This window comes from Thiofaba sp. EF100, assembly GCF_039822285.1.
In the GTDB taxonomy this organism is placed as follows: Bacteria; Pseudomonadota; Gammaproteobacteria; order Halothiobacillales; family Halothiobacillaceae; genus Thiofaba.
The window spans coordinates 55,003-110,685 of record NZ_JBAJEY010000005.1 but is presented as its reverse complement, the minus strand read 5'-3'; the positions used below and the strand labels follow the sequence as shown (position 1 = coordinate 110,685).

Below are 55,683 nucleotides of genomic sequence, written 5' to 3'. Positions count from 1 at the left end.
CGGAGAAGCCCTGGATCAGGGCCAGCTCGCCTGCCGCCAGGAGCGGCTGGTTGCCGGTGCGGTAAGGGTGGGGCAGGTTGGCATAGGCACCATCCTCCGCCCCCAGCGGGCGCACCTCGCCATCCTGATCCTGCCAGTCGGCCAGGGTTTCGAGCGCCGCCTCGGGGCGCTCGATGCCTGCCTTTTGCAACAGGCAGGCCAGTCGCCGTGCGTGCAGAGGGGCGAGGCTGTTGTCCGAGGCGAGCAGGGCGTTGAGGTTCAGCCGCCCTTGCAGGTCGATCAGGCGGCCGGTGATCTCCCCGCCCTCCACCGGGATGGGCGGCAGCGGCGTGGCCCAGGCCTCGCCCAGGTGATCCACCTCGCGTGCATCGCGGGCGAGGATGCGCCGCGCCCAATCCTCCGCGCCCTGAAGATAGGCCGCGGCCTGGGTGTGGTGCAGCAGGTTCTCGCTGCGCCGCAGGGCCAGTGCCCCTTCGTGGGCGAGGCTGGCCGCCAGCACCACCGCGATCGCCAGCACCAGCAGGGCGGTGATGAGGGCGATGCCGTGCTGTCTTTGCTTCATGGCTTGCCCCCCCCGGGCGGCGGGAGCTCCGGCAGGGGCAGAAGCAGGCGCATGGCCGCCTGGCCCTTGGGCTGAAGGGTCCACTCGACGGCGCGCGGCAGCCCCGGCTGCTCGACGTTCGGCGGGGGCCAGCTGGTGAAGGACTGTTGTTGGCGGTCGACGAAGCGCAGGCTCACCGTCTCCACGGCGGGCCAGAGGGGCTGGGTCTGATCCGGCTCCAGCCGGGCGGCGTCGGGCGGGTTCCAGCTCTGGCGTAGCAGCGCGCCGTCGGCCAGCACATAGCGCACCCTTTCGATGGGCGAGGGGAACAGCCCTTCGAGCGGGCGGGTGGCGCGGGAGAACTCGAGCAGCGTCGTCCCATCCCGCCCGCTCATGAAGGCAAGATGCGGCGAGCCCAGCCCGTCCCGCACCGGCCGCGCCAGCACGAAGGCCATGTCCTCCTCCAGAAGGCGCACGTTGCGCTGCAAGGTGGCCAGGTCCTCGCGCGCGGCTGAGGTCCCCTCGCCCATCCGCAGCATGGCCGCGAGCCCCCCGTAGGCCATCACGCCCAGAAAGGCGAAGATCGCCAGGGCCACCAGAAGCTCCAGCAGGGTGAAGCCGCGTGCCCTCATCCGCCAGGCCTCGCCAGAAAGCCGGTCAGGCGGGCAGCGACCGGCCCATCCTCGCGGCTTTTCACCTCCAGGGTCACGCGCACGAGGTCCGGGTCCGGCGTGGTCTCAAAGCTTGCCTGCCACAACCAGCGCCGCCCGGCGTGTTCCAGGCTGTCCTTGCGCACCCCGGCCTCCGGCCACAGCCCCTCCAGGCGAAAGCGCTGCAACTGGTTTTCCGCCACGAGATACCCCTGCGTGCGCTCCCCCAGCCCGTCGATCAGGGCGGCATGATCCCCTCCGGTCTTGATCAGTGCCCCCAGCGCCAGGGCCAGGATGGTCAGGGCCACCAGCACCTCCAGCAGGGTGAAGCCGCATGCATGGCCTTCGCGGCGACATGCCGCTCTCACAAGTGCTTGGCTCGGCTGTGGGGGCCGCGTACCGCGGCGATTGTCAAGGACGCCCATCGCCACGTTCCCAACGGACTCCGCGGGTGTCCAGCTTCACCACCGCCACCCGAGGCGTGGCCGGGTGGGTGAGCACCAGGCGGCCTTCAGGCATCAGCAGGTCCTGCGGCAGGGCGAGCAGTACGGGGGCAAGCGCCGCCCGGGTGGGGGGCAGCGGCCGCGCCGCCGGGCCGGTCTCGAACACCATGCGGGTGCCGGGCGGCAGGGCACGGGGGCGGAACACCTCGTCATCGCTCAGCGGGCGGAACGCGGGCGGCTCGGCGGGGGCCGCAGGATCGGGCAGCTCACGGATCACGAATACATACCCCTCCCCGGTGAGCGCCAGCCCAAGGGTCTGGTCGCGCATCACCGCCTCTTCGCGCAGCAGGTTGAGCAGGGCCGTCAGCCTCTGGGCCTCCTCTTCCAGCGCCTCCCCCGCCCGGTCGCCCTTGAGCGAGAGGCTCACCATGGTCACCAGGATGGCGATGATGACCATCACCACCATCACTTCGATCAGGGTGAAGCCCGACGAGCCCCGTCGCATCAAAAGAGGGCAAACAGCAGGGTGAACAGGGCGACCGGGATCATGACCAGGGTGGCGACGACCGAGATACCCAGCAGGCCCAGAAACCCAGGCGTGAGCATGAAGCCGAGCAAGGCCAGGCCCTCGGCATGGTCGCGCAGTTCGCTGAGCGTGTAGTGCAGTTCCATGGCCGCCAGACGTGCGTTGCGCCCCTCGGCCTGGGCCCGAAGATGCGCCTGGAGCTGGTCGGCGGAACGGGAGAAGAGACTCGTGAGCTGGTTCAGACCCAGCACCACCAAGGTCAGCACTACGAGGGGCGTGGCGAGCAGCAGGGCGAGCACGACATCCAGCACCCCGCTCACCCCCTGGCCCACGGTCAGCCACAACAGCCAGCCGGTCACCGCCAGGCTGATCAGCCAGAAGATGCGCAGCAGGCGGGTGAACCGCGCGCCAAGGCCAGGCAGGGCAGACCCAGGGCGGGCGGTGAGCAGTTCGCCCTCCAGCGGGGTGTCGTCCTCGTCGGGACCGCGACGGGTGGGGAGCATCAGTTCAGTGCCCAGTTGCCAATGTCCGCTGCCGCGCCTGTGCCGCCGGGCTGGCCATCGGCGCCGAGGGAGTACAGGTCGAAGGCGCGCCCCTGGTCGCCCGGCGACATGTACATGTACGGACGCCCCCAAGGGTCCTGCGGCAGGCGGTCGAGATAGCCGCCCTGCTTCCACTTCGGCGGGAGGGGTTCGGTGGTCGGCGGCTGCACCAGGGCTTCCAGCCCTTGGTTGGTGGTCGGGTAACTGAAGTTGTCCAGCTTGTAGAGGTTCAGCGCCGCCTCCAGCGCGCGGATGTCCTGCTTGGCCTTGGTGATCCGCGCCTCGTCCGGGCGGTCCATGATCTTCGGCACCACGATGGCGGCGAGGATGGAGAGGATGACCACCACCACCATCACCTCGATCAGGGTAAAGCCCTGCTGGACAGGGCGGGTTCCCCCCTCACCCCCGGCCCCTCCCCCGCCAGGGGGGAGGGGGGGGAGCTTCCCGCGCCCTTGAGGGGAGAGCGGGTGACAGCTAGCAGCAGCGCGCATAAGGAACCTCATTTGACCAATTGGTTGAGCTCAAAGATGGGCAACAGGATAGCAAGGACAATCACCAGCACCACCCCGCCCATCAGCAGGATCAGCACCGGTTCGAACAACCCCAGCGCGGTGGCGATGATGGCCGACAGCTCGCCCTCCTGCTGCGCTGCGGCGCGCTCCAGCATCGGCCGCAGGCGGCCGGACTGCTCGCCGGAGGCAATGAGTTGGACGGTCATCGGCGGAAAGAGTTTGCTGTCCGCGAGCGCCGTGGCGATGCCCACCCCCTCGCGCACGCGCAGGGTGGCCTCCTCCACGGCTTCGCGCATGGGCACGTTGTCCATCACCGAGGCGGCGATGCGCATCGCCTCGAGGATGGGCACCCCGGCGGAGGCGAGGATGCCGAGCGTGCGGGCGAAGCGCGCGGTATTGACCCCGCGGATCAGCCGGCCGGCCAGCGGCAGGCGCAACAACAGATGATGCCAGCGGCGCTTGACGCTGGTGTGACGCAGGGCACGCCGGAAGGCGAGCGCGCCGGTGGCGAGTCCACCGAGCAGCCAGAGGCCGTAGTCGCGCAGGAAGCCGGACAGCGCCAGCAGGGCCTGGGTAAGCTCCGGAAGCTCCTGGCCGAGGTGCTCGAACACCTGGGTCACCTGTGGCACCACGTAGGTGAGCAGGCCCATCACCACCACCACCGCCATCAGGGTCAGCAGGCCCGGGTAGAACAGGGCGAGCTGGATCTTGCGGCGCAGGGCCTCGCGCGCCTCGGTGTAATCCGCCAGGCGCTCCAACACCGCGTCCAGGTGGCCGGACTCCTCCCCCGCCGCCACCGTGGCGCGGTAGAGCTCGGGAAACACGCGCGGGTACTCGGAGAGCGCAGCGGCCAGGGTATGCCCCTCCATCACCCGGGAGCGTGCTGCGTGGATCAGATTGCGGCTGGCCGCCTTCTCGCTCTGTCGTGCCACGCTGCCCAGCGCGGTCTCGATCGGCAGGCCGGCCTGCACCAGGGTGGCGAGCTGGCGGGTGATCAGCGCAAGCTCGCCTGCGCCGATCCGGCCCCTGATGCGGCCCAGGCCGCCCTTGCGGTCATAGGCCGCCACCTGGTCGGTGGTCTGCTCGACCGCGAGCGGGGTCAGGCCCTGTTCGCGCAGGGCTTGGCGCACCAGACGGGCCGAGTCTCCCTCCTGCACGCCCTTGCGGGTGCGGCCGGTGTCGTCGAGTGCGGTCCAGGAGAAGGCGGGCATGGCGGCCCCTTCAGACCCAGTCGCGTGGCTGGAGGAAGTGCTCGTACAGGCGCGCCTCGGGCGTGCCGGGCTCGGGCTGCCAGTTGTAGCGCCATTTCACCAGGGGCGGCAGGGACATGAGGATGGATTCGGTGCGCCCGCCCGACTGCAGGCCGAACAGGGTGCCGCGGTCGTAGACGAGATTGAACTCGACGTAGCGGCCGCGGCGGTAGAGCTGGAAGTCGCGCTCGCGCTCGCCGTATGCAGTGCCTTTGCGGCGCTCGACGATGGGCAGGTAGGCCGGGATGTAGTGGTCGCCCACGCTCTTCATGAAGGCGAAGCTCCGTTCGAAGCCGCCTTCGTTCAAATCGTCGAAGAACAGCCCGCCGATGCCGCGCGGCTCGTTGCGGTGTTTGAGGAAGAAATACTCGTCGCACCACTGTTTGTATTTGGGGTAGACGTCCGCGCCGAAGGGCTCGCAGGCGGCCTTGGCGGTCTGGTGCCAGTGGGTGCAGTCTTCGTCGAAGCCGTAGTAGGGGGTGAGGTCGAAGCCGCCGCCGAACCACCAAGTGGCTTGGGGCTTCTCCCCCTCTCCCCCGACCCCTCCCCCGCCGGGGGGGAGGGGGGATAAGGGGTGGGCGATAAAGAAGCGGACGTTGGCGTGGGAGGTGGGGATGTAGGGGTTTTTCGGGTGGATGACCAAGGACACGCCAAGCGCCTCGAACGGGCGGCCGGCAAGTTCAGGCCGGTGCGCGGTGGCGGAGGGCGGCAGGCGCGCGCCTTTCACGTGGGAGAAGTTGATTCCGGCCTGCTCGAACACGGCGCCTTCGGACAGCACCCGGGTGCGGCCGTCGCCCGCGAGGTGCCCGCCCTCGGGGCGGGTCCAGTCGTCGTGCAGGAATTTCGCTTCGCCGTCGGCGTGTTCGATGGCATCGCAGATGCGTTGTTGCAGGTCGAGGAGGTATTCGCGGACGGCGGCAACCGGGGTCATGTGGCTTTGTTCTCCTGGAAGAGGCCCGCAGGCAGGCCTTGGATGTCTCGGATGTGGATGTCGCGCTGCGGGAAGGGAATGGAGATGCCCTTCTCGCGCAGGGCGTACTCAATGGCGTAGTGGAGTTCGCTGATGGTGTCGGTGCGCTGTTCGGCGTCTGCGACGAAGGCGCGCAGGCGGAAGTTGAGTGCGCTGTCGCCAAAGCCCATGAACCAGACACCAGGGGGCGGGTCCTGGATCAGGCCAGGCACGCGGCTGGCGGCCTCGCGCAGGATCTGTTCCACTTCGCGCGGGTCGCTGCCGTAGGCCACGCCGACGTCCACCACCACCCGGGTGGAGGTGTCGGACAGGGTCCAGTTGGTGACCTGTTCGGTGATCAGCTTCTTGTTGGGGATGATGATCTCCTTGCGGTCGAAGTCTTCCAGCACCGTGGCGCGGATATGGATCTTCTTGATGTGTCCGGTCTTGTCGCCGATGCTGACCATGTCCCCCACCCGCACCGGGCGCTCGAACAGGATGATCAGGCCGGAGACGAAGTTGGCGAAGATCTCCTGCAGGCCGAAGCCGAGGCCCACGCCGAGCGCGGCGACCAGCCACTGCATCTGCGACCACTGCAGGCCGAGGCCGCCCAGAATCAGCATCAAGCCGACGGCAATGATGATGTAGCGGGTGATGGTGATCACCGCGTAGCGCGTGCCGGCGTCCTGCTGGGTCCAGCGTTCGAGGATGATCTCCATCAGGCCTGGCAGGTTGCGCGCCGCCACCCACATCGCCAGCAGCCAGAGGCCGGAGAGCAGGAGGTCGCCCAGGCTGACGCTGACCGTGACCGTCTCGCCCTTGATCTCGCCGCGGTAGCTCCACAGCACGATCTGCTCGAAGATGCCAAGGGCGGGCAGGATGGGGGCCCACACCGCATACAGCGCGAAGAGCAGGGCGATCGTCAGGCTGAAATTGAGCAGCTTGCGGCTCTGGCGGCTGATCTGCTCGACGTCCATGCCGTTCGAAGGCACGAGCAGGCCGTCCCCCTCGCCGCCGGTCTTGATCTGGGGGGGCGGTGCCTGCTCGCGCTGGAGCTGCAGCCGGTGCTTGACCAGGCGCAGGGCGCGCAGGCCGAAGTCGTACACCACCACCAGGCCGAGGGCGACCCACAGCGAAGTCACCAGTTTCTGGGTCAGGACGCCGGCGCTGTAGAAGTACCCCACTGCCGCCAGGGCGGCGAACAGGATCGGCAGCCCGATCCCAAGCGCGAACCACAGGGGGGCGAGACGTGCGCTCCAGTGACGGGCGTGGGTCATACGCCAGTAGAGCATCACGCCGCCACGCGGGTGAAGCAGGCGGCCGAACATCAGTGCCAGGCCGAACAGCGCGAGCATGAACGCCAGCCGGCCGGCACCGTCGCGCATGGCCTCCGTGTCCATGGCGATCGCCACCGCGGCGAGGAAGGCGAACGGCAGGACGCCGAAGATGAACAGGCGCATCGCCTGGCGCAGGGCATGAAGCGTCTGCGGGCTCCAGCCGAAGTGGCGCTCGGCCAGGCCGTTGGGGTGGAACAGGGCCAGTGCGGCGCGGGCGTAGAGCAGCAGCGGCGCGAGCATCGCCAGGGCCTGTCCGATGCCCTGGGCAAAGCCGCCGGGGGGGGCCCCGGTTTGCAGGCGCAGCCCCAGGAGCAGGGCTAGCAGCGGCCAGGGCAGGGCGTACAGGAACACCAGCGTGATGGCGCCCAACGTGGTCCACAGGGTCTCCGATGCCGGCCATCCCTGGCCGCCCCCCTGTGGGCCGGCTCCTGCGGAGCCCATCCCGATGCGTTCCTGAGCCGTCGATCCCGGCTGTTCGATGGTGCGGTCGGCGAGCAGGCGGATGCGGCGCCGCAGCTGGGGGCGCAGGGCAAGCAGGGCCAGGATCAGGGCGACGGTGGCCAGGTTGGTCACGGGCTGGGCGGAGAGTCCCCGGATGGCGTCGCGCAGGTCCCCCCAGGCGCGGCGCAGGTCGAACAGGGTGAGCAGCGATTTCTCATAGTCCGCCCAGGCGGTGCTCCACAGGGGACGAGCGTTGGGCATCCACAGCAGGTTCTGGGCGATGAAGTCGGAGAATTCGCGCACCACGCGGCGCTGGGATTCCAACGCGAACTCAAGGTCGTTGATCGCCAGCAGCAGCGGCGGCTTGATGGCGTCCAGGCGTTGCAGGATGTCCTCGCGCTCCCGGATCATGCGTTGGATGGTGGGTTCGAGCGCCGCCTGCTCCTCGGCCGGAACGTCGATCAGCAGCTGGCTGATCAGGGTCTGGGGGGCGGACAGGGCCGCCCGTGCGTTGGCGACGTCCAGGTCGAGCAGCTGGATGTCATTCACCAGGGCCCGGTTGTCCTTGATGCGGCGGGCCAGGGCGGCCTCGGTGGGGAGGCTGCTGCGCTTTTCCAGCAGCAGGTTGCCGATCACCGGGCCGAGACCGAGCTGATCGAGGCGCTGACGCAGGGTGGACATGTCCTGGCGCATCGCCTCGGTGCGGCGGGTGGTTTCGTCGCGCTGGCGGGTGATGTCGCTCAATTCCCGGGTCGTTTCCGCCAGGCGGTTCGCCCACTCGTGGTTGGCCTCGGCCAGGCGCTTGAGGGCGGGGTGGCTTTCGCTCACGGCGCTCTGGCCCGCGCTCTGGCGGGCCGCCTCGGCCTCGGCCAGGCGCTGTTCGTTGAGGGTCGTCTCGATCCGCTCGCGCCGCTTGCGCAGCTGCTCCAGCTCGTGCTGGGCCAGCAGCTGGCGGGCCTGGGCCAGTTGCAGGGCGAGCGGCTGGGTGGACTGCTCCAGCGCGAGGGCCTTGGACTCCGCCTCCATGGCTTGCTGGCGTATTTGGGCCAGCAGCTGGCTGGCGCGGGCCAGTAGCGGCGGTTCACCCTGCGCGGCGGGCGGAGGGAGGGGCGGGGGTGGTTGCAGGCTGGCTTGGCGCAGGGCCTGCCCGCGCAGCTCCGTCTCGGTGAGGGCGCGGTTGGCGGCTTCCATGCGCTCCTGCGCGGCTTGTTCGTCAGCGGCGGCCTGCTGGAGGAGGGCGGTGAGGCGCTCCGCCGACAGTCCAGCCAGCACGGGCATGGGGAAGTTATCGCGTGCCTTGGCGAGCACGCGCATCAGCTCATCGTTGCCGTTACGTTCGAGCTGTTTGGCGGCCATGACCCGCTCCTCGGCCTGCTGCAGGCGGGCCTGCTCGTGGCGGATCGCCTCCAGGCGGGCCCGCACCTTGTCGAGCAGGGCGGTGTCGGGAGCGGGGGCGGACTCCGCCGCCTTGAGTTCGCCTTCCAGTGCCGTAAGGGCGAGAGAGGATGATGTCGCCGTGGAGGGGGGCGCCGCGGCTGCAGCCCCGGCCAGGAACAGGAAGAGCAAGGCGATGAGGCGGAGGGCTGGCATGACTCAGTCCCGCAGCACGCGGCCGCTGTGGATGTCCAGGATGCGACTGGGACGGGCCCGACGATCCACCGGTCCGCTGAGGATGAATACGGCACGGGGGCCGAGCTTGCGGCGCACTTCGAGGGCGCTGCGCGCCGGCGCCTGAGCGGAGCGGTTGGCACTGGTGGAGACCAGCGCCCCGCCGAAGGCGTCGCACAGGGCGCGGGCGAGGGGATGGCCCGGCACGCGTACCGCCAGGGTGCGGTGCTCGCCACGCAAAAGCGGCGAGACCCAGGGCTGGGCCGGCCACAGCCAGGTGGTGGGCCCCGGCCAGTGGGCGTGGGCGCGCTCGACGCGTTCCGCATCGAGTGGGGCGAGGAAGGGTTCGAGCTGGACGGGGCGCGCGGCGATCAGGATCAGCCCCTTGTGCCACGGCCGGCGTTTGAGTTCGAGCAGCTTGCGCAGGGCCCGGTCATCGGTCGGATTGCAACCCAGCCCGTACACCGCCTCGGTCGGATAGGCCACGATCCCCCCCCTGCGCAGCCAGCGTGCGGCGAAGCGCAGGCGCCAGGGGGAGAGATATGGCCTGGAAGGGAGGCTCATGGGACGGGCTCGGTGCGGACCTCAGCTGTCCGTCTTTTTGCGTCGTGATGTCGGCTTGGCGGATTCGCCCGCCGCCGGGCTCTTGCGTGCACGGGGCTTGGCCGGCTTGGCCTCCTCCCCGGCGCCCGCCGCCTTGGACTTGCCGGCTGCGGTCTTGCCCTTGGTGGCGGCCCCCTGGCCGGTCGCGGCCTTGCGGCCGCGCGCCGGGGCCGCCTTGGCCTTGGCCAGCAGCTCCATGCAGTCGAGTTCGCTCAAGGACTTGGGATCCTTGTCCTTGGGGATGCGTGCGTTCTTCTCGCCGTCGGTGATGTAGGGCCCGTAGCGGCCATTCAGCACCTGGATGCCGGAGGCGAAGGTCTGGATGACGCGGTTGGCCTCGGCGAGCTGCTTGGCCTCGATCAGCTCCATGGCCCGCTCGAGGGTGACGGTGTAGGGGTCGTCGTCCTTCTTGAGCGAGACGTAGCTCTTGCCGTACTTCACGTACGGCCCGAAGCGGCCGATGTTGACCTGCACCTCCTCGCCCGTCGGCAGGGTGCCGAGGGTGCGCGGCAGGGTAAACAGGGCCAGCGCCTCGTCGAGGGTGATGGTGGCGATGCTCTGGCCGGGGCGCAGGGAGGCGAAGCGCGGCTTGTCCTCGTCCTCCTTGGTGCCGATCTGGGCGAACGGCCCGAAGCGGCCCAGGCGCACGGACACGGGCTTGCCGCTGACCGGGTCGAGGCCGAGCTCGCGCGCCTGGGCCACGTCCTGGCGGCTGACATTCTCGGCCACGTCCTTGACCCGTTCGATGAACGGTGACCAGAACGCCTCCATCACCGGCACCCAGTCCTCCTCGCCGCGGGAGATGGCGTCGAGGTCGTCTTCGAGCTTGGCGGTGAAGCCGTAGTCGACGTACTGGGTGAAGTGTTCGGTCAGGAAGCGGTTGACGATGCGCCCCACATCCGTCGGCTTGAAGCGGCGGTTCTCCAGGATCACGTACTCGCGATCCTGCAGGGTGGAGATGATGCTGGCGTAGGTGGACGGGCGGCCGATGCCGTATTCCTCCAGCGTCTTGACCAGGCTGGCCTCGGAGTAGCGCGGCGGCGGCTCGGTGAAGTGCTGCTCGGCGGCGATGTCGGCGAGCGGGATGCGATCCCCTTCCTCCATGGCGGGCAGGCGGCGCTCGTCATCCTCGCCGGTCGGCTCGTCCACATCCTCGCGGTAGACGCGCATGAAGCCGGGGTCGCGCACGGTGGAGCCGGTGGCGCGGAAGATTCCGGCATCCCCTGCGGCGAGGTCGACGCTCACGGTGTCCAGGGTGGCCGGGATCATCTGGCAGGCGATGGTGCGCTTCCAGATCATCTCGTACAGCCTGAACTGCTCGGGGGTGAGGAAGGGTTTGACCCGCTCCGGGGTGTTGAACGCGGAGGTCGGGCGGATCGCCTCGTGGGCCTCCTGCGCGTTCTTGGCGCGGGTCTTGTAGCGTGCCGGCTGGGCGGGCATCTGGTCGGCACCGAAGCGCTCGGCGATCAGGCCGCGGATCTCGCGCAGGGCGTCCTCGGCGAGGTTGACCGAGTCGGTACGCATGTAGGTGATCAGGCCCACGCTGCCCTGCTCGCCCAGGGCGATGCCCTCGTAGAGCTGCTGCGCGATGCGCATGGCACGGCTGGCGGAGAAGCCGAGCTTGCGCACGGCCTCCTGCTGCAGGGTGGAGGTGGTGAACGGCGGGGCGGGGTAGCGCTTGCGCTGCTTGCGCTCGACGCTCTGCACCACGAGCTCACCGCGGGCGGCCTTGAGCAGGCGCTCGCGCGCGGCCGTGGCCCCGCGCTCGTCGGTGATGGAGAACTGTTCGACCTTGGCCCCGTCGAGCTGCACGAGCTTGGCGCCGAAGGCTACCCCGCCATGCGCCAGGCGCGCCTCCAGGGTCCAGTATTCGCGCGCGATGAAGGCATCGATCTCCTCCTCGCGCTCGACGATCAGGCGCAGGGCCGGGCTCTGCACGCGGCCGGCGGAGAGGCCGGGCTGGATCTTGCGCCACAGGAGCGGGGAGAGGTTGAAGCCCACCAGATAGTCCAGCGCACGGCGGGCCTGCTGGGCATTGACCAGGTCCATGCTGATGTCGCGCGGATGGGCGATGGCCTCCTGCACCGCGCGCTGGGTGATCTCGTTGAAGGTCACGCGGTGCAGGGGCTTGGCGGCAAGTTCGGGGTCCTGGCGCACGATCTCGGCCAGGTGCCAGGCAATGGCCTCCCCCTCGCGGTCGGGGTCGGGGGCAAGGTACAGATCATCCGCGCGGGCCAGGTGCTTCCTGATCGCCTCGACGTGCTTGGCGTTGCGCTCGATGACCTCGTAACGCATGGCAAAGCCGTGCGCCGGATCCACGGCGCCCTCCTTGGGGATCAGGTCGCGGACATGGCCGTAGGAGGCCATGACCTCGAAGTCCTTGCCCAGGTATTTCTTGATGGTCTTGGCCTTGGCCGGCGACTCGACAACGACGAGGTGTTTGCTCATGACCGTTTAATGCAGGTATCCGGTGACGTTGTCATAGACCAGCTCTTCCATCCATGCATAGGCGATCTCCTCGCCGGGCTGGTTGAACAGCACCAGCAGGATCAGCCATTTGAGCCGCTCAAGGTCCATCTCGTCTTCCGGCAGGGCGAGCACGCGCTCGATCACCAGCTCGCGGTTGGCGGGGCTCAGGATGCCGACCCCTTCGAGGAACAGCAGGAAGCCGCGGCAGTCGGTATCCAGGCGCTCCATCTCCTCGGGGGTGTAGAGGCGGAGGCTGGGGGCGCGGGCGGCGTCGCCCGGCGCACGTTGCAGGGCGGGGGGCGGCAGGGCGCGGCGTTGCCACAGCGCGTCCAGCCAGCCGAATGCCTTGCCGATCTCGGCGCTGCTGAAGCCAGCCTCGACCAGGCGTGACTCGAGCGTGTCGCGGTCGGCGTCGAACGGCTGGCCGGGGTTGTCGGCCATGTAGTACTCGAACAGGTACATCAGGACGTCGAGGACGTTTTCTTTCATCAGGAAGTTCAGGATGTTGGCGGCAGGCGAACGTACAGCCCACCGGTTGCCGGGGCGATAAGGCCCTGCAGTTGGAGGATCAGCAGAATGGATGAAACCTCCGCCGCGGTCAATCCGCAGCGCTCGACCAGGTCATCGACGCTGACCGGGTCGAAGCCCATGGCCTCGAGCAGGCGGGCATGGTCGGCGGGAAGCTCGGGGGGCGCCGCCTCGGGGACGGCCGGCGGTGGGAGGGGGGCAAGCCTTGGGGCGAGTTCTTCGAGGATGTCGCTGCTCGAATCGACCAGCTTGGCGCCGCTGCGGATCAGGGTGTGACAGCCGCGGGCCATCGGGTTGTGGATGGAGCCGGGAATGGCAAAGACCTCGCGCCCGAGCTCCGCCGCCAGGCGGGCGGTGATCAGCGAGCCGCTCTTGATGGCGGCCTCGACCACCAGCGTTCCGAGGCCGAGGGCGGCGAGGAGGCGGTTGCGGCGCGGAAACTGGCCGGGACGCGGGGGGGTGCCGAGCGGCAGCTCGCTGATGATCAGCCCGCCGCCATCGACGATGGCGTGGGCGAGCTCGCGGTGCCGGGCCGGGTAGACGCGGTCCACCCCGGTGCCGACCGCGGCCAGGGTCAGGCCCTTCGCCTCCAGTGCGCCGCGATGCGCCTCGGCGTCGATGCCGAGCGCCAGGCCGCTGGCGATGGTGAGCCCGCGGCCGGCCAGGTCGCGGGCGAAGGCGCGGGCATTGAGCGCGCCGCCGGGGGAGGGGTGGCGGGTGCCGACGATGGTCAGCGTCGGCAGGCGCAAAAGATCGGGGTCGCCGAGGCCGAACAGTGCGGGTGGAGGGTCCGCAAGGTCGTGCAGGGCGGGCGGATAGCGTGGGTCATCGAGCGGAATGAGGTGGTGGCCGGGGTCGGCCAGCCAGTCCAGGGCCGACCCGATCCGGGGCTCGTCGGGCTGGCGCAGGGCCGCGCAGGTGGCCTCGCCAAGCCCCGCGGCCCGCCACAGGGCAGGGCCTTGCGCGAGGATGGCGAGCGGATCGGGGGCCTCCTCCCACAGCCGGGCAAAGGCGCGTGATCCGAGGACCGGGGCGTGCAGCAGGGTGAGCCAGGCGCGCTGGCGGGGCTCATCCTGGCCTCCCACCCTTCCGACGGCGCTGTTCGGCTCGTCCAACGGGCGGCCCGCTCCCTGAGCCATGCTGGATCGGCCAGCTTCAGCGGCAGGTGACCGCCGGGGCATCCGGTGAGCTGAAACACGCCCCTTCACGCACCGGTTCGCTCACCTCGCCGATGAGGGCGTAGCTTGCGCGTTCATAGACGAGGAACACCACGGCATCGCCCAGCACCTGATCTGGCAGGCGCACCTCGCGCACCGGGGCGGTGAAGAGGTCGCCCGCTGAGTCTCCGCCGCGCGGGTCGGGGATGGGCGTGGTATCCACCCGGGTGGTGCGCCCCGGCTTGTAGAGGCGAATGACGTTCCCTTGCACCATGCCGTCGACGCGGCCGCGGTCGATGGCCACCACCTGCCAGCGGGCGCTCGCCGTGGTGGTGTCCGGCAGGGAGATGACGTGGCCGCGGATGTCCGCCGCGGCCGGTGTGAGGCGGAGGTCCTGGGTCAGGGCTGCGGGCAGGGGCACGATGCGGTCGCCCTTGCGTGTCTCGCGCGGGGATTCGGTCAGCCGGAGCGTTGCGGTTTCACCGGCGGTCAGCACCCGCGCGATGCCGGCGGCCTCGGCCTCGTAGCCGAGCACCTCCTTGCTGTCCGGGTCGAGCAGCGGCTTGTGCGGACGCACCACGGCCATCGTCTCGCCGCTCTCCAGGTGGCCGCCATGGGCGTAGAGGGTGTCGCCGCGCCCCAGCACAAGGCGGCCGTCCGGCGATCCGACGACTTGCGGCGCGTTGTTCAGTTCGTAGGCCTCCACGACCTGGGGATAGGCGAGGAACGGGCGCAGGACCGCGAGCGGCAGGGTGGGGATGGCCTGCTCCTGCGGCAGGGGGCGTATGCGCGGCGAGAGCTTCTTGGTCAGCCGTGGCTGGCCCTTGATGCTGACGATGGTCAGCACATCGCCCGGGTAGATGCGGTGCGGGTTCTGCACCTGGGGGTTGTCGTACCAGATCTGCGGCCACGTCCACGGGTCGTTGAGGAATCGCTGGGCGAGGCCCCAGAGGGTGTCACCGCGCTTGACCGTGTAGCTTTGCGGGGCATCGGCGCGGAATGGCTGGGTGTTCACCCGGGGGGCGGGGGCCGGGGCGGCGTCCTGCAAGGGGGTGACCTTGGCGGCCTGGGGCTCTGCGCTTGCCGACGGTGCCTCGGGGGCACTGGCACAGGCGGCGAGCAGGGCAGGAAGGGCGATCAGGCTCAGGCGTAGTGCATTCCGGGGCATGGCGGTTCCATCGACGCAGGGAGAGTTTCCGAAGTTGATACCATAAAATAGGCGTTTTCGCGATGAAGAGTATCGGCTGAACCATGGCTCTGTTGCCCATTCTGGAGTATCCGCATCCCAACCTGCGCAAGGTCGCGCGGCGCGTGGAGCATTTCGACGATGAACTGCGCCGCCTGGTGGATGACATGTTTGAGACCATGTACGCGGCCCCCGGCATTGGCCTCGCTGCCACCCAGGTGGACGTCCACCGCAAGATCGCGGTGGTGGACGTGTCCGAGGGCAAGGACCAGCCGCTGGTGCTGATCAACGCCGAGATCCTCGAGGCTTCCGGGGTCGAGGAGATGGAGGAGGGGTGTCTGTCCATCCCGGGGCTGCACGAGAAGGTGGCGCGCAAGGAGCGGGTGCGCGTGCGTTACCAGGATCTCGACGGCGTCGAGCACGAGCTGGACACCGGCGGTCTGCTCGCGGTGTGCATCCAGCACGAGCTCGACCACCTCGAAGGGCGCCTGTTCATCGACCACCTCTCGCCGCTCAAGCGCGAGCGCGCATTGAAGAAATACGAAAAGCTGCGCAAACGCGAACGCGCCTGAGACCGGAGACACCATGTCCAAACCCCGCATCATCTACGCCGGCACGCCCGATTTCGCCGTGCCGGCCCTGCGCGCCCTCATCGAGGGTGGCGCCAACGTCGTGGCCGTGTATACCCAGCCGGACCGCCCCGCGGGGCGTGGGCGCAAGCTGACCGCGAGCCCGGTCAAACAGACGGCGCTGGAATACGGTCTGCCGGTGTTCCAGCCCGCGACCCTGCGCACGCCCGAGGCGCAGGCGGAGCTCGCGGCCTTGCAGCCCGATCTGATGGTGGTGGCCGCCTACGGCCTGCTGCTGCCCAAGGCGGTGCTGGAGATCCCGCTCCGCGGCTGCGTGAACCTGCATGCCTCGCTGCTGCCCCGCTGGCGTGGCGCGGCGCCGATCCAGCGGGCCATCGAGGCGGGGGACACGATGACCGGCATCACCCTGATGCAGATGGACGTCGGGCTCGATACGGGCAACATGCTGGCCAAGTCCGCCTGCCCGATCACGCCCGAGGACACGGCGCAGAGCCTGCACGACAAGCTCGCCGTCATGGGTGCGGAGCTCTTGATGCAGCACCTTCCCGCGTTGCTGGCCGGAACCCTTCAGGGCGAGGCGCAGGACGAATCCCTCGTCACCTACGCGAAGAAGCTGGACAAGGCCGAGGCCCGTCTCGACTGGTCGCGTCCCGCCACGGAGCTTGCGCGCCAGGTGATGGCCTTCAACCCCTGGCCGGTGGCGGAAACCCTCTGGCATGGGGAGAGCTTCCGCATCTGGCGCGCCCGTGCGCTGGATGGCCAAACCGGCAAGACGCCGGGCACGGTGGTGGCCACCGGCCGCGATGGCATCGATGTCGCGACCGGGGCCGGCATCCTGCGCCTTGAGCAGGTGCAGCGGCCCGGAGGCAAGCCGCTCTCTGCGGCCGACTTCCTCAATGCCCAGCCGATGCTCGGCGAAAGGCTCGGAGTCTGATGGCCGGCAAGGCCCAAGCCGAGGGGTATCCTTCGGGCAAGGAGGGGGCAGGCAGTGGGGTGCGTGCCCAGGCCGCCCGCGCCGTGGCCGCCGTGCTGGCGGGGCGCTCGCTGAGCGAGGCCTTGCCGCCACTCTTGGCGGCTTTGCCTGCGCGGGACCGTGGCCTGGCCCAGGAGCTGGCCTTCGGCGTGCTGCGCGAGTTCGAACCGCTCGCCTTCCTCGCCGATGGCCTGGTGAAGAGCCGTCCCAAACCGGCGGAGGTCTTTGCCCTGCTCCTGGTCGGCCTGTATCAGCTGCTCCACACCCGGGTGCCGGAGCATGCGGTGGTCCATGCCACGGTGGAGGCCGCCCGCCTGCTCAAGGCTCAGCGCCTCGGGGGCTTGGTCAACGGGGTGCTGCGCACCTTCATGCGCGAGCGTGAGGCGCGTCTGGCCCGTTGGCAGGCGGCCGATCCGGCCACCCGTCATGCCCTGCCGGGCTGGCTCTGGCAACGTCTTGGTGCCGATTGGCCGGATGCGCGGGAGGCCGTGGCCGAGGCCCTCGGCCAGCACCCGCCCATGACCTTGCGCGTCAACGCCGCCAAGGGGACGCGCGAGGCGTATCTTGCCCGGCTGGCCGAGGCGGGGCTTGCCGCCGAGCCGACCCGCCATGCCCCCTTCGGCGTGCGGCTGGCCCAGCCGCAGCCCATCGAGCGCCTGCCCGGTTTCGCCGCGGGCGAGGTGTCGGTGCAGGACCAGGCGGCCCAGCTGTGCACCGGCCTGGTCGAGCTGCATCCAGGCCTTCGGGTGCTGGATGCCTGCGCGGCCCCGGGGGGCAAGACCCTGGCCCTGCTCGAGCGCGAGCCTGGGCTTGCCATGCTGGCGCTCGATGCCGACGCAACAAGGCTCGTCCGCGTCACGGAAAACCTCGCCCGCGCGGGGCTTGCCGCCGAGGTGCGGGCCGCCGATGCCGGCGATCCGGCGAGCTGGTGGGATGGCCGCCCCTTCGATCTGATCCTGCTGGATGCCCCCTGCTCGGCCACCGGCGTGATCCGTCGCCACCCCGACATCAAGCGCCTGCGCCGCGAGACCGATATCGCCGCCCTGGCGCGCCAGCAGGATCGTCTGCTGGACGCCCTGTGGCCGCTGCTCGCCCCGGGCGGGCGTATGCTCTACATGACCTGCTCGATCCTGCGCGAGGAGAATGATGTCCGCATCGACGCCTTCCTCCAGCGTCGGGCGGATGCGATCGAGCAGCCGATCAAGGCGGAGTGGGGCCATCCCTTGCCCCACGGACGGCAGACCCTGCCGGGGGAGGATGGTATGGACGGTTTCTACTACTGCCTGCTCGCGAGGGCATCATGAAGTCCTGGCTGTTGATCGGGCTGCTGGGCTGGCTCCTTGGCGTCGTATCCGCAGAGGCGGGCGGGGTGTCCATCACCCATGTCGCCACCGAGCTGCGTGGCGACACCCTGTATGTCGATGCCGATGCCCGTCTCGAACTGTTTGCGGCCCAGCGCGAGGCCCTTGAGAGCGGCGTGCCGCTCACCTTCGCCTGGGAGTTCGTCATCGAGCAGGAGCGTGACTGGTTGTGGGCGCGCGAGGTCGCGAGCCAGACGATCCGCGCCCGCATCGAATACCACGCCTTAAGCCGTCTCTACCGGCTGGTGTGGCCGGAGAGCGAGGAGAGCGCGACCTTCACGAGCCTGGTCGGTGCGCTGGAGGCGTTGACCCAGTTGCGCAACGTGGCGCTCGGCCCGGCCGGTGACTTCCCGGCTCACGGAACCTACCGGGGGCGGGCACGACTGAGGTTGTTGCTCGACACCCTGCCCTTGCCGATGCGGCCGCGGGCCTATTTCTCCGAGCGCTGGGCCCTGACCAGCGAATGGTATCTATGGGCCTTCTGACGCTGCGGGTCTTCTACCGCCGCCGCGTGCGCCCGCTGGTGCCATGGGTCAGCGCGGGGGTGGTGGTCCTGCTGCTGGTCTCGCTCTACCTCTTGACCGACGCACTGCAGCACTCCACCCGTTACGAGTCGCTGTACGTCTGGCTGCTCGGCTTCAACGTGGTGGGCGTGCTGTTCCTGCTCATGGTGGTGGCGGCCAACCTCTGGCGGCTGGTGCAGAGCCTGCGCGCCCACGTGCCGGGGGCGCGCCTGACCATGCGCTTCCTCGGCGCCTTCGTGGCCCTGAGCCTCGCGCCGGTCGCCATCGTGTTCTACTTCTCGCTCGACTTCATCCAGCGCGGCATTGACAGCTGGTTCGACGTGCAGATCGAGCAGGCCCTGGGCGATGCGCTGGAGCTCTCGCGCGCCTCGCTCGACGTCCGCATGCGCGAGGCCGTGCGCGCGACCTCGCGTGTGGGGGGCTTGTTGGCGGATACCGAGAGCGAGCGCGCCGCGCTCGAACTCGACACCCTGCGGCGCGAGACCGAGGCGATCGAGATGACCCTGTTCGGCGCCGGCAACATGATCGTTGCCTCGGCCAGCGACGACACCCAGGGCATCCTACCGGCCCGGCCGAACGAGGCCATGCTGATGCACGTGCGTCAGGGCAATGACTACATCGGTCTGGAGCCGGCGGCGGGCGATCGGCTGGTGATTCGTGTGGTGACCCCGGTGCGGGGCTATGGCGTCCGCAATGAGACCTGGCTCTTGCAGGCCCTGTTCCCGCTCGATCCGCGCCTGGCGAGCCTGGCGGACAGCGTGCAGGAGGGTTTCCATCAGTATCGCGAGCTGATCTACCTGCGCCACGGGCTGAAGCAGAATTTTGGTCTCGCGCTCGGGCTCGCCCTGCTGCTCTCCGCCCTGACCGCGGTGTGGCTTGCCTTCGTCGCCGCACGCCGGCTCACGGCACCGATCCGCGAGCTGGCCCTGGGGACCCGCGCGGTGGCGGCGGGCGACTACAGCCTGCGCCTGCCGGTGCAGCGCAATGACGACCTCGGTTTGCTGGTGCGCTCGTTCAATACCATGACCGCGCGGATCGCCGAGAGCACGGAGGAAGCGACCCGCCTGATGGAGGAGGCCGACGCGCAGCGCGATTACCTCGAGACGGTGCTGCAGCACCTCTCCTCGGGCGTGCTGACGCTCGACGAGCGGGCGCGGGTGCGGCATGCCAACGCCGCTGCGGCCAGCATGCTCGGCGTGCCGCTGGAGGAGCTCCTCCACGCCAGCCTTCAGGGGTTGTGTTTGACCCACAGCCACCTCGATCCCTTGTGCGATGCCCTGCATGCCTGGCTGGAGGGCGGTGGGGAGCTGGCCCGCGAGGTTCGCCTGTTCAGCGAGGCGGGCCGCCGCATCCTCATGCTGCGCGGTGCGCCGCTGGCGCATGACCTGCATGGTGGCGAAGAGGGCGGCCTGGTCTTGGTGATGGACGACATTACCGCCATCATCCAGGGCCAGCGCGACGCGGCCTGGAGCGAGGTGGCGCGGCGTCTGGCGCACGAGATCAAGAACCCCCTCACGCCCATCCAGCTCTCCGCCGAGCGCCTGCGGCGCAAGCTCGGCCCGGTGCTTGCGGAGGACAACGCCCGGGTGCTGGAACGCGCGACCCATACCATCGTGCAGCAGGTCGAAGCCATGAAGCACATGGTCAACGAGTTCGCGGAATACGCCCGCGCGCCGGAGTCGCGGCTGGCGCCGCTTGCGCTCAACACCCTCGTGCGCGACGTGGTCGATCTCTACCGCGGCGGCAGCGTGCGGGTGCGGCACGACCTGGCGCCCGAGCCGCTGTGGGTGGAGGGAGATGCCGGCCGCCTGCGCCAGCTGTTGCACAACCTGGTGAAGAATGCCGCCGAGGCGCTGCAGGAGTCCGCCACGACAGGGGGTGTCGAGCCGACGGTCACCCTGCATACCCGCCTGCGCCCGGACGAGGGCCTGGTGGAGCTGTGCGTGGACGACAACGGGCCGGGCTTCCCTCCCGACCTGGTTGAGCATATCTTCGAGCCGTATGTGACCACCCGCCCGAAGGGCACCGGATTGGGGCTTGCCATCGTCAAGAAGATCGTCGAGGAACACGCAGGGCGCGTGCACGCCTTCAACCCCGCCGAGGGTGGGGCGCGCGTGCTGATCGTGCTGCCTGCCTTGGAACCCGCGGGCGATCGTCACGCATCTTCCGGGATGCCTGCGCCGGGCGGCACCATTGATGGGGCCGCAGGAGCGGCTCCGAGCAGTTGAGGAAAACATGCCTAACGCACACATCCTGATCGTGGACGACGAGCCGGATATCCGCGAGTCCGTCCGCGACATCCTCGAGGACGAGGGCTACAGCGTGGCCGTGGCCGAGGGGGCCGCGCAGGCCCAGGCGGCCCTGCAGGCCCGTCGCGCCGACCTGATCCTGCTCGACGTGTGGATGCCGGAGATGGATGGCATCGGCCTCTTGCGGCACTGGCATGCCCATGGGGGGCTGCCGGCGCCGGTGGTGATGATGTCCGGCCACGGCACGCTGGAGACCGCGGTGGAGGCCATCCGCCTTGGCGCCTACGACTTCATCGAGAAGCCACTCTCGCTCGACAAGTTGTTGCTGACGGTGGAGAACGCCCTCCAGGCTCACCGTCTGGCGCAGGAGAACGCCCGCCTCAAGCGCGAGGCGCGCGCCCTGTTCGAGCCGGTCGGCGACTCGGCCTACATGCAGGCGCTCAAGGCGCAGGCGCGTCGCCTGGCCGAGGCGGACGGCTGGGTGCTGATCAGCGGCGAGCCGGGGGTGGGCAAGCAGACCTTCGCCCGTTACATCCATGGCCTCGGGCCGCGCCGCCATCAGCCCTTCATCGAGGTCAACCTCGCCACCCTCAACACCCGCCAGGGCGCGGCGGTGGAGCTGTTCGGCAGCGAGGGCGGTGGCGAGCGCATCCGCTACGGCCTGCTCGAGCAGGCGCATGGCGGCACCCTGTTCCTGGCCGAGGTCGCCGACCTCGACAAGGGGGTGCAGACCCAGCTGCTGTCCGCGCTGGAGAGCCAGAGTTTCGTGCGCGTGGGGGGCAGCGAGCCGGTGCACGTGGACGTGCGCGTGATCGCCGCGACCGCGCGCGATCTGGCCGAAGAGGTGCGTGCTGGCCGTTTCCGCGAGGACCTTTACTACCACCTCAACGTCCTGCCGTTGCGCATCGCGCCACTGCGCGACCATGCCGAGGACATCCCCCAGCTGCTCGAGCACGAGCTGCGCCGCGCGCAGGAGCAGGAAGGTGTTCCCCCCCGCAGGCTCGATCCCGAGGCGCTCGTCCTGCTGACCGGCTATGCCTGGCCGGGCAACGTGCGCGAGCTGAAGAATGTGGTGCAGCGCCTGCTCATCCTCGCCTCCGGTGAGGTCATCACCCTGGCCGAGGCCCGCCAGGCTCTCGGCGCGCAGGGCGCGCACGTGCCGGAAGGGGGGGCGGCCATCGCCCGCGAGCGGGGTGGCCGCCTGACGGTCGAGGTGGAGCTGGCGCAGCCGCTGCGCGATGCGCGCGACGCCTTCGAGCGCGCCTACCTCGAGGCGCAGCTGCGCCAGAGCGGCGGCAGCATGACCGAGTTGGCCCGCCGCACCGGCATGGAGCGCACCAACCTCTACCGCAAGCTCAAGGCCCTTGGGGTCAAGGACAGCGCCCAGCGGGACGATGACGAGAAGGACTGGTAAGTGAAGATTGTCATCCTTGGTGCCGGCCAGGTTGGCACCACCGTCGCCACCCAGCTCGCCAGCGAATCGAGCAACGACATCACCTTGGTGGACACCAATGCCGCCCTGCTGCGCGAGTTGCAGGAGAAGCTCGATATCCGCACGGTGGCCGGGCTGGCCTCTTACCCTTCCGTGCTGGAGGCCGCCGGGGTGGATGACGCTGATATGCTGCTTGCGGTGACCAATAGCGACGAGGTGAACATGGTCGCCTGCCAGCTGGCCTGGAAGCTGTTCCATACCCCGGTCAAGATCGCCCGCCTGCGCGCGCCGGAGTACCAGGCCATCCCCGCGATCTTCGACGAGGGCTACTTCAGGATCGACGTCGTGATCAGCCCGGAGACGCTGATCCAGGAGTACATCGCGCGCCTGGTGGCCTATCCGGGCTCCCTGCAGGTGCTGGACTTCGCCGGCGGCCGGGTGCGCCTGGTCGGCGTGCGCGCCTTCGACGGCGGGCCGATGGTCGGGCAGCCGATCCGTGAGATCCGCGAGCACATGCCGAACGTCGACACCCGCGTGGCGGCCATCTTCCGCCGCGGCCAGGCCATCATGCCGACCGGGGATACCGTGATCGAGCCGGAAGATGAGGTGTTCTTCATCGCCGCGCGCGAGCACATCCGCGCGGTCATGGCCGAGCTCGGGCGCATGGAGCGCCCCTACCGGCGCATCATGATCGCGGGGGGCGGCAACATCGGTCGTGGGCTGGCCAAGGCGCTGGAGAGCCGCGCCCAGGTCAAGGTCATCGAGCACAACCCCGTCAATGCCAAGCGTCTGGCCGAGGAGTTGCGCGAGGGCATCGTCCTGCGCGGCGACGCCACCGACGAGGACCTCTTGCGCGACGAGAACGTCGAGGACATGGACCTGTTCCTCGCGGTCACCAACGACGATGAGAACAACATCCTCTCCGCCATGCTCGCCAAGCGCCTCGGCGCACGCAAGACCATGGCGATCATCAACCGCACGGTGTATGTCGACCTGATCGAGGCCACCGCCATCGACGTGGTCATCTCGCCCCAGCTGATCACGGTCAGCGCCCTGCTCGCCCATGTGCGTCGCGGCGAGGTGACCGCCGCCCACTCCCTGCGCCGCGGCGCGGCGGAGGCCATGGAGATCATCGCCGTGGGCGATAAGCTGACCTCGCGCGTGGTCGGGCGGCGCATCGAGGAGCTCAAGCTGCCCGAGGGGGTGACCATCGGCGCCATCGTGCGCAACGAAGATGAGGTGCTCATTGCCCACCATGACACGGTCATCGCCTCGGACGACCACGTGATCCTGTTCCTGACCGACAAGCGCCGGGTGCGCGAGGTGGAGCAACTGTTCCAGGTCGGCTTCAGTTTCTTCGGATAGGGCGAGCCATGCACTTCTCCATGGTCCAGCGTGTGCTGGGCGTGCTGCTGATGATCTTCAGCCTGTCCATGCTGCCACCGGCGCTGGTGGGACTGTATTTCGGCGACGGCGCCGTGCTCCCGTTCCTGGAGGGGTTCCTCTGGCTGTTCGTGCTGGGCTTTCTGGCCTTCTGGCCGGTCCGCCGCCTCAAGCGCGAGCTCAAGCTGCGCGATGGCTTCGTCGTGGTGGTGATGTTCTGGACGGTCCTGGGGGCCACGGGGGCGCTGCCGTTCTATCTTGCTGACCGGCCCGACATGTCGCTCACGGATGCCGTGTTCGAGGCCATCTCCGGGCTCACCACCACCGGGGCCACGGTGTTGACCGGCATCGACGACCTGCCGCACAGCATCCTGTTCTACCGCCAGGAATTGCAGTGGCTGGGGGGCATGGGGATCGTCGTGCTCGCGGTGGCCATCCTGCCCATGCTGGGGGTGGGTGGCATGCAGCTGTACAAGGCCGAATACCCCGGGCCGATGAAGGAGGCCAAGCTCACCGCGCGCATCGCGGACACCGCCAAGACCCTCTGGTACATCTACGTGGGCATCACCGTGGCCGCCGCCATCGCCTACCGCATCGGCGGCATGGGCTGGTTCGACGCCATCGGCCACAGCTTCGCGACGGTCGCCATCGGTGGCTTCTCCACGCATGATGCGGGCTTCGCCCACTACGACTCCCCCTGGCTGGATGGCATGGCCACCTTCTTCATGCTGGTCGCCGGAGCCAACTTCGCCCTGCATTTCGTCGCCTGGAACCGGCGCAGCCTGGCGGGCTACTGGAACGATTCGGAGTTCCGCTTCTACGTCGGCGTGCTGCTGTCCATGGTGATCCTCTACAGCGTGATGCTCTGGGGGGGAGGCATCTACGACGGCTTTTTCACCGCCCTGCGTTACGCCGCCTTCAATGTGGTCTCCTATGCCACCACGACCGGTTTTGCCACCGCCGACATCACCCTCTGGCCGGCCTTCCTGCCGGTGCTGATCGTGCTGTTGGCCTTCATGGGGGGCAGTACGGGGTCCACCGGCGGCGGCATGAAGGTCATGCGCGTGATGCTGCTCATCAAGCAGGGGGTGCGCGAGCTCAAGCAGCTGGTGCACCCGCAGGCCGAGCTTCCGGTCAAGATCGGCTCCCAGGTGGTGCCGGACCGGGTCATCCAGGCGGTATGGGGGTTCTTCTCCGCCTACATCGGCATCTTCATCGTCCTCACCCTGGTCATGATGGGCATCGGCCTGGATGAGGTGACCGCCTTCGGTGCGGTGGCCGCCACCCTGAACAATCTCGGGCCGGGACTCGGCGCGGTCTCGGGCAACTTCGCCTCCGTTCCGGATGCGGCCAAGTGGGTGGGGTGCGTGGCGATGATCCTGGGGCGTCTTGAGGTCTTTACCCTGCTCGTCCTGTTCACGCCGGTGTTCTGGCGCCGATGAGCACGCGGGTCGATCTCTGGAACAGCCGCTACGCGGATGCCGAACGCGGTGCCGCGGCCTGGGCACTGCGTGAGCATGTCCACCTGCTGCCTGCGGTGGGGGATGCCCTGGATCTCGCCTGCGGCCTGGGGGCGAACGCCCTGCTGATGGCCGAGCATGGCCTGCGGGTGCAGGCCTGGGACTTCTCTCCGGTGGCGATTGAGCGCCTCGGGGAGGAGGCGGGGCGACGGGGGCTGGCCGTGCACGGCGAGGTGCGCGATGTCGTGGCCGCGCCGCCCGCGCCTGCGTCCTTCGATGTGATCGTCGTCAGCCATTTCCTCGAGCGCGGCCTGTTCCCGCACCTGATCGACGCGCTGCGCCCGGGCGGCCTGCTGTTCTACCAGACCTTCACCACCGAGCGCCCGGAGGGGGGCTCGACCCCCTCCAATCCCGCCTTCCTGCTCAAGCCGTGCGAACTGCTCGAACTCTGCCGGCCGCTGCGCCTGCTGGTCTATCGCGAGGATGGCCTGTTCGGCGACCTGGGGCAGGGCCTCCGGGCCGTGGCCGCACTGGTGGGGGCCAAGCCATGAGCCTGCCCGCCCCGCTCAAAGACCCCGCCTTGTGGCATCCGCGTTACTTGGGGATGTGGTTGGGCATCCTGGTGCTGTGGATCATCGCCTGGCTCCCGGTGGGCCTGCGCATGCGGCTTGGCGCCTGGCTCGGGCGGCAGATGATGCGCCGCAACGCCAAGCGGCGCCGGATCGTCGACATCAATCTGGGCCTCGCCTTCCCCGAGCTGGACGAGGCCGGGCGCACACGGCTTGCGCGGCAATCCTTCGAGCGCGCGGGGCAGGCCCTGCTCGACCTCGGCTACCTCTGGCTGCGCAGCCGCAAGGCCTTGGCAAGGCGCTGGCGGGTGCACGGGCAGGAGCACCTCGACGCCGCACTGGCCTCGGGCCGCGCGCCGCTGGTGGTCACCGGGCATGTGGTGGGCCTGGACATGGGCGCGGCCTACCTGTCGAAGGCCTGCGGTGGCGGGGCCGGCCCCTACAACCCCACGGGCAAACCCTTCCTCGATGCCTGGATGGCGCATGGCCGCACCCGCTTCGGCGCCCGGCTGATGGCCCGCCAGGAGGGGCTGCGTCCGCTGGTCAAGGCGCTCAAGGCGGGTACCTTGGTGTACTACATCCCGGACGAGGATCTCGGCCCGGAGCACGCGGTGTTTGCGCCGTTCTTTGGCGTGCCCAAGGCGACCGTCCCCATGCTCGGCCGCCTGGCGAGGCTCGGTGATGCGGTGGTCCTGCCCTACATCACCCGCCTCGATCCGCAGACCGGCCTATACCACATCCACATCCGCCCGCCGTTGGAGGACTTCCCCAGCGAGGACGTGGTGGCGGATACCATGCGCATGAACGCGGTGCTCGAGTCCATGATCCGCGAGGATCCGGCGCAGTACATGTGGAGCTTCAAGCTGTTCAAGACGCGGCCGGAAGGTCAGCCATACTTGTACTAGATTGGGAAGGGACGGCCATGGGCGGACAAGATCACCCGCAAAGACCATGGTTGCCGAGCCTGGGATGCACTGACTAGATTGGGTTTGGTAAGGCTCGGCCATGGACCGGAGGCAAAGGAGGCGAGGCTCCATGAGAGGCATGCTGTACGCGCTGTTGCTGGGCATGGTCCTGATGCCGCCCCTGCAAGCGGCCGAGGTCATGGAAACCCTGCCCTCGGGCTTGAGGGTGGGCGCAGATTACCGCCCGGCGCGTCCGGAGGCGCCCGCCCTGCTGGTCTTGCACGGCTTTCTGGTGACCGGCGGCTTTCCAACCGTGCAGGCCCTGGTGAACGAGTTTTCCGCCAAGGGTTACGCCGTGCTCGCGCCTACCCTGAGCCTGGGCATCACCGCCCGCCGCGCGGGCCTGGCCTGTGATGCCATTCATACCCATACCCTGAAGGACGATCTCGCCGAGATCGGCTTCTGGGTTGAGTGGCTCGCGCGGCGCACCCAGGGCCCCATCGTCCTGGTCGGCCACTCCTTCGGCAGTGTGCAACTGCTTGACTATGCGGCCGCAGCGCCCCATCCCCGCATCAAGGGGCTGATCGGCATGAGCATGAGCCATGTCGGGGCGAAGGGCGAGGAGTTGCGGCCGGAGGATCGGGGTAAGGCGGAGGCGCATCTGCGTGCCGGCGACCGCGCGCTGGATCGCTACAGCCTGATCTACTGCCACGGTAATTACGTGGCCAGCCCGGAGTCCTACCTCTCCTATGCCAGCCTCGACCGCGCGGGCGTGCTGGAGCAGCTCGGCCGGGTGCGGGTGCCCACGATCGCCATCATGGGGGGCGAGGATCAGCGCTTTGGCGCGGACTGGGTGGCCTTGATGCGCCAGGCCGGCGTGTCCACAAGGGTGGTGGAGGGGGCCAGCCACTTCTTCGACGGAACGCACGAGTTCGACCTGCTGGATGCGGTGGATGGTGCCCTGCGGGAGCTGCGCGTCCGCCCATGAGTGCGTCATCCGTGCAGAGGCTCTCGTAGATGCGTGTCCCCGGCGTCCGCACCTACGCTATCCTGATGCTGGGGGTCGGCCTGCTCATCCTCCTGACCCTCGGCTGGCACATGCATGATCGGCTGCGCGCCATCCAGCAGGCTCAGGCCGCGGAGGGCGAGGCTGCGGCACGGCTTGAGTTCGAGCGTGCGGTGGAAAACACCCTGGCCCAGGTGGCGGGGCTTGGCGAGCAGATCGCCAGCTGGGACGAGGTGCGGCAGCAGCTCGCCGCGCCTGCCTACTACACCTACTGGCGGGACAATCGCGCCACCGCGCAGGGGCTTTGGCCGGTCTGGGTGCGCGGGGTGGAGCTTTACGACCGGCAGGGGCGCCTGCTGTCGGAGTTCAACGCCCGTCTGCCCGCGCGGCTGCCCGAGGGGGAGGAGGGGGTCTTGATGGTGCTGCCTGAGGGGGGACTGTGCCTGTTGCGTTTTGCCGAGGTCGTCGATCCGGACGATGACTTGCATGGGGTCTTGGGGTATGTCGGCCTGCGCGTCGACCTGCTCGGCGCCCTGCGCGGGCTGCACCGCTTCGCCTACATCGACCCGGAGAGCTTCCGGCTCCGCCCCGGTTACCAGGGTGTGCAGCCGGTGGGGCGGGCGGTCGAGATGATCGACTACCGCACCCGGCAGGCCGGCTGGATCTCCATGTTGCCCGAACTGGTGCGTCAGACCCTCCTGCAGTTCATGACGGCCTTCTTCATCCTCATGGCCATGAACTACCTGCTGGTCACCCGCCTGTTCACGCGTCCCCTGCGCCGCCTGCGTGATGAGCTCACCCAGCTGCGCAGCGGCGAGCCCTTGGCGCTGATGGCGCGCGACACTTTGCCCGTGCGCGAGCTGCGCGAGGTGAGGGAGGCCTTGCACGACTACCGGCGTTCGCTTGAGCAGGCGCGTGACGAGCTCGACCGCACCAATGTCCGGCTGTGGGCCGAGGCGCATATCGATGCCCTGACCGGTGCGTACAACCGTCGGGCCTTCGAGGAGGATGCTGCCCGCGTGCAGCAGGAAACGAGCGAATCACCCTTTGCCCTGTTGCTGCTGGACTGCGACTTCTTCAAGTCCATCAATGACACCTATGGGCATGAGACCGGGGACCGCGTGCTGCAGGAAATCGCCCGGCTGGTTAGCGGGGAGCTGCGCCGCGACGACCGCCTCTATCGCCTCGGCGGCGACGAGTTTCTCGCCATCCTCTGGGGCGCCGGCGAGGTCCAGGCGCTGCAGGTGGCTGAACGCTGCCGGATGGCGGTGGCCAATCATCCCGTGGAAAACCTCGGCATCAAGGAGCGCCTGCGCATCAGCATCGGCGTGGTGGCCAGCGAGCCTCCGCATCAGGACGTGCGTCAATTGCTCAGGCACGCGGATATGGCCATGTATGAGGCCAAGCGCGGTCTGGGCGAGCACAAGGTCGTGCTCTTCCAGGCGGCGATGCAGAGCGGCCTGGGGGAGTGGTCAAACCGCCTGGTGCACGCCGTGCTCGATGCGGTCGACGGCGGGCGGGGCATCGTCATGCACTACCAGCCGGTGGTGGAGGCGACGACGGGCGAGGTGTCCTATTACGAGGCGCTGCTCCGCCTGCGGGACGCCGAAGGACTCATCGGGCCTGGCGAGGTCTTGCCCATCGCCAGCCGACGGGGGCTTGCGACGGCGCTGGATCTCGCGGTGCTGCACAGCGTGCGGCAGGATCTCGAATCCGGCGCCATTCCCCGCGGCACGGGGGTGGCGATCAACTTCGATGGCGAATCCATCCTCGATCCGGAGGTGTCGAGCTCCATCCAGTTGCTCGCGAGGCACGCCGGGGATTACAAGCTCGTGCTCGAGATCACAGAAACGACGCTCATCTCGCGCTTCGAGCTGATGAGCCGTGCCTTGCGGCACTATCGATCCCTGGGCATCAAGGTGGCCCTGGATGACTTCGGCAGCGGCTACTCCTCGCTGCGCTACCTCGCCCGCATGCCGGTCGATATCGTCAAGCTCGATCGCAGCCTGGTCGAGTCCTACAGCCAGGACGCGGCCTTGCGGAGCATGGTGGTGCATGTCGTCGAGATGTTGCACGGCAGTGGTTTCGCCGTGGTGGCCGAAGGCATCGAGACCGAATCCCAGCGCCAGGACTTCCAGAGGTTGGGGGTGAGCTACCTGCAGGGCTGGGCCTTTGGGCGGCCCGAACGACCAGCGCAACCAAGGCAAGGCCCGCAAGCGGCGGCTTGATGGTGGTGGGGGGCGGATCAGGAAGCGGGAAAAAGATGGTCGGAGTGACAGGATTCGAACCTACGACCCCTACGTCCCGAACGTAGTGCTCTACCAGACTGAGCTACACTCCGACTAATGATCCCGGGCTGCAGCGAAACGAGCGATGCTCTCGAGTGCTTCGCGCTGCGGCGACGGGGGCAGGATGGCGAGGGCGGCAACGGCTTGCTCAGCCTCGTTCATCGCAAGGCGCGCAGTATAGGCAAGTGATCCTGCCTTTGCAATAGCCTCGAGCACCACCGGCAGGTGGTCCACCCCACCCTGTTCGATGGCCTGGCGGATCACCGCCGCCTGTTCGGGCTCGGCATGGCGCAAGGCGTGGATCAGGGGGAGGGTGGGCTTACCCTCGGCCAGGTCATCGCCGACGTTCTTGCCGAGCTTCTCCGGATCGGCCTCGTAGTCCAGCGCATCGTCCATCAGCTGGAAGGCGTTGCCCAGGTGCAGGCCGTAGGCGGCGAGGGCCGCCTCGATCTCGGGCGCCGCGCCGGCCAGCACCGCGCCCAGGCGCCCGGCGGCCTCGAACAGCTGCGCGGTCTTGCAGCGGATGACCTCCATGTAGCGCACCTCGGTGGTGTCCGGGTCATGGCAGTTCATCAGCTGCATGACCTCGCCCTCGGCGATGATGTTGGTGGCGTCGGCCAGGATCTCCATCACCCGCATGCTGCCCACGCTCACCATCAGCTGGAAGGCGCGCGAATAGAGGAAGTCGCCGACCAGCACGCTCGCGGCATTGCCGAACATGGCGTTGGCGGTCTTGCGGCCGCGGCGCATGCCCGATTCGTCCACCACATCGTCGTGCAGGAGGGTGGAGGTGTGGATGAACTCGATCACCGCGGCGAGGGTGTAGTGGTGCTCGCCGGTGTAGCCCGCCGCGCGCGCGGCCAGAAGATGCAGCAGGGGGCGCAGGCGCTTGCCGCCGCCGTGGATGATGTAGGTCGCGATCTGCCGCACCAGGGCGACCTCGGAGTGCAGGCTGCGTTCAATCAACTGATTGACGCGGGCCATGTCGTCCGCCGTGACACTACGCACCTGCTCGAGATTCATCGGAAGTCGCTTTGGGCTGGGAGTGGGCTTAAGATTGCCCGCGATGCTAGGCAGGCCCGTGGCGGGGTGTCAAGGCAGGCGGGCTTTTGTTTGACGCGGCCACGCCAAGCGCTTACAATGCGCGCCCTTTATAGGGTCTCATTCATTTTTTGGAGCACACCATCATGTACGCAGTGATCGTGACTGGCGGTAAGCAGTACCGTGTCGAGCAGGGCGAGCGCCTGCGCGTCGAACTGCTCAACGCCGATGTGGGCTCGACCGTCGAGCTCGATCAGGTGCTGCTGGTGGCTGACGGCACCCAGTTCAAGGTCGGTTCCCCGCTGGTCAAAGGCGCCAAGGTATCTGCCGAGGTGCTGGGCCATGGCCGCCACAAGAAGGTCGAAATCCTGAAGTTCCGTCGTCGCAAGCACCACATGAAGCGCATGGGGCACCGTCAGTATTTCACCGAACTGAAAATCACCGGTATTTCCGCATAATCGAGGTCACGGGCCATGGCACACAAAAAGGCCGCGGGCAGTTCCCGCAACGGTCGCGATTCTGAATCCAAGCGTCTGGGTGTGAAGCTCTACGGCGGCCAGATGGCCGTGGCGGGCAACATCATCGTCCGTCAGCGCGGCACCCAGTTCCATCCGGGCACCAACGTCGGCTGCGGCAAGGACTACACCCTGTTCGCCAAGGTCGATGGCACCATCAAGTTCGAGGTCAAGGGCCCGAACAACCGCCGCTACGTGAGCGTGATCCCCGCCTGATCCGCGGCACGCTTATTACGCGCGACCAAGCCCCGCCTCGACGGGGCTTTTTTGCTGGTAAATCCTCATGAAGTTCGTTGACGAAGCAGTCATCCACGTCAAGGCCGGCAACGGCGGCAACGGTGTGGTCAGTTTCCGCCGGGAGAAATTCATCCCGTTTGGTGGTCCGGACGGGGGCGATGGCGGCGATGGCGGCAGTGTGTACGTGGTCGGCCACCCCGACCTCAACACCCTGGCGGACTTCCGCTACCAGCGCCGTTTCGAGGCCAAGCGTGGGCAGAACGGCATGGGCCGCAACATGACCGGGGCCAAGGGCGAGGACCTGGAGATCCCGGTCCCGGTGGGCACCATGGTCTATGACGCGGATACCGAGGAGCTGATCGGCGACGTGGTCGAGGCCGGCCAGCGTGTGCTGGTCGCGCGCGGCGGCTTCCACGGCCTGGGCAACACCCGCTTCAAGAGCTCCACCAACCGCGCCCCGCGCCAGTGCACCCACGGCTCGGAGGGCGAGGAGCGCGAGCTTAGGCTGGAGCTCAAGGTGTTGGCCGACGTGGGCCTTTTGGGTCTGCCGAACGCCGGCAAGTCCACCCTGATCCGCGCCATCTCCGCCGCACGGCCCAAGGTCGCGGACTACCCCTTCACCACCCTGTACCCGAACCTCGGTGTGGTGCGGGTGGAGGCGCACCGCAGCTTCGTCGTCGCCGACATCCCGGGCCTGATCGAAGGCGCGGCGGAGGGGGCGGGGCTCGGTATCCAATTCCTCAAGCACCTCTCGCGCACAGGTCTCCTCCTGCACGTGCTGGATGTGGCCCCGCTCGATCCCGAGGCCGATCCGGTGCATGACGCCCAGGTCATCCTGGCCGAGGTGGAAAAGTTCAGCGACGAACTGTTGCAGCGCCCGCGCTGGCTGGTGCTCAACAAGCTCGACCTGGTGCCCGAGGCGGAGCGCGAGGCGCGCTGCCAGGCCATCATCGACGGGCTGGGCTGGACCGGTCCCGTGTTCCGCATCAGCGCCATCTCGGGCGAGGGTACGCGCGAGTTGGTGTACGCCATCATGGACTTCCTCGAGCAGTCGCGTGAGGCGGCGCGGGCGGCCAAGGACAGCGAAGGAGGTGAGGCATGACCCAACCGGCAACCCACGCCACCCGCGCCCGGCTCAGCCAGACCTGCCGCTGGGTGGTGAAGATCGGCAGCGCCATGGTCACCCGAGGCGGCCAAGGGGTGGATCTGGAGGCCATCGACCGCTGGGCTGCGCAGGTGCAAAAGCTGCGCGCCTCCGGCAAGGAGGTGGTGATCGTCACTTCCGGGGCGGTGGCCGAGGGCATGTTGCGCCTGGGGTGGAAGACCCGCCCGACCGCGCTGCACGAGCTGCAGGCCGCGGCGGCGGTCGGCCAGATGGGGCTGGCGCAGGCCTACGAGAGCGTGTTCCAGCGCCATGGCGTGCGCACCGCGCAGATCCTGCTCACCCACGACGACCTCTCCAACCGCGCGCGCTACCTGAATGCGCGCAGCACCCTGCGCACCCTGCTGGCGCACCAGGTGATCCCGGTGGTGAACGAGAACGACACCGTCGCCACCGAGGAGATCCGCTTCGGTGACAACGACACCCTCGCCGCCCTGGTCGCCAACCTGGTCGAGGCCGACGTGCTGGTGATCCTCACTGACCAGCAGGGGCTGTACACCGCCGACCCGCGCAAGCACCCGGAGGCCCGTCTGTTGCACGAGGTCCAGGCCAGCGATCCCGCACTCACCGGCATGGCCTCGGCCGAGGGCGGGGTCCTGGGGCGCGGCGGGATGGCCACCAAGGTGCGCGCCGCCCAGCGGGCCGCCCGCTCCGGCGCCGCCACCCTCATCGCCGCGGGCAGCGAGCCGGAGGTGCTGACCCGTCTGGCCGCGGGCGAGGTCCTCGGTACCGTCTTCCTCCCCGACCAGGCCCCGCTTCTGGCGCGCAAGCAGTGGCTGGCGAGCCAGTTGCACGTGGCCGGTCGGGTGCATGTCGATGCCGGGGCGGTCAAGGTGCTGCGCGAACAGGGCAAGAGCCTGCTGCCGGTCGGGGTGACCGCGGTCGAAGGGGCGTTCCACCGCGGCGACCTGGTCGCCGTCATCGGCCCCGAGGGTCAGGAAGTAGCGCGCGGTCTGGTCAACTACGGTGCCGACGAGGCACGCAGAATCCAGGGCCAGCCCAGCCACGCCCTGCCCGCGCTGCTGGGCTACGAGGACGAGCCGGAACTCATCCACCGGGACAACCTGGTGCTGATTTGACCTGGATCCGGCTCTGGTGGCGACCCTGCCAAGGAGTGTCGCGGCCAGAGGATGCGTCCACCCCAAGGCTGAGCCTGCGCGGGGATTGCGATCTCCACCAGCCGCGCTATGCGCGACTTAGTGCTCAATCGCCCCGGATCATCCGCTGGTAGGCGGCCAGTCGCTCGGGATCGTCCATGGATCCGTGGTGGTGATACTGCCGCCATGCGCCATCCTCCCGCACAAACAAGCGGCTCGTGCGGATCGCCAGCTCCAGAGTTTCGCCGTTCCGCTTCGCCCTTCCACGTTCCCGCCCGACGGCGATGAAATATTCGTGCCCGCCGCGGACGTGGATGTCGTGAAATTCGACGTAGACCTGCGTAGGGCCGTGAAAGATCGCCTCATAGACGCCGCGAATCTCGTCCCACCCGCGTTTTACCCCGCCCAACGGGTTACTCATCGATACGCCCGGAGCATGACTCCAGTTTGCCGAAGTCTTGTCCAGATCGCGGCTATTGAAGCCTTGATAAAAGTGGCTCAGGGCGATGGCCGGCTCATCCACGGCGAGCCACGTTTCCGTTCCGTTGATCCGATCGATGAATTGATTCATGGCATGTATCTCTCGTTCAAGATGTTGCCCGGTTCGTAAGTCCGGCGTAAATTTGCTTGCGCATGCAAATAAAAGCATGGTGGTTAGAGATGTTCAATGGTTGCCTCTATTTCAATCTCAATGGCTTGACCCGGCGCATCAACGCCGAGGCTGAGCTTGCCTTCGCGGTGACGGGCCTTTCCCCGCCGCAGGCCTATCTTCTGCGGATCATTCTTGCCGAGCCTGGTCTGACGGCGGGCGAGGCCGCCGCGCGCCTGCTGCTCGCGCCATCCACAGTGACCCGGTTCGCCGATGCCTTGCTGGTGCGCGGCCTTCTGGAGCGCCGCGCCGGCGAGGACGGCCGCCAGGTTCGCCTCTTCCCCAGCCAAGAGGGCGTGCGTCTTGGGGAGCAGGTTGAGGTATGCGCGGGGCATCTTGCGGCACGACTCAAACAGGCGATCGGGGAGGAGTTCTTTGTCTCGCTGGTGCAAGACGTGCGTCAGGCGCGGGGGAGACTGGAGGGGGAGCCGTGAGCGATGACGACTTCATCCAGATTTTCCATGCGGGGGAGATTGAGGCGCAGGTGCGCTTCAACCCCTCCTGGAACCTGCGCAAAAGTGCATTGCTGGCGCGGATCGTGCGTGGCGGGATCGACGATCTGAGTGCCCTTTTCATCGAAGGCTGCCCGTTCTTCTTCCTCGCCACCGCCGATGCCGAAGGGCACTGCGATTGCAGTTACCGCGGGAGGGAAGAGGGTAGCGATGGGCGCCTCTTTCCGGTCGCACGTGTCCTTGATCCGCATACGCTGGTTTTTCCAGAGTTCAGCGGGAACGGAATGTTCAGCTCCTTGGGCAACCTGTTGGTCAATCCCCAGGCCGGTCTCTTGTTCATCGACTTTCCGAGCCAGTCCAGGCTACGGGTGAACGGTTGCGCAGAGGTAATGACCGAGCCGGATGATGTCGTGCGAGCTCTCTGGCCTACGGCGCTACGGGCGGTCCGGGTCAGGGTTGAGCAGGTCTACTGGAATTGTTCGCGCCGTATTCCGAAGAGGATCGTTTGAGCCCAAAGTGCTCTGGGAATCATGATGCACATGCCAGGGCAATCGCATGAAGGGGTGGAGCGATCGCACAAGGTGAAAATCTAGCTGTCGTGCGAAGGGGGCCATCCTTGCTCTCGTTGGCTGTAGGAGGCCCGCCCGAGAATCAATCACGGCAAGTGATTGATTCTCGGAGCCCGTCGCGGGCGTGTACCGCGACGAGGCGAGTTTCAAAAGGACAGGACAGTCCTTTTGAAACAATCTGGAGGGCGCCGCTTCTACGCGAGCGTCCAGACCGATGAAATAGGTTCATGCAATTGCCCTGGATGCACATGCCGAGGATCCGACCGTGGGAGTCCACCTGGGGCGATGATCATCGCGACCAAAGGTGACCGATCCCACATGAGCTCAGAAGCCGACCTCGATCCGCTCCACCACCCGCCGCGCCTTGGCGCGGGCCTCCTCCACGCTCTCACCAAGCGCCAGAGCCACGCCCAGGCGACGGCTGCCCTGCACTTCGGGCTTGCCGAACAGCCGCAGCTGGGTGTCGGGCGCGGCCAGGGCGGCATCGAGGTTGCCAAAGCGCACATCCCCGCTTTCGCCCTCCACCAGCAGGGCGCAGGAGGCCGCAGGCCCTCGGCTGCGGATATTCGGGATGGGCAGGCCGAGGATGGCGCGCACGTGCAGGGCGAATTCGGACAGGTCCTGCGAGATGAGGGTGACCAGGCCCGTGTCGTGCGGCCGGGGGGAGACCTCCGAGAACCACACCTGATCGCCCTTGACGAACAACTCCACCCCGAACAGTCCCTGGCCGCCGAGGGCGGAGGTGATGGCCTCGGCCATGCGCTCGGCTTCGCGCAGGGCGGCCGCGCTCATCGGCTGCGGCTGCCAGGACTCACGGTAGTCGCCCTTGATCTGCAGGTGCCCGATCGGTGGGCAGAAGCTCGTGCCCCCGGCATGACGCACGGTCAGCAGGGTGATCTCGTAGTCGAAGTCGATGAACCCCTCCACGATCACCCGCCCCCTGCCGGCACGCCCACCCTCCTGGGCGTAGCGCCAGGCGGGGGCGATGTCCTCGGGGGCGCGGACCACGCTCTGCCCCTTGCCGGACGAGGACATGATCGGCTTGACCACGCAGGGCAGACCCAGGGCCTCGATCGCGGCGCGGTACGCCTCCTCGGTGTCGGCAAAGCGGTAGGGGGAGGTGGGCAGGCTCAGCTCCTCGGCCGCCAGGCGGCGGATGCCCTCGCGGTTCATGGTGAGGAAGGCCGCGCGCGCGGTGGGGATGATGCGCCAGCCCTCGCCTTCCAGCTCGACCAGGGTGGGGGTGGCGATGGCCTCGATCTCCGGCACGATCAGGTCGGGCCGCTCCGCCTCGATCAGGGCGCGCAGGGCGGCGCCATCGAGCATGTCGATGACATGGCTTCGGTGGGCCACCTGCATGGCCGGGGCGTCGGCATAGCGGTCCACCGCGATCACTTCGAGGCCGAGGCGCTGGGCCTCGATGGCGACCTCCTTGCCCAACTCGCCCGAGCCGAGCAGCATCAGGCGGGTGGCGGACGGGCGGAGGGCGGTGCCGAGGGTCACACTCATGGGGTTGCTCCTTTCTCTTTGTCGATGCGCCAGCCCTGCTCGGTCTTGAGCAGAGTGACGGCCTGCTCGCGCGGCAGGCGGTCACCGGCCTTGAAGTCGCCGTACAACAGGCCGAGGGTCATCAGCCCAAGCCCCTGGGTCAGCTTGTCCAGCGGGCCGCCCGGCTGGCGTTCGGCCTCGATGGCCACGTCCCGCAGGCCCTTGGTGAATACCAGCTCATAGCGGACCTCGGCCACATAGTGCCCATCCTTCCAGTAGCCGTTCTGCTTGTGCAGGTTCTCGACTTTGCAGAAGGACTGCGGGCCTTCGGCGCACAGCGTCTGGGCGAGCAGGGTCTGCAATTCCTGCTCACTGGGTTTGCTGGCACAGGCGCTCAAAAGGCCGGCGAGCAGCAGGGGGAGGATGAGGCGGGGCCAGCGTTTCATGGACGATCTCTCCTGAGGGGAACCACCTTGTCGTGCTCCGTGGTGGGGGTGATGGTGCGGGGCGGCGGGGGGGATGTCGTGGCCGGTTCAACCAGGTTGAACTCCACCCCGGCGAGCTGCCCGCCAAGCAGGATCAGCTCCCCCGGCCAGCGGTCGCTGCCGGTGCGGGAGAACTCGAAGGCATAGGTGCGGCGCAGCATCCAACGGCCCTCCTCACGCACGATGCGCCACTGTTTCTGGCCGACGGACTCATCCAGGAACTGCACGCCCATGCGCCGGCAGGTCTCGCGCGCCAGGCGCTCGGCACGCTCGCGTGCGTGCCAGTGGTGCCAAAGCGCGAGGCCAGCGAGGAAGAGGGCGATCAGGATGAGCAGGGATTTGATGCTGAGCATGGTTCCGGGGGCCGAGGTTCAAAGGGTCGATCGGTTGCGGAGTTTGAGCGTGCCGGGTCACCCTCTCCCCCGCCCCCTCCCCCTCAAGGGGGAGGGGAGGTGCAAGCCTATTCTACAAGACGCGGTGTGCCAGCACCGGGAAGCGTTCTCGCAGTTCGCGTTGTGCGCCTCGGTCGAGGGTGGCGAGCGCAAGGCCTGGGCCTTCCGCGTGCAGGGCCAGGGGCTCGCCCCACGGGCCGATGACCTGGCTGTGGCCGAAGGTCCGGCGCCCTTCGAAATGCTGCCCCCCCTGGGCGGAGGCGAGCACGAAGCAGAGGTTCTCGATGGCGCGGGCGCGCAGCAGCACCTCCCAGTGCGCCCTGCCCGTGGCATGGGTGAAGGCCGCAGGCAGGGCGATCAGTTCCGCGCCTTGATCCACCATGGCGCGGAACAGCTCGGGGAAGCGCAGGTCGTAGCAGACGGCGAGCCCCAGCCGGCCGACGGGGGTGTCGAGCACGACCACCTCGCGTCCGGGGGCGAAGTGGGCAGACTCGTGGTGCACCTCCCCGCCGGGCACGTCGACATCGAACAGATGGATCTTGTCGTAGCGCGCCACCCTTTGGCCGTCGTCGTCGAACACCAGGCAGGTGTTGGTCAGCCGTCCATCCCGGGCCAGCAGGGGGATCGTGCCGGCCACCAGCCACAGTTGGTTGCGGCGGGCCATGGCGGCGAGGGCCTGCTGGATAGGGCCTTCGCCCTCCCGCTCGGCGATCGAGCGGAGGTGTTCCATCTCCGGCGTCATGCAGGCGACGTTTTCCGGCAGCACGGCCAGCCTGGCGCCGGCATTGGCGGCCTCGGCGAGCCGTCGTCCGGCCTGTTCGAGGTTGGCCTCGACATCCGCGCCGCTGACCATCTGGATCACCGCGACCCGTGCCGTCATGATCCGGCCTCCACCCGCTCCACCCGCGGCTCATCCCAGCTTCCGCTGACGCGGTAGTTGAAGCCACTGCGTTCGCCGCCGAGCTGGTCGAAGACCTTCTGCAGCAGGAAGACGGCCCCCCCGACCAGCGGTCCTCCGGCCACCGTGCCGATGATCGGCAGGACGTTGCCCAGCGCCGGCACGACCACCATGTCGTAGTGCAGCGTCCGGCTGAGCATGTCGCTGTAGCCTTTCATGAAGATCTGCGCCGAGGGGCCATTGAGCTGCATCAACTCGGTGATCGCCCGTCCCTCGCGGAAGCTGAGTGTGGATGCGATGCGGTCGAAGCGCAGCCCCTCGCCAAAGACGTCGCCGAAGTCGAGCAGAAGCCGGCGTGGCAGCTCCGTGACGCTGAGTAGGCCGAGCACCCGGCCGGCACCGGGCTCGACGCTCTCCAGGGCGCCGTCCCGGACGTTGAGGCGCGCCCCGCCCTCGAGGATGGCCCAGGCGAAGCGGTCCGGGGCATCCGCCCAGCGCAGCCTCAGCTGGGTGTCCTCCAGCCGCCCCCGGCGCAGGGTATTCCGGAAGCCAAGCTCATCGAGTGCCGCGCCCACATCCTCGCTGGCGAGGTTGAGGGTCAGGTTGGTCTGGTGACGGTTCTTGTCGTCGAGCATCCAGCTGCCTTCGCCGCGGATCGTGAGATGGCCGGTATCGGCACGCAGCTCCTGCAGCAGCAGCCCGCGCGGCTGTGGCAGGGTGCGCAGCCGGATATCCTTCAGGCGTAGCTCGCCGAAGCTCAGCTCGGCGATGCTGATCCGCAAGGGCGGGAGGGTGTCCGGATCGGACGGAGGAGGTCGCGTGGCGGTTGCGTCCGTGCGGGGCGCCTCGTTGGCATTCAGGACAAGTCGGACGAGATCGAGGCTCAGCGGCTCGGCCGGGGTGGGGCGCGCGGGGGCGCGGGCCAGGCCGGCCAGGCGAGGCGATTCCAGCCGCAGGCGCCAGCCGGTCGGGTCGCGCTGGCCATCCACCTGCATGGCCTCCCATGTGCTGCCAAAGGCCTCCAGACGGCCAAGACGGGCGCGCAGGTCGATCCTGGCCGGCAGGGTCTGGGCATCGCCCGGCGGGGTGTCGAGGGCCGCCTGCCAGGCGCCGAGGTCGAATGCTGGTAGGTTCGCTTCGATCAGTAGCCGGCCTTCTCCGATGGGCGTCTCCGCCTCGCCTTCGCCAAGCTGGATGTGGCCGGCCCGTACGCGGCTGTCGGTCAGCTCCAGGCGGGCCGCAAGTTGGCCCGGTTGGCGCAGCTGCAGGCGGTCGAGCACGCCATCCCGCCATGTCAGCCGGGCCTCGGTGGGGTGCCGGGCGTCCGCAGACTTGCCAAAGGGGAGGGGGAGGTCGATGGTCAGACCCTCCAGTTCGCTGCGCAGCTCCAGGTCCACAGGCCTTCCACGCGGACCTTTCGCGTCGAGCAGAAGTTCGGCGTGGAGCGGGAAGGCGCCCTTCAGGCGCGAAGACCACGGGGAACCCGCCTCCAGCCAGTCGCCCGCCTCGGTCAGGGTGTCGAGGCTGATGCGGTAGGCGTAGGCCGTGCCACGGGGCTCGCTCTCGACCCCGAGCCGCGCCTCCCGTCCGCGGTAACGGGCGCGGATGTCGTGGGCGTCCAGCCGGTCGTCGAGAAAGTGGAGTCGGCCCTGGAGCGCTTCGAACACCTGATCGAAGGCGGCAAGACGGGCGCCATGCAGGTCGATCCAACCCTCCGCCTGGTCTGGGCGGGGATCGGCGCTGTCCAGCCGCACCTCGATGCCGAGGTGCAGCGCGGCGGGGCCAGTCAGGGTCGCGTCATCGAAGGCGGCCCGTTCCTTGATCAGGGGGCTGTCTTTGAGCGTCTCCAGCATCGACTCGACCTTGCCGGCGAAGACAAGACGCAGGTCGAGGCGGGGGCGGTCGAAGTCCGGGATGGCGAGCCAGCCCTCGCGCAGGGGAACGCCGCGAAGGCTCCCGCCGTCGATGCGCCCTTCCAGCCCGTTGTTGACGAAGGCGAGTTCGCCGTGCAGCCGCTCGGCCGGACGCCAGCCGGGGGCGTAGTCGAGCCGCAGGTCCTGGAAGGCAAAGCGGACCTCGAACTGGCCGCCGCCCTCGGCGTAGTAGGGGAAGCGGGAAAGGTCGCCATGCAGGTGCAGGGCGCCCTGCGGGACGAAGCCACCGCTTTGGGGGAGGGCCCGGTCCAGCCAGGCAAGCGCCTCTTCCCCCAGTTCGTCCACCGGCAGATAGGCCGGCACGCGTTCGGCACGGGCGCGCTGGAAACGGCCCTCGAGCGCGATCAGGGGGGCGCCGTCCTGGGGCAGGTCGAGCTGCAGTTCGGCCTGCAGGGCGAGGTCGCGGTTGGCGAGGCTCAGGCCGCGGCCGACCAGGCGCGGGGTGTCGGCCCAGAACAGGGCGAGGTCGCCGCGCGCCTGGTCGAAGGCCATCGGCTCGCGGAACTTGCCGTGGAAATCGGCGCGCAGTCCGGGGCTGTCGAGACGCAGCAGGGCCGCCGTGCCCGCGAGCCAGGCCTCGCCGCGCAGGGCGGCGACATCGGGCAGGTAGCCCTCACCGCGCCAGCCGATGGCCTCGAAGCGCGCGTGGCCTTGCAGCTCGGGCAGGCCGTTGCTGCCTTCCCCGGCCAGCCGCATGTGCAGGTTGAGCGTGTTCAGCTGGCCGACGGGGCGGTGCAGGATGAGCGCATGCCGCAAGGACTCCGGCAGGATGGGGGTGACCACCAGCCATGGGCGAAGGAGGTCGAGGTCGAAATGCTCGCCCGCCATGGCCAGCTGATCCTGCGTGCGGCGGAGGGAGAAGCGCTGTGGCGGCTGGCGGGGATCGCTCGGCGTGGCCGCAAGGTCGAGGTTCCAGTCCTCCCCGGCATGCCTCAATCTCAGATCCAGGCGGCTGTGCAGTGCCACCTCCCGCTCTCCGGCGCGCAGGGCCTGGAGCGGGTTGATGCGCCAGTCGGCCAGTTCCAGGCGGGCCTGCGTGTCGATCAGGGCGCCATCCCGCAGCGTCAGCCAGGCCTGTCCGCGCACCTCGCCCTTCTCGAAGCGCGGCAGCTCGTCGAAGGCGACGGGGAGTGCCGCCGCGTCCAAGGAAAGCGACGCCAGCAGTGCGCTCCAGCCGGCCATGTCGAGGCCGGAGGTGGACAGCCATACCTCGCCGGTGGGCTGGGACAGTTCCGCGAGGCTGCCCGCAAGACGGGCGCGCAGTTCGATCCGTCCCCCAAGCTGTCGCGGAAGGTCCATCCGCAGGGCCATGCGCTGCCCGGTCAGCCCCTCCTCGAACAGGGCCTCGATGTCTTCGATCGACAGGTCTAGGCCGCTCCGCTCGTCGCGCAGGTCCAGATGGCTGCCCACGAGATGCACGCGGCGGGCCATGCCCATCCAGGCCGGCCACGCGGCTTCCGCGGTGCTGTTCCTGGCGGCGCTGCTGGCAAGCCCCTGCAACTGCCAGCGGCCCTCGCCATCGCGCACAAGCTGGAGGCTTGCGCCCTCCACGTCCAGCGCGCCGAAGTGCAGCCGGGCACCGAGCAGGCTGCGCGGAAGGTCCAGGGTCAGCGACAGCCGGCGCAGGCGGAGCGGGGTGGTTCCGCCCTGGCCGTGAAGGGTGGCGTCGGTGAGGGAGAGGCGTGGCCCCATACCCTGCCAGTCGAGTTCGAGGCGGCCGGCGTCGAGCTCGACGCCGTGGTCTTGGGCGATGCGCTCGATCCAGTGGCGCACATCCGCCTCGAAGACGGGCAGCAGCAGGCGGGCGCCGCTGAGCAGGACCGCGAGCAGGATGACCGCAAGCCCCAGCCCCGGCAGCAGGATGCGTTGCAGAAAGCGGACGGGGGCCGGGGAGCGGGACATGGACGGTTCAGATGAGGACGATGTCGTACTGCTCGGGGGTGTACAGCGCCTCGACCTGCAGGCGCACCGGCACGCCGGTGAAGGCCTGCAGCTCGGCCAGCGCAGTCGAGTCTTCGTCCAGCAGGCGGTCGATCACCGGCTGCGCGGCAAGCACCAGCATCTGCCTGGTGTCGTACTGGCGCGAGAGGCGCAGGATCTCGCGGAAGATCTCGTAGCAGACCGTCTCGGCGGTTTTGATGCTGCCGCGCCCGCCGCAGGTCGGGCAGCCCTGGCAGAGCACGTGTTCAAGGCTCTCGCGCGTGCGCTTGCGGGTCATCTCGACCAGGCCCAGGCTCGAGACCTCGCACACCTTGGTCTTGGCGTGGTCGCGCTCCAGTCCCTTCTGCAGGGCACGCAGCACCTGCTGGCGGTGCTCCGGCTCCTGCATGTCGATGAAGTCGATGATGATGATGCCGCCGAGGTTGCGCAGCCTCAGCTGACGGGCGATGGCCTGAGCCGCTTCGAGGTTGGTCTTGAAGATCGTCTCCTCGAGCGTGCGGTGGCCGACATAAGCGCCCGTGTTGATGTCGATGGTGGTCATCGCCTCGGTCTGGTCGATGATCAGGTAGCCACCGGACTTGAGCGGCACTTTGCGCTCCAGGGCGCGCTGGATCTCCTCCTCGACGTTGTACAGCTCGAAGATCGGCCGCTCGCCGGTGTAGTGCTCCAGCAGCGGGAGCAGGTCCGGTTCCATGCGCTCGGCGAAGTGGGCGGCGCGGTGGTAGGTTTCGCGCGAGTCGATGCGGACCTTCTCCACCTCGCCGCCGACCAGGTCGCGCAGGGTGCGGAGCACGATCGGCAGGTCCTCGTGCACCAGTCGGCCGGCGGAGACGCGCTGGGCGCGATCAAAGACGTCGGTCCACAGCTTGTGCAGGAAGAGCATGTCGCGACGCAGGCTCTCCGCGTCCACGCCTTCGGCGGCGGTGCGCACGATGAAGCCGCCGGGCACGGGGTGCTCGGCTAGGGCCTCCTGCAGCACGGTCTTCAGCCGCGTGCGCTCTACCTCGTCCTCGATCCGGCTGGAGACGCCGATGTTGCGTCCGCTTGGCAGGTAGACGAGGTAACGGCTGGGGATGGTGATCTCCGAGGTCAGGCGCGCGCCCTTGGTGCCGAGCGGCTCCTTGATCACCTGCACCAGAAGCTCTTGACCTGCGCGCAGGATCTCCTGGATCTGCGGCGGGGTGGTCTCCACCCCGGTCTGCTTCTCCTCCGGGGTCAGGTCCAGGTCGGAGACGTGCAGGAAGGCCGCGCGCTCCAGGCCGATGTCGATGAACGCCGCCTCCATGCCCGGCAGCACCCGGCTCACCCGGCCCTTGTAGATGTTGCCGACGATGCCCCGGCTGCGCTGGCGTTCGATGGCGATCTCCTGCAGCACGCCGTTCTCGATGAAGGCGATGCGCGTCTCCTGCGGCGTGACGTTGATCAGGATCTCTTCACTCATCCGGTGGTGCTCCAGAGGGGGATGCCCGCCTGCTGCAAAAGCTCGGCGGTTTCGAACAGAGGCAGGCCCATGACCCCGGAAAAGCTGCCCTCGAGGCGGGTGATGAAGATGGCCGCCAAGCCCTGAATCGCGTAGCCGCCGGCCTTGTCCTGCGGCTCCCCGGTCTCCCAGTAGGCGGCCAGCTCGGCATCCAGCAGGGGGCGGAAGTCCACGTGGCTGACCGAGAGGAAGGATTTGATCTGATCCTCCCAGGCCAGGGCCACGGCGGTGTAGACCTCGTGCCGGCGGCCGGACAGACGGCGCAGCATGGCGAAGAAGTCCTCGCGGTCACGCGGTTTGCCCAAGGGCTCACCGTCCAGGCTCACCAGGGTGTCCGCGGCGAGCACCGCCTGCCCCGGGGCAGCCCGGGGGCGCCCCGCCTCCGCCTTGGCCACCGCCAGGCGCAGGGCGGTCTCGGCCGCCACCTCGCCGGGACGGGGTGACTCGTCCACCTCCACCGCCCGCTGCTCGAACGCCACGCCGATCTGGCGCAGGAGCGCGGCGCGGCGGGGCGAGGTGGAGGCGAGGATCAGGCGGTTCATGCGCGATGGTAGGGGTGATGGTTGAGCAGGCTCCAGGCCCGGTAGACCTGCTCGGCGAGCACGATGCGCACCAGCGGGTGGGGAAAGGTCAGGGGGGAGAGCGACCAGCGGGCATGGGCCTCGCGCAGCAGGGACTCGTCCAGCCCGTCCGGTCCGCCGACCAGCAGGGCCACGTCGCTGCACTCCTGCATCCAGGTGCCGAGCCGGCGGGCAAGCTCGGGCGTGTCCCAGGCCTTGCCCAGCACGTCGAGGGCGACGACATGGGCCCCTTTCGGGATGGCCGCCCGGATGGCCTCGGCCTCCTCGCGCTTCCAGCGCGCAGGGTCACCGGTCTTGCCGCGCGTGGCCAGCGGCAGCTCGCGCAACACCAGGGTGCACTCGCGCGGCAGGCGGCGGGCGTACTCATCGAAGCCCGCCTGCACCCAGGCGGGCATCTTTTCGCCGATGGCGATCAGGTGGATGCGCATGCTCGTGAGCCTCCTGTAGGGGCCGCGCCCCTACGCGCCCGTCACGCCTTGGCCTCGGCACCCCACAGTTTTTCGAGCTGATAGAACTCGCGCGTCTCGGGCAGCATCACGTGCATGACGATGTCGCCCAGGTCAAGGAGCACCCAGCTGGCCTGGGCCTGGTCGGCGCCCTCGACGCCCAGCGGGCGCACGCCTGCCTCGCGTACCTTCTCCTCGACATGGGCGGCGAGCGACTTGACGTGCCGATCGGAGGTGCCGGAGGCGAAGATCATCAGGTCGGTGAAGGAGCAGCGGCCCCGTACGTCAAGCACGCGCACGTCGGTGCCCTTCAGGTCTTCCAACGCGTGCACCACGGTGTCGCGAAGTTGTTCAAGTTCCATGCAGTTCTCTGGATGTTCAAAGGTTTGTGCGGTAGAGGCGGTGCGTAAGAAGGTACTCGCGCACCGCTTCCGGTAAAAGGTAGCGGGTACTGTGGCTCTGCGCGGCCAGCTCGCGGAGGCGGGTCGCCGAGATGTCCAGCGCGGAGATCGGCACCTCGACAATGCGGCCGGCCGGGGCCCGTTCAAGTTCGGCCACGGTGCTGCCGCGCTCGGCGAGCAGTCCGGTGGCCTCGCCCTTGGCGGTCGCCCCGGGGCGCGTGGCCACCGCGAGGTGCACCCGCGCGAGGATGCCCTGCCAGTCCCGCCAGCGGGTGAAGCCGTTGAAGGCGTCCATGCCCATGATCAGCACCAGCGGGCGGTCGCCGTAGGACGCGCGCAGCGAGGCGCAGGTGTCGACCATCCACGACGGTCCGCCCCGGTCGTATTCGCGCGTGTCGACGGTGAAGGCCTCGTTGTCCTGGAGCGCAAGGTGCAGCATGGCCAGCCGCTGCCGCGCCGAGGCGACAGGGGCCTCGCGGTGCGGTGGCTGGAAGGCCGGGATGAAGCGCACCTGCGCAAGTCCTAGCGCCTCGCGCACCTCCTCCGCCAGGCGCAGGTGGCCGTAGTGGACCGGGTCGAAGGTGCCGCCGAGGATGCCGATCAAACCCTACCCACCTCAGCTGCGGATGTGCCCATCGCCCAGCACGATCCACTTCTGCGTGGTCAGCCCCTCCAGCCCCACCGGGCCGCGGGCGTGCAGCTTGTCGGTGGAGATGCCGATCTCGGCGCCAAGGCCATACTCGAAGCCATCGGCGAAGCGGGTGGAGGCGTTGACCATCACGCTCGAGGAGTCCACCTCGCGCAGGAAACGGCGGGCGCGGGTGTAGTCCTCGGTGATGATGGCGTCGGTGTGATGCGAACCGTACTGCTCGATGTGCCCGATCGCCATGTCGAGGTCGTCCACCACCTTGATCGCCAGGATCGGGGCGAGGTACTCGGTGTACCAGTCGTCCTCGGTCGCAGCCTTCACGGCCACGCCGTCGAGGATGGCGCGCGTGCGGTTGCAGCCGCGCAGCTCGACCCCCTTGGCAAGGTAGGCGTCGGCCAGCGCGGGCAGCACCTCCGCGGCGATGCCCTCGGCCACCAGCAGGGTCTCCATCGCGTTGCACACGCCGTAACGGTGGGTCTTGGCATTGATGGCCACCTTCAGCGCCTTCTGCACGTCGGCGGTGTCGTCGATGTAGACGTGGCAGTTGCCGTCCAGGTGCTTGATGACCGGGATCAGGCTCTCGCTCGCCACGCGTTCGATCAGGCCCTTGCCGCCGCGCGGGATGATCACGTCGATCAGGCCGCGCGCGCGCAGCATGGCACCCACCGCCTCGCGGTCGGTGGTGGGGATGACCTGCACCGCGGCCTCCGGCAGCCCGGCCTTGCGCAGGCCGCTCTGGATGCAGCCGGCGAGGGCGCGGTTGGAGTGTGCCGCCTCCGAGCCGCCGCGCAGGATGGTGGCATTGCCGGACTTCAGGCACAGCGCGGCGGCATCCACGGTCACATTCGGGCGCGACTCATAGATGATGCCGATCACCCCGATGGGCACGCGCATCTTGCCGAGCTGGATGCCGGACGGGCGGTAGTTCATGTCGTCGATGGCGCCGACCGGGTCGGGCAGGGCGACGATCTGGCGCACGCCCTCGGCCATGGCCTTGATGCGCGCGCTGTCGATGGACAGGCGGTCGAGCATGGCGGCATCAAGGCCGACGGCCTTGCCGGCCTCAAGATCCTGCGCGTTGGCGGCGATGATCTCGTCCGCCCCGTCGAGCAAGGCTTGGGCGATGGCCTCAAGCGCCCGGTTCTTGGCGGCGGTCTCGGCGCGGGCAAGCTGGCGCGCGGCCTGGCGGGCCTGCTGGCCCAGGGTCTGGATCAACTGTTCCATGAACGTGTGAGTATCGGGGTACGGATGAGGGGATTGTCGCAGAAATGGTCAAGAACCACACCACAGCCGCGGATCTCGGCATGGCGAGTGGGTCGTGCAAGCCTGCCGTGGGGGCGGCGAACCGCGGCGATCAGGCACTGGATCAGCGGCCCGGGGCGGGCCTCCTACAGGGTGGGGCTTTCAGTCCCGGCAGGCGCGCAGGGTGAGTTCGGTGAGCATGGGCCAGGGGCGACCGGGGGCGACGCCCTTGTTGATCCTATCGAGCAGGGCGGCTTCGCCCAAGAGGGCCTGCCAGCGGCGCGCGCCGAGCCTGGCGCGCGCGGCGTACTGGCGGATCTGCGGGTCGCGGATCTTGAGGGCCTTCTGGGCGTGGGCGAGCGTTTCACCGTGTTCGAGGCGGGTGGCGAGGTCGGCGATCAGGCGGATCTCGCGGGTCAGCGCCCAGCCGAGCAGGACCGGCTCCTCGCCTTCGCCCTGCAGGCCGTGCAGCACCCGTAGGGCACGCCTCGCGTCCCCGCGCAGCACGGCGTCGCTCAACTCGAAGATGGTGTGGCGGCTGGAGTCGGCCACGGTGCCGAGGATGTCCTCCACGGAAAGCCGCTTCCCCTGGGGGAAGAGCAGCGCGAGCTTGTCGATCTCCTGCGCGGCGGCGAGCAGGTTGCCCTCCACCTGCTCGGCCAGAAGGCGCAGGGCCTCGCGCTCGGCCTCGAGTCCCTGGCTGCGCAGGCGGCGCTCCATCCACGCCACAAGCTCGCCTTCCTTGAGCGGCCAGACCTCCAGCCACAGGCCGTGCTTCTCGAAGGCCTGCACCCAGGCGGACTTCTTCTGCGCCGCCTCCAGGCGGGCCGTGCTGACGATCAAGAGGTTGGTGCCGGGCGGTTCGCTGGCGGCGGATGCCAGCCAGGCGGACGCCTCCTTGGACAGGCGCAGGCTGGCAAGGCGCAGATCAAAGATGCGGCGCGGGGCGAACAGGGAGGGGGCGGCCCACTCGCCGATCAGGCTGGACCAGTCGAAGCCGTGGTCGATCTCGAAGCGCAGGCGCTCGTCCATGCCGGACTGCCGTCCGAGGGCGAGCGCCTGGTCGAGCGCCTCGATCTTCTGCTGCGGTTCGTCGCCGGTGATCAGGAGGCCGGTCGGCAGGCCGCGCTCCAGGGCGCGGGCGAGTTGGTCGGCGCGGACCTTCATGTCTCAGCGGCCAGCCGCCGCCCGCAGCCGGGCAAGGATGGACTGGGCGACGATCTCGTGCATGTCGGCACGCAGCCTCGCCTCATCCTCGCCGGCGGCGAGCAGGTTGTTCGGGTCGTAATGCATCATGCGCGCGGCCTCGAAGCTCTCGCCCGCGAGCAGGGTCTGACCCTGGGCATCCTCGGCCTTGATGACCACGCGCAGGGTCAGCTCCACCTCGCGCAGGCGCGCGCGGGGGTCGATCACCACCTGGCGGCTGCCAGGGGTGTAATCGGTGACGGTCAGGCGCAGGCTGGCCTTGGCCGCATCGCTCACCAGCTCGCCGCCGTTCTGTCGCAGCAGGCGCCCGAGGGCCGCAGCCAGGGCGGGGTCCGGCAGCTTGCCGCCGAGGTGGACGCGCTGCATGACCGGTGGCAGCTCGACCATGCCGCGCGGCTGGAAGCCGCAGGCGGAGAGGGTAAGGGTAAGCCCTCCAAGCAGGAGGGTGCGGCGGGATGGCGCTTGGTGCCTTGTTGGATACTTGCTCATTCACCCTCTCCCCCACCCCTCCCCCTCAAGGGGGAGGGGAGTGTCAGGGAAACACTGAAAACCAGGGATGTGGCACGTCCCCTCCCCCCTGGTGGGGGAGGGTTAGGGAGAGGGGGGAAGAGGGCGTCACCTTCCCCCCCTCGCTCCCCCGTCGAGGGGATTAACCCGCCACTAGGTTGATCAGGCGGCCGGGCACGACGATGACCTTCTTCACGCTCTTGCCTTCGAGGAAGTGCTGCACGTTGGCATCCGCCAGCGCGGCCTGCTCGATCGCCTCGCGCGAGGCGTCCACCGGCACCTCGATCTGGCCGCGCAGCTTGCCATTGACCTGCACCGCGAGGGTGATGGCGTCGCGCACCAGCGCGTCCTGGTCGACCACCGGCCAAGCGGCGGTAGCGGCGAGCCCGTCCTTGCCGAGGGCCTGCCACAGGGCCTCGGCGATGTGCGGCACGATCGGGGCGAGCATCAGCACGGTGGCCTCCAGTGCCTCCTGGCGCACGGCGCGGCTCGGTTCGGTGTCGTCCAGCTTCGTGATCTCGTTGAGCAGTTCCATCACCGCGGCAATGGCCGTGTTGAAGGTCTGGCGGCGGCCGATGTCGTCGGTGATCTTCTGGATGGTCTCGTGCAGCTTGCGGCGGGCGGCCTTCTGCGCGTCGGCAAGCAGCGCCTTGTCCACGGCGGGGGCCGCGCCCTGGGCGACGTGCTCGTGCACCATGCGCCACAGGCGGCGCAGGAAGCGGTGGGCGCCCTCCACGCCCGCATCCGACCACTCCAGCATCTGTTCCGGCGGGGCGGCGAACATCATGAACAGGCGCACGGTGTCCGCGCCGTAGCGGTCGATCATGGCCTGCGGGTCGACGCCGTTGTTCTTGGACTTGGACATCTTCTCGGTGCCGCCCACACAGACCGGCTGGCCGTCGGCGATCAGCCTCGCGCCGATGATGCGCCCGCGTTCGTCGCGTTCCACCTCGACCTCGGCCGGGTTGTACCAGGTCTTCTTGCCGAGGGCATCCTCGCGGTAGTAGGTGTCCGCCACCACCATGCCCTGGGTGAGCAGGCGGGCAAACGGCTCGTCACCCTCGACCAGGCCCTCGTCGCGCAGGAGCTTGTGGAAGAAGCGGGCGTAGAGCAGGTGCAGCACGGCGTGTTCGACGCCGCCGATGTACTGGTCGACCGGCAGCCAGTACTTGGCGCGCTCATCCAGCATGGCCGTATCGTTGTTCGGCGAGGTGTAGCGCGCGTAGTACCAGCTCGACTCGAAGAAGGTGTCGAAGGTGTCGGTCTCGCGCTCGGCCGGCCCGCCGCACACCGGACAGGTGGTGTGGATGAACTCCGGCATGGACTTGATCGGCGATTGCGGGCCGTTCATCTCCACATCAAGCGGCAGCACCACCGGCAGCTGGTCCTCCGGCACCGGCACCGCGCCGCAGGTCGTGCAGTTGATCACCGGGATCGGGCAGCCCCAGTAGCGCTGACGGGACACGCCCCAGTCGCGCAGGCGGTAGTTGACCTTCTTGTGGCCCTTGCCGTGTTCAGCAAGGTGCGCGGCGATGGCGTCGATGGCCTCGGCAGAGGTCAGGCCGTTGAACGGGCCGGAGTTGATCAGCACCCCCTTGTCGGTCAGGGCAGCCTGGCTGAAGTCGAAGCTCTCGCCGGTCACTGGGGCGATGACCTGCTTCACCGGCAGGGCGTACTTCTGCGCGAATTCCCAGTCGCGCTGATCGTGTGCCGGGACGGCCATGACCGCGCCGGTGCCGTATTCCATGAGCACGAAGTTGGCGGTCCAGACCGGCACCTTCTCACCCGTGATCGGGTGGATGGCATCGCAGCCCAGCGGCAGGCCCTTCTTCTCGAGGGTGGCCATGTCGGCCTCGGCCACCTTGGTGTGGCGGCATTCCTCGATGAAGGCGGCGAGTTCCGGGTTGTGTGCGGCGGCCTGCTTCGCCAGCGGATGCTCGGCGGCCACCGCGACGTAGGACACGCCCATCAGGGTGTCCGCGCGGGTGGTGTAGACGGTCAAAGGCTCGCCGCCCTCGATGCCAAACTGCAGCTCCACCCCGACCGAGCGGCCGATCCAGTTGGCCTGCATGGCCTTGACCTGCTCCGGCCAGCCGTCGAGCTTGTCAAGGTCATGGAGCAACTGTTCGGCGTAGTCGGTGATGCGGATGAACCACTGTGGGATCTCGCGCCGCTCCACCAGGGCGCCGGAGCGCCAGCCGCGCCCGTCGATCACCTGTTCGTTGGCGAGCACGGTCTGATCCACCGGGTCCCAGTTCACCACCGCGGTCTTCTTGTAGGCCAGGCCCTTCTTCATCAGGCGGGTGAACAGCCATTGCTCCCAGCGGTAATACTCGGGCAGGCAGGTGGTGACCTCGCGCGACCAGTCGTAGCCGAAGCCCAGCGATTTCAGCTGGTTGCGCATGTAGTCGATGTTGGACAGGGTCCAGGCCGCGGGGGCGACGTTGTTGGCCAGTGCCGCGTTCTCCGCTGGCAGGCCGAAGGCGTCCCAGCCCATCGGTTGCAGCACGTTCCTGCCGTGCATGCGCTGGAAGCGTGCGATCACATCGCCGATGGTGTAGTTGCGCACATGCCCCATGTGCAGCTTGCCGCTGGGGTAGGGAAACATCGACAGGCAGTAGAACTTCTCCTTCGCCGGGTCTTCCGTGGCGGTGAAGATGCCGGCGGCCTCCCAGCGCTGCTGGGCGTGCTGTTCGATGTCTCTTGGGCTGTACTGCTCGTGCATGGCGGAAAGGTCTGGACGTTGAGACCGGCAAGGATACCAAATGCCCCGTGCTCCTTGCGTGGAATGTGCTTAACTCGACGTGATGAGAGTGAATGGAGAGCGCTTATGTCGAATGATCTTGAGGGGCGCCTTCGGGAAGGTTACCGGGTGATGAGCGAGCGCGTGCACCAGCTCCTGCAGCATGCCGGGGAGGGGTTGGTGCACACCCTAGAGGAGGCCCTGCTCAAGGCGCGCGAGCAGGCCTATACCCTGGGCGAGCTGAGCCGTGAGGAGGCGGAGGTGGTGGCGACGGCGCTCAAGCGCGATGTCGAGGATGTGGCGCTGACCATGATGCAGGCCGAGCTCGGGGTGAAGCAGTGGATGGACACGGACCTGACCGTCGCCGAACGCAGCCTGCTCGAGCGCGTCCTGTCCGGCGCCGATCCCACCACCTTTGAGCTTTTGCGCCTGAAGGAGCTCTGGACGGAGCGCGAACAGGCTCCGGTGCATGCCGGCGCGGAGGCCCCCAAGGGGGCCTACGAGTGCGTGGCCTGCGGCGAGATCATCCATCTCGAGCAGGCAGCCACGGTCCCACCCTGTCCGCGCTGCAAGGGCACGCGCTTCAGGCCGGTCCGCTCGGCGGTGATGTAGCCCAAGCGGAATCTATTAATGGCGCGCAAAACTTAGCTTATGGTTATGGGTCTTTGACCCCATCATACGCAGGGTCTTTGTGCCATTTCACCGTGGAGCCACCGGAGGGTGCCCGATAAATCAGTGACTTGTATGTTGGCATGATGGTTGCCCTCCTTGCCGCGATTTTTTTCGCGCAAGGAGTTCATGTGTCATGCACCGTTCAGTGATCCCCGTGGCGACGATGGTGGCGGGGGCGTGGGCCCTCGTCGCGGCCGCCGAGCCCACCGCCCTCGACGCGCTTCGCATCGAGTCCACCACGATCGACGACCGATTCGGTCAGCGCCGCGACGAACCCTCGAGCATCGCGGTCATCAGCGGTGAGGAGGTGGACCGAAGCCATGCCGAGAACCTGCAGCAGATCCTGCAGGCGATTCCCGGCATCACCACCGAGATCCAGGGGGGCGACTCGATCAAGATCCACATCCGCGGGGTCGAGAACCAGCGCTACATGGGGGAGAAGCCCGGTGTGGCGGTCGTGATCGACGGCGTGCCGGTGTTCGAGCGCACCGGGCGGGTCAACATCGACCTCGACGATATCGAGTCGGTGCGGGTGATCAAGGGAGGGGCGTCCTACCTGTTCGGTGAGGATGCCCTGTCCGGCGCGGTCATCATCACCACCAAGCGCGGCGCACAGAAGAACAAGGTCGAGGCCGAGGCGGGCAGTTTCGGCTACCGCAAGGGGCTGGCGCGCGCCGCCGGCCAGTGGGGCGACCTCGTCGGCCACATCCAGGCCTCCACCCGTCAGTCGGATGGTTACTGGCATGATTCCGGGTATCGCGCCGACTACCTGACCGGCAAGCTGCAGTGGTTCGCGGATGAGCAGAGCGACCTGACGCTTGGCTTCGAGCGCTCCCAGCGCGAAAAGGACAGTCACGGTACGGTGACCGGCATCACCCAGGCCAGGAACGACCCGCGCAGCGTCGAGGGCCAGGACTACGCGCGCAGGTACGACGTGGATCTCGGCAAGGTCTTCCTCAACTACAACCGCGATCTCGCCTCCGGGATGAACTGGCTGACGAGCATCTACCGCTTCACCGACCATACCCGCTTCATTTCCGCCCCCCAGCGCTTCGATGCCCGCGGCCGGGCGATCAGCGATCCCAACGCCTACACCACCGGCAACGACTACGAACAGGTCCAGCAGGGGCTCAAGTCCGAGCTGCGCGGCACGGCGGGCCGCCTGGCCTGGCTTGGCGCCATCGACCTGCGCTTCAACACCTATGACAATCGCACCTTCAACCTGGTCGACTACAAGACCTCGCCATCCCCGCGCGCCCCGGTGCGGTATGCGGGGGAGGTGACCTCGCAGGACACCACCGACGAGACCGTCACCGCCGCCTACGGTGAGCTGCGCTATCGCGCCACCGACGCCTTGACCCTCACCGCCAACCTGCGCCAGGAGCGCATCGCGCTCAATTACGATGATCAGCTTCGCAACCTGGGCCTCGACCGCAGCTTCGATCAGACCTCCTGGCGGTTGGGGGCGAACCATGCCCTTGGCAAGGACGCGGACTTGTTCGCCAATGTCTCTACGGGCTTCCGCATTCCCACCATCCAGCAGCTGTTCGCCGGCACCATCGACCCGCAGGGCAGTACGGCGAGCAACCCGGCCCTTGCGCCCGAGCGTTCGCTGACCAAGGAGATCGGCGTGCGCGGGCGTATTGCTGCAGGCATCCCGCTGCGCTACGAGGCCGCCCTGTTCCAGATCGACCGCAACGACTACATCGTCGCCACGGCCGGCCAGTACGCCGTGCCAGAAACGGGGGAGGTCAACCGTTACGAGAATGTCGGCGGTGCGCGCTCGCGCGGCCTGGAGTTGGCCCTGAACGGCATCGTGAATCCGCAATGGTCCTTCGATCTGGCCTACACCCTGCTCGATGCGAAATACACCAGTCACGCCAACTTCAACCTGCTGCTGGGCGATCGCTGGGGCGGGAACTACCTGATCGAACACTACGACCTGCTCGGCAACAGCATCCCGCGCACCCCTCGCCACCACGCCAACCTGCGCATGCACTACCGTCCCTCCGAACCGTGGCTGGTCACCGCAGAGCTGGACACCGTGTCCGGCTACTACGCCGACGAGCTGAACCGCCTGCGCATCGGCGGGTACACCCTGGTCAACTTGTTCGGCTCCTACGAGATCCGGCGCGGCCGAAGCATGACCTGGACGCTGTTCGCGCGTATCGACAACCTGTTCGCCCGCGACTACTTCAACACCGTGCGCGCCTCCTACGACGCCAACGGCGATGGCAAGTTCGATCTGGAGGACGCCAGCCTCACTGTCAATCCGGGTCGGGTCTGGACCGCGGGTTTCAATGCCCAGTTCTGAGGAGGCTGCATGAACAGCAGGATATTTCTGGCCCTGTTCGGGCTCGGTCTCATCGTGCCCGCTTGGGCGGAGGGCGAGCTGGCCTGGCGCATCCCCGTATCGGCGGCTGGGCAAGCCTCCCACGGCGGTCACGCCACGAAGTCCGCAGGCTGGCGCCTGGAGGGCATGGGGGAGGGCGTGCAAGCGCGGATGATCGCCCCGGATCTGAGCGTCCACCCCTTGGAGGCACGCGGCGGGGCCTTCCCCATGCCGCGCACGGGGATGGAGTACTACCACGCGCTGGTGGCCAGCCGTGCGGGGGAAGGGCGGGTGGAGACCGCCATCCGCTACGTGCCGCTGGGCGGCCGACCCTCGGGGCACAGCCCGGCGGAGGTCGTGGCGCTGCCCAAGGCGCGGCTCGAGATCGTGCCCGATCCCCTGCCGCGCGAGCACTGGCGCTACCAGGGCGACCAGGCGGCACGCTTCGCCCTGCGCTTTGACGGTCAGCCCCTGGGGGGGCAGGCCATGCGCCTGACCACCGCGAAAGGGAGCGAGCTCGTCGTCCAGACGGATGCGCGCGGCCGGGCCGCGATCGTTGTCCCGGACGACCTGGACCCCGACGCCGGCCAGCGGCAGGCCGGGGAGATGATCCTCGTGGCCGAGCACAGGGATGGGCAGGGCGTGTTGCACGTCACCACCCTGAGCGCGTCCTACGCGCCCTCGCCGGCGCACTGGAAGTCCCTGCCGCTCGGCGCCTTCATGGGGGTGGCAGGCCTTGTGGGCGGTTTCGCCGCCAGGCCCCTGCTCCTGCGCGCCGCCAAGCCCCGTCCCAAGAGGAAGACCTCATGAGCCCGCTGAAGAACCTGTCCGTGCTGCGCAAGCTGGTCCAGCTCGCCGCCTTCCTCTTCCTGATCTACGGCTCTGCCGTCGTCGGCTTCTATGCCGCCGACAAGCTTTCCGGCGCGTTGCCCGCCCTGGCTTGTGCCTACGATGGCCAGACCGCGGACTACTGCGTTCTGGTTCCCATCCAGCACCAGATGCATCACCGCCTGGGCGAGGCCCTGATGGGCGGCGGTGAGATCCTCAAGGCGCTGATGCCCACCCTGATCTCGCTCGGCACC

Annotated in this window: 52 protein-coding genes and 1 tRNA gene (2 of these 53 cut by a window edge); 22 read left to right on the top strand and 31 right to left on the bottom strand. The window is 68.5% G+C overall.

Annotated features, from left to right (window positions below):
- The 14 genes in view from gspK to V6D91_RS09430 are tightly spaced (at most 43 nt apart) and all read right to left on the bottom strand, a layout consistent with a single transcriptional unit that may run on beyond the window.
- Window positions 1–562, bottom strand: partial view of a type II secretion system minor pseudopilin GspK gene (gene gspK / locus V6D91_RS09495; protein WP_347319922.1) — the 5' portion only. Its footprint begins 359 nt before the window's first position; the window shows 562 of its 921 coding nt (coding positions 1–562); its start codon is at window positions 560–562; its stop codon lies beyond the left edge, outside the window.
- Window positions 559–1,173 carry a type II secretion system minor pseudopilin GspJ gene (gspJ, locus tag V6D91_RS09490; protein WP_347319920.1) on the bottom strand — a complete coding sequence of 205 codons (615 nt, stop codon included), beginning with the start codon at window positions 1,171–1,173 and terminating at the stop codon, window positions 559–561. The genes gspK and gspJ overlap by 4 nt, the downstream gene beginning before the upstream one ends.
- A complete protein-coding gene (gene gspI, locus V6D91_RS09485; RefSeq protein WP_347319918.1) occupies window positions 1,170–1,559 on the bottom strand; it encodes a type II secretion system minor pseudopilin GspI in 390 nt (129 codons plus the stop codon). The genes gspJ and gspI overlap by 4 nt, the downstream gene beginning before the upstream one ends.
- A gap of 43 nt (window positions 1,560–1,602) precedes the next feature.
- Window positions 1,603–2,139 (bottom strand): type II secretion system minor pseudopilin GspH, encoded by a 537-nt coding sequence (gspH, locus tag V6D91_RS09480; protein ID WP_347319916.1) that lies wholly within the window; start codon window positions 2,137–2,139, stop codon window positions 1,603–1,605.
- A complete protein-coding gene (locus tag V6D91_RS09475) occupies window positions 2,139–2,663 on the bottom strand; it encodes a hypothetical protein (RefSeq protein WP_347319915.1) in 525 nt (174 codons plus the stop codon). Before V6D91_RS09475 ends, gspH begins: the two co-directional genes overlap by 1 nt.
- Window positions 2,663–3,193 (bottom strand): type II secretion system major pseudopilin GspG, encoded by a 531-nt coding sequence (gene gspG, locus V6D91_RS09470; RefSeq protein ID WP_347319913.1) that lies wholly within the window; start codon window positions 3,191–3,193, stop codon window positions 2,663–2,665. The genes V6D91_RS09475 and gspG overlap by 1 nt, the downstream gene beginning before the upstream one ends.
- Before the next feature lie 8 nt (window positions 3,194–3,201).
- Entirely contained in the window at window positions 3,202–4,425 is a 1,224-nt protein-coding gene (gene gspF / locus V6D91_RS09465; protein ID WP_347319911.1) for a type II secretion system inner membrane protein GspF, read from the bottom strand.
- Between the two features lie 10 nt (window positions 4,426–4,435).
- Entirely contained in the window at window positions 4,436–5,395 is a 960-nt protein-coding gene (gene hemF, locus V6D91_RS09460) for an oxygen-dependent coproporphyrinogen oxidase (RefSeq protein WP_347319910.1), read from the bottom strand.
- Window positions 5,392–8,781, bottom strand: coding sequence for a mechanosensitive ion channel domain-containing protein (locus V6D91_RS09455; protein WP_347319909.1), 3,390 nt, complete (start codon window positions 8,779–8,781; stop codon window positions 5,392–5,394). The genes hemF and V6D91_RS09455 overlap by 4 nt, the downstream gene beginning before the upstream one ends.
- A 3-nt stretch (window positions 8,782–8,784) precedes the next feature.
- Window positions 8,785–9,363, bottom strand: a complete 579-nt coding sequence (locus tag V6D91_RS09450) for a Sua5/YciO/YrdC/YwlC family protein (protein ID WP_347319908.1) — start codon at window positions 9,361–9,363, stop codon at window positions 8,785–8,787.
- A gap of 21 nt (window positions 9,364–9,384) precedes the next feature.
- Window positions 9,385–11,850: a DNA topoisomerase I gene (locus V6D91_RS09445; RefSeq protein ID WP_347319907.1), complete on the bottom strand. Its 2,466-nt coding sequence runs from the start codon at window positions 11,848–11,850 to the stop codon at window positions 9,385–9,387.
- A gap of 6 nt (window positions 11,851–11,856) precedes the next feature.
- Window positions 11,857–12,360, bottom strand: coding sequence for a DUF494 domain-containing protein (locus tag V6D91_RS09440; protein WP_347319905.1), 504 nt, complete (start codon window positions 12,358–12,360; stop codon window positions 11,857–11,859).
- Between the two features lie 8 nt (window positions 12,361–12,368).
- Window positions 12,369–13,538 carry a DNA-processing protein DprA gene (gene dprA / locus V6D91_RS09435; protein ID WP_347319903.1) on the bottom strand — a complete coding sequence of 390 codons (1,170 nt, stop codon included), beginning with the start codon at window positions 13,536–13,538 and terminating at the stop codon, window positions 12,369–12,371.
- Between the two features lie 16 nt (window positions 13,539–13,554).
- Complete coding sequence (locus V6D91_RS09430; protein ID WP_347319901.1) at window positions 13,555–14,724, bottom strand: LysM peptidoglycan-binding domain-containing protein; 1,170 nt, start codon at window positions 14,722–14,724, stop codon at window positions 13,555–13,557.
- Between the two features lie 83 nt (window positions 14,725–14,807).
- On the opposite strand from V6D91_RS09430, the gene def reads away from it, so the two are divergent.
- The 12 genes from def (at window position 14,808) to V6D91_RS09370 (ending at window position 29,422) form a co-directional block, all read left to right on the top strand.
- Complete coding sequence (gene def / locus V6D91_RS09425) at window positions 14,808–15,314, top strand: peptide deformylase (protein ID WP_347319898.1); 507 nt, start codon at window positions 14,808–14,810, stop codon at window positions 15,312–15,314.
- Window positions 15,315–15,327: 13 nt separating this feature from the next.
- Window positions 15,328–16,266, top strand: a complete 939-nt coding sequence (gene fmt / locus V6D91_RS09420) for a methionyl-tRNA formyltransferase (RefSeq protein ID WP_347319896.1) — start codon at window positions 15,328–15,330, stop codon at window positions 16,264–16,266.
- Window positions 16,266–17,609, top strand: a complete 1,344-nt coding sequence (gene rsmB, locus V6D91_RS09415; protein WP_347319894.1) for a 16S rRNA (cytosine(967)-C(5))-methyltransferase RsmB — start codon at window positions 16,266–16,268, stop codon at window positions 17,607–17,609. The genes fmt and rsmB overlap by 1 nt, the downstream gene beginning before the upstream one ends.
- Window positions 17,606–18,151, top strand: a complete 546-nt coding sequence (locus V6D91_RS09410; RefSeq protein ID WP_347319893.1) for a DUF4390 domain-containing protein — start codon at window positions 17,606–17,608, stop codon at window positions 18,149–18,151. Before rsmB ends, V6D91_RS09410 begins: the two co-directional genes overlap by 4 nt.
- A complete protein-coding gene (locus V6D91_RS09405) occupies window positions 18,139–20,418 on the top strand; it encodes an ATP-binding protein (RefSeq protein ID WP_347319891.1) in 2,280 nt (759 codons plus the stop codon). Before V6D91_RS09410 ends, V6D91_RS09405 begins: the two co-directional genes overlap by 13 nt.
- Window positions 20,419–20,425: 7 nt before the next feature.
- Entirely contained in the window at window positions 20,426–21,853 is a 1,428-nt protein-coding gene (locus tag V6D91_RS09400; RefSeq protein WP_347319890.1) for a sigma-54 dependent transcriptional regulator, read from the top strand.
- Window positions 21,854–23,236 carry a Trk system potassium transporter TrkA gene (trkA, locus tag V6D91_RS09395; RefSeq protein WP_347319888.1) on the top strand — a complete coding sequence of 461 codons (1,383 nt, stop codon included), beginning with the start codon at window positions 21,854–21,856 and terminating at the stop codon, window positions 23,234–23,236. It abuts the gene before it with no gap.
- Between the two features lie 8 nt (window positions 23,237–23,244).
- Window positions 23,245–24,696: a TrkH family potassium uptake protein gene (locus V6D91_RS09390; RefSeq protein ID WP_347319886.1), complete on the top strand. Its 1,452-nt coding sequence runs from the start codon at window positions 23,245–23,247 to the stop codon at window positions 24,694–24,696.
- On the top strand, window positions 24,693–25,265 hold the full coding sequence (locus V6D91_RS09385; protein WP_347319885.1) for a class I SAM-dependent methyltransferase: 573 nt from the start codon (window positions 24,693–24,695) through the stop codon (window positions 25,263–25,265). Before V6D91_RS09390 ends, V6D91_RS09385 begins: the two co-directional genes overlap by 4 nt.
- Window positions 25,262–26,188 carry a lysophospholipid acyltransferase family protein gene (locus tag V6D91_RS09380; protein ID WP_347319883.1) on the top strand — a complete coding sequence of 309 codons (927 nt, stop codon included), beginning with the start codon at window positions 25,262–25,264 and terminating at the stop codon, window positions 26,186–26,188. The genes V6D91_RS09385 and V6D91_RS09380 overlap by 4 nt, the downstream gene beginning before the upstream one ends.
- 130 nt (window positions 26,189–26,318) lie before the next feature.
- Complete coding sequence (locus V6D91_RS09375; RefSeq protein WP_347319882.1) at window positions 26,319–27,176, top strand: alpha/beta fold hydrolase; 858 nt, start codon at window positions 26,319–26,321, stop codon at window positions 27,174–27,176.
- A 29-nt stretch (window positions 27,177–27,205) separates the two neighbouring features.
- Complete coding sequence (locus V6D91_RS09370; RefSeq protein ID WP_347319881.1) at window positions 27,206–29,422, top strand: EAL domain-containing protein; 2,217 nt, start codon at window positions 27,206–27,208, stop codon at window positions 29,420–29,422.
- Window positions 29,423–29,458: 36 nt separating this feature from the next.
- Here V6D91_RS09370 and V6D91_RS09365 read toward each other — a convergent pair.
- Both V6D91_RS09365 and ispB read right to left on the bottom strand, forming a co-directional pair.
- Window positions 29,459–29,535: transfer RNA gene (locus tag V6D91_RS09365), tRNA-Pro, on the bottom strand.
- Between the two features lies 1 nt (window position 29,536).
- Window positions 29,537–30,505: an octaprenyl diphosphate synthase gene (ispB, locus tag V6D91_RS09360; RefSeq protein WP_347319880.1), complete on the bottom strand. Its 969-nt coding sequence runs from the start codon at window positions 30,503–30,505 to the stop codon at window positions 29,537–29,539.
- Between the two features lie 164 nt (window positions 30,506–30,669).
- Here ispB and rplU point away from each other — a divergent pair, with 164 nt between their 5' ends.
- The 4 genes from rplU (at window position 30,670) to proB (ending at window position 33,516) form a co-directional block, all read left to right on the top strand.
- On the top strand, window positions 30,670–30,981 hold the full coding sequence (rplU, locus tag V6D91_RS09355) for a 50S ribosomal protein L21 (protein WP_347319878.1): 312 nt from the start codon (window positions 30,670–30,672) through the stop codon (window positions 30,979–30,981).
- Window positions 30,982–30,996: 15 nt separating this feature from the next.
- Complete coding sequence (gene rpmA, locus V6D91_RS09350) at window positions 30,997–31,254, top strand: 50S ribosomal protein L27 (RefSeq protein ID WP_347319877.1); 258 nt, start codon at window positions 30,997–30,999, stop codon at window positions 31,252–31,254.
- Between the two features lie 67 nt (window positions 31,255–31,321).
- A complete protein-coding gene (gene cgtA / locus V6D91_RS09345; protein ID WP_347319876.1) occupies window positions 31,322–32,377 on the top strand; it encodes an Obg family GTPase CgtA in 1,056 nt (351 codons plus the stop codon).
- Window positions 32,374–33,516, top strand: coding sequence for a glutamate 5-kinase (gene proB / locus V6D91_RS09340; RefSeq protein WP_347319874.1), 1,143 nt, complete (start codon window positions 32,374–32,376; stop codon window positions 33,514–33,516). Before cgtA ends, proB begins: the two co-directional genes overlap by 4 nt.
- Window positions 33,517–33,640: 124 nt before the next feature.
- On the opposite strand, the gene V6D91_RS09335 is transcribed toward proB, so the two are convergent.
- Entirely contained in the window at window positions 33,641–34,105 is a 465-nt protein-coding gene (locus tag V6D91_RS09335) for a nuclear transport factor 2 family protein (RefSeq protein WP_347319873.1), read from the bottom strand.
- A gap of 89 nt (window positions 34,106–34,194) precedes the next feature.
- Here V6D91_RS09335 and V6D91_RS09330 point away from each other — a divergent pair, with 89 nt between their 5' ends.
- Window positions 34,195–34,617 (top strand): MarR family transcriptional regulator, encoded by a 423-nt coding sequence (locus V6D91_RS09330; RefSeq protein ID WP_347319871.1) that lies wholly within the window; start codon window positions 34,195–34,197, stop codon window positions 34,615–34,617.
- Window positions 34,614–35,144: a pyridoxamine 5'-phosphate oxidase family protein gene (locus V6D91_RS09325; protein ID WP_347319869.1), complete on the top strand. Its 531-nt coding sequence runs from the start codon at window positions 34,614–34,616 to the stop codon at window positions 35,142–35,144. Before V6D91_RS09330 ends, V6D91_RS09325 begins: the two co-directional genes overlap by 4 nt.
- A 384-nt stretch (window positions 35,145–35,528) precedes the next feature.
- Here V6D91_RS09325 and purT read toward each other — a convergent pair whose 3' ends face one another.
- The 14 genes from purT to leuS all read right to left on the bottom strand — a co-directional run bounded on the left by purT (window position 35,529) and on the right by leuS (window position 51,579).
- A complete protein-coding gene (gene purT / locus V6D91_RS09320) occupies window positions 35,529–36,713 on the bottom strand; it encodes a formate-dependent phosphoribosylglycinamide formyltransferase (protein WP_347319867.1) in 1,185 nt (394 codons plus the stop codon).
- Window positions 36,710–37,138 (bottom strand): hypothetical protein, encoded by a 429-nt coding sequence (locus tag V6D91_RS09315; protein WP_347319865.1) that lies wholly within the window; start codon window positions 37,136–37,138, stop codon window positions 36,710–36,712. The genes purT and V6D91_RS09315 overlap by 4 nt, the downstream gene beginning before the upstream one ends.
- Window positions 37,135–37,530 carry a DUF3301 domain-containing protein gene (locus tag V6D91_RS09310; protein ID WP_347319863.1) on the bottom strand — a complete coding sequence of 132 codons (396 nt, stop codon included), beginning with the start codon at window positions 37,528–37,530 and terminating at the stop codon, window positions 37,135–37,137. Before V6D91_RS09310 ends, V6D91_RS09315 begins: the two co-directional genes overlap by 4 nt.
- 112 nt (window positions 37,531–37,642) lie before the next feature.
- The gene (locus V6D91_RS09305) at window positions 37,643–38,449 is read right to left on the bottom strand and encodes a carbon-nitrogen hydrolase family protein (RefSeq protein WP_347319861.1); all 807 of its coding nucleotides are present in this window, start codon (window positions 38,447–38,449) and stop codon (window positions 37,643–37,645) included.
- Entirely contained in the window at window positions 38,446–42,303 is a 3,858-nt protein-coding gene (locus V6D91_RS09300) for a YhdP family protein (protein ID WP_347319859.1), read from the bottom strand. The genes V6D91_RS09305 and V6D91_RS09300 overlap by 4 nt, the downstream gene beginning before the upstream one ends.
- A gap of 7 nt (window positions 42,304–42,310) precedes the next feature.
- Window positions 42,311–43,783: a ribonuclease G gene (gene rng, locus V6D91_RS09295; RefSeq protein WP_347319857.1), complete on the bottom strand. Its 1,473-nt coding sequence runs from the start codon at window positions 43,781–43,783 to the stop codon at window positions 42,311–42,313.
- The gene (locus V6D91_RS09290) at window positions 43,780–44,364 is read right to left on the bottom strand and encodes a Maf family protein (RefSeq protein WP_347319855.1); all 585 of its coding nucleotides are present in this window, start codon (window positions 44,362–44,364) and stop codon (window positions 43,780–43,782) included. Before V6D91_RS09290 ends, rng begins: the two co-directional genes overlap by 4 nt.
- Window positions 44,361–44,831: a 23S rRNA (pseudouridine(1915)-N(3))-methyltransferase RlmH gene (rlmH, locus tag V6D91_RS09285; RefSeq protein ID WP_347319853.1), complete on the bottom strand. Its 471-nt coding sequence runs from the start codon at window positions 44,829–44,831 to the stop codon at window positions 44,361–44,363. Before rlmH ends, V6D91_RS09290 begins: the two co-directional genes overlap by 4 nt.
- Before the next feature lie 41 nt (window positions 44,832–44,872).
- Window positions 44,873–45,211, bottom strand: coding sequence for a ribosome silencing factor (gene rsfS, locus V6D91_RS09280; protein ID WP_347319851.1), 339 nt, complete (start codon window positions 45,209–45,211; stop codon window positions 44,873–44,875).
- 16 nt (window positions 45,212–45,227) lie between these two features.
- Entirely contained in the window at window positions 45,228–45,854 is a 627-nt protein-coding gene (nadD, locus tag V6D91_RS09275; RefSeq protein WP_347319849.1) for a nicotinate-nucleotide adenylyltransferase, read from the bottom strand.
- Between the two features lie 12 nt (window positions 45,855–45,866).
- Complete coding sequence (locus V6D91_RS09270) at window positions 45,867–47,123, bottom strand: glutamate-5-semialdehyde dehydrogenase (protein WP_347319847.1); 1,257 nt, start codon at window positions 47,121–47,123, stop codon at window positions 45,867–45,869.
- Between the two features lie 180 nt (window positions 47,124–47,303).
- A complete protein-coding gene (gene holA / locus V6D91_RS09265; RefSeq protein ID WP_347319845.1) occupies window positions 47,304–48,308 on the bottom strand; it encodes a DNA polymerase III subunit delta in 1,005 nt (334 codons plus the stop codon).
- 3 nt (window positions 48,309–48,311) lie between these two features.
- Window positions 48,312–48,836, bottom strand: coding sequence for an LPS assembly lipoprotein LptE (gene lptE, locus V6D91_RS09260; RefSeq protein WP_347319843.1), 525 nt, complete (start codon window positions 48,834–48,836; stop codon window positions 48,312–48,314).
- A gap of 160 nt (window positions 48,837–48,996) precedes the next feature.
- Window positions 48,997–51,579, bottom strand: coding sequence for a leucine--tRNA ligase (gene leuS, locus V6D91_RS09255; RefSeq protein WP_347319841.1), 2,583 nt, complete (start codon window positions 51,577–51,579; stop codon window positions 48,997–48,999).
- Between the two features lie 105 nt (window positions 51,580–51,684).
- Between leuS and V6D91_RS09250 the strand changes: the two genes are divergently transcribed.
- The 4 genes from V6D91_RS09250 to V6D91_RS09235 all read left to right on the top strand — a co-directional run.
- Window positions 51,685–52,209, top strand: coding sequence for a hypothetical protein (locus V6D91_RS09250; protein WP_347319839.1), 525 nt, complete (start codon window positions 51,685–51,687; stop codon window positions 52,207–52,209).
- 193 nt (window positions 52,210–52,402) lie between these two features.
- Complete coding sequence (locus V6D91_RS09245) at window positions 52,403–54,583, top strand: TonB-dependent receptor (RefSeq protein ID WP_347319837.1); 2,181 nt, start codon at window positions 52,403–52,405, stop codon at window positions 54,581–54,583.
- Between the two features lie 9 nt (window positions 54,584–54,592).
- Window positions 54,593–55,411 (top strand): hypothetical protein, encoded by an 819-nt coding sequence (locus V6D91_RS09240; protein ID WP_347319835.1) that lies wholly within the window; start codon window positions 54,593–54,595, stop codon window positions 55,409–55,411.
- A protein-coding gene (locus V6D91_RS09235; RefSeq protein ID WP_347319833.1) for a 4Fe-4S binding protein crosses the window boundary here: on the top strand, window positions 55,408–55,683 show its 5' end (the start). It continues 798 nt past the right edge of the window; the window shows 276 of its 1,074 coding nt (coding positions 1–276); its start codon is at window positions 55,408–55,410; its stop codon lies beyond the right edge, outside the window. Before V6D91_RS09240 ends, V6D91_RS09235 begins: the two co-directional genes overlap by 4 nt.

Coding starts and splice junctions, on each gene's coding strand:
- V6D91_RS09405 (WP_347319891.1), top strand. CDS start 18,139: ATGGGCCTTCTGACGCTGCGGGTCTTCTACCGCCGCCGCGTGCGCCCG.
- V6D91_RS09335 (WP_347319873.1), bottom strand. CDS start 34,105: ATGAATCAATTCATCGATCGGATCAACGGAACGGAAACGTGGCTCGCC.
- dprA (WP_347319903.1), bottom strand. CDS start 13,538: ATGGCTCAGGGAGCGGGCCGCCCGTTGGACGAGCCGAACAGCGCCGTC.
- gspJ (WP_347319920.1), bottom strand. CDS start 1,173: ATGAGGGCACGCGGCTTCACCCTGCTGGAGCTTCTGGTGGCCCTGGCG.
- cgtA (WP_347319876.1), top strand. CDS start 31,322: ATGAAGTTCGTTGACGAAGCAGTCATCCACGTCAAGGCCGGCAACGGC.
- rplU (WP_347319878.1), top strand. CDS start 30,670: ATGTACGCAGTGATCGTGACTGGCGGTAAGCAGTACCGTGTCGAGCAG.
- V6D91_RS09390 (WP_347319886.1), top strand. CDS start 23,245: ATGCACTTCTCCATGGTCCAGCGTGTGCTGGGCGTGCTGCTGATGATC.
- rsmB (WP_347319894.1), top strand. CDS start 16,266: ATGGCCGGCAAGGCCCAAGCCGAGGGGTATCCTTCGGGCAAGGAGGGG.
- V6D91_RS09380 (WP_347319883.1), top strand. CDS start 25,262: ATGAGCCTGCCCGCCCCGCTCAAAGACCCCGCCTTGTGGCATCCGCGT.
- ispB (WP_347319880.1), bottom strand. CDS start 30,505: ATGAATCTCGAGCAGGTGCGTAGTGTCACGGCGGACGACATGGCCCGC.
- V6D91_RS09475 (WP_347319915.1), bottom strand. CDS start 2,663: ATGCTCCCCACCCGTCGCGGTCCCGACGAGGACGACACCCCGCTGGAG.
- fmt (WP_347319896.1), top strand. CDS start 15,328: ATGTCCAAACCCCGCATCATCTACGCCGGCACGCCCGATTTCGCCGTG.
- gspH (WP_347319916.1), bottom strand. CDS start 2,139: ATGCGACGGGGCTCGTCGGGCTTCACCCTGATCGAAGTGATGGTGGTG.
- V6D91_RS09375 (WP_347319882.1), top strand. CDS start 26,319: ATGAGAGGCATGCTGTACGCGCTGTTGCTGGGCATGGTCCTGATGCCG.
- rsfS (WP_347319851.1), bottom strand. CDS start 45,211: ATGGAACTTGAACAACTTCGCGACACCGTGGTGCACGCGTTGGAAGAC.
- gspG (WP_347319913.1), bottom strand. CDS start 3,193: ATGCGCGCTGCTGCTAGCTGTCACCCGCTCTCCCCTCAAGGGCGCGGG.
- proB (WP_347319874.1), top strand. CDS start 32,374: ATGACCCAACCGGCAACCCACGCCACCCGCGCCCGGCTCAGCCAGACC.
- V6D91_RS09440 (WP_347319905.1), bottom strand. CDS start 12,360: ATGAAAGAAAACGTCCTCGACGTCCTGATGTACCTGTTCGAGTACTAC.
- rlmH (WP_347319853.1), bottom strand. CDS start 44,831: ATGCGCATCCACCTGATCGCCATCGGCGAAAAGATGCCCGCCTGGGTG.
- leuS (WP_347319841.1), bottom strand. CDS start 51,579: ATGCACGAGCAGTACAGCCCAAGAGACATCGAACAGCACGCCCAGCAG.
- lptE (WP_347319843.1), bottom strand. CDS start 48,836: ATGAGCAAGTATCCAACAAGGCACCAAGCGCCATCCCGCCGCACCCTC.
- V6D91_RS09450 (WP_347319908.1), bottom strand. CDS start 9,363: ATGAGCCTCCCTTCCAGGCCATATCTCTCCCCCTGGCGCCTGCGCTTC.
- rng (WP_347319857.1), bottom strand. CDS start 43,783: ATGAGTGAAGAGATCCTGATCAACGTCACGCCGCAGGAGACGCGCATC.
- holA (WP_347319845.1), bottom strand. CDS start 48,308: ATGAAGGTCCGCGCCGACCAACTCGCCCGCGCCCTGGAGCGCGGCCTG.
- V6D91_RS09370 (WP_347319881.1), top strand. CDS start 27,206: ATGCGTGTCCCCGGCGTCCGCACCTACGCTATCCTGATGCTGGGGGTC.
- V6D91_RS09330 (WP_347319871.1), top strand. CDS start 34,195: ATGTTCAATGGTTGCCTCTATTTCAATCTCAATGGCTTGACCCGGCGC.
- V6D91_RS09290 (WP_347319855.1), bottom strand. CDS start 44,364: ATGAACCGCCTGATCCTCGCCTCCACCTCGCCCCGCCGCGCCGCGCTC.
- purT (WP_347319867.1), bottom strand. CDS start 36,713: ATGAGTGTGACCCTCGGCACCGCCCTCCGCCCGTCCGCCACCCGCCTG.
- V6D91_RS09385 (WP_347319885.1), top strand. CDS start 24,693: ATGAGCACGCGGGTCGATCTCTGGAACAGCCGCTACGCGGATGCCGAA.
- V6D91_RS09315 (WP_347319865.1), bottom strand. CDS start 37,138: ATGAAACGCTGGCCCCGCCTCATCCTCCCCCTGCTGCTCGCCGGCCTT.
- def (WP_347319898.1), top strand. CDS start 14,808: ATGGCTCTGTTGCCCATTCTGGAGTATCCGCATCCCAACCTGCGCAAG.
- V6D91_RS09250 (WP_347319839.1), top strand. CDS start 51,685: ATGTCGAATGATCTTGAGGGGCGCCTTCGGGAAGGTTACCGGGTGATG.
- V6D91_RS09240 (WP_347319835.1), top strand. CDS start 54,593: ATGAACAGCAGGATATTTCTGGCCCTGTTCGGGCTCGGTCTCATCGTG.
- V6D91_RS09270 (WP_347319847.1), bottom strand. CDS start 47,123: ATGGAACAGTTGATCCAGACCCTGGGCCAGCAGGCCCGCCAGGCCGCG.
- V6D91_RS09430 (WP_347319901.1), bottom strand. CDS start 14,724: ATGCCCCGGAATGCACTACGCCTGAGCCTGATCGCCCTTCCTGCCCTG.
- V6D91_RS09305 (WP_347319861.1), bottom strand. CDS start 38,449: ATGACGGCACGGGTCGCGGTGATCCAGATGGTCAGCGGCGCGGATGTC.
- V6D91_RS09400 (WP_347319890.1), top strand. CDS start 20,426: ATGCCTAACGCACACATCCTGATCGTGGACGACGAGCCGGATATCCGC.
- V6D91_RS09245 (WP_347319837.1), top strand. CDS start 52,403: ATGCACCGTTCAGTGATCCCCGTGGCGACGATGGTGGCGGGGGCGTGG.
- V6D91_RS09445 (WP_347319907.1), bottom strand. CDS start 11,850: ATGAGCAAACACCTCGTCGTTGTCGAGTCGCCGGCCAAGGCCAAGACC.
- V6D91_RS09300 (WP_347319859.1), bottom strand. CDS start 42,303: ATGTCCCGCTCCCCGGCCCCCGTCCGCTTTCTGCAACGCATCCTGCTG.
- rpmA (WP_347319877.1), top strand. CDS start 30,997: ATGGCACACAAAAAGGCCGCGGGCAGTTCCCGCAACGGTCGCGATTCT.
- V6D91_RS09410 (WP_347319893.1), top strand. CDS start 17,606: ATGAAGTCCTGGCTGTTGATCGGGCTGCTGGGCTGGCTCCTTGGCGTC.
- gspF (WP_347319911.1), bottom strand. CDS start 4,425: ATGCCCGCCTTCTCCTGGACCGCACTCGACGACACCGGCCGCACCCGC.
- V6D91_RS09455 (WP_347319909.1), bottom strand. CDS start 8,781: ATGCCAGCCCTCCGCCTCATCGCCTTGCTCTTCCTGTTCCTGGCCGGG.
- V6D91_RS09310 (WP_347319863.1), bottom strand. CDS start 37,530: ATGCTCAGCATCAAATCCCTGCTCATCCTGATCGCCCTCTTCCTCGCT.
- hemF (WP_347319910.1), bottom strand. CDS start 5,395: ATGACCCCGGTTGCCGCCGTCCGCGAATACCTCCTCGACCTGCAACAA.